Here is a 57,671-nt window from a genome sequence, read left to right as displayed (position 1 = left end):
TGGATGATCTCTTCAACCGGGTTCACAGTTCCCAAAGCATTAGAAACATGATTGACAAATACCAGCTTCGTTTTTTCAGAAAGCAGTTTTTCGTATTCCTCCATTTTAAGCATCCCTTCATTATTCATAGGGATTACCTTCAGCTTTGCACCGGTTTTCTCACATAACATTTGCCAGGGTACAATATTGCTGTGATGTTCTAAAGCTGAAACGATGACCTCATCGTTCTTCTTCAGAAGGGAAGCAAAACCACTTGCCACAAGGTTTATGGCGTGGGTAGTACCCGATGTAAGAATTATTTCGTGGGCCTTAGCTGCATTAAAATGCTCCTGAATTTTTATCCGTGCCTGCTCATAAGCATCAGTGGCTTCCTGAGACAGGGTGTGAACTCCGCGGTGAATGTTCGCATTGTATCGCGTGTAATAGTCAACAATAGCATCAATTACCTGCTGCGGGGTTTGGGAAGTTGCCGCATTGTCAAAATAAACCAGCGGTTTTCCATTCACCTCCCGGGAGAGGATGGGAAAATCTTTTCTTATGGTTTCCACATCAAAGTGGGTTTTAGTAGAGGCAACTTTCATGAGTAAGTTTTTTGTTTTGGGTTACAGGCTGTAGCCCACATTCACCCCAAGTTTAAGGGCAATGATATTGGTGATCCTGGCTTTAAGCTCCGGAATTTTTACACTTTCAAGTACATTATTGGCAAAGGCGTACATTAAAAGTGCTCTTGCTTCTTTTAGCGGAATTCCGCGTGAGCGCAGGTAAAATAAAGCTTCATCGTCTAACTGACCAATAGTACAGCCGTGGCTACATTTTACGTCATCGGCAAATATCTCCAGCTGTGGCTTTGAGTTAATTGTCGCTTTATCGTCCAGTAATATGTTATTATTCGACTGAAAAGCATTCGTTTTCTGAGCCTCTTTGTTAACCACGATCTTTCCGTTGAAGACTCCTGTAGAAGACCCTGCAAATACGCCTTTGTAATCCTGGTGGCTCTCACAGTTTGGTTCTGTGTGATGTACTAAGGTGTTATGGTCTACGTGTTGCTTGCCGCCAATTACCGTAATCCCTTTTAAAGTAGAGTCTATGCGCTCTCCTTTTTGGTAGTAATTAAGGTTGTTTCGGGTAAGGTTTCCGCCAAAAGAAAAAGTATGTACAGAACATTGGCTTTCCCTGTGCTGTTCAATAAAAGTATTGTCAATTAAAGAAGCATTGTGATTGTCGTTCTGAATTTTGTAATAGTCAACAATCGCTCTTTTATCGGCAAAGATCTCGGTAACCGAGTTGGTTAATACAGGTTGATCTGTAAGGCTTTGATGCCTTTCAATAATTTGCACATGCGAATTCTCCCCAACAACAATAAGGTTTCTTGGCTGCACCAGCAATGCCGATTCATTTCCGGTAGAGAAATTTAGCACCTGTATGGGCTTATCGGCCATGGTATTCTTCGGAATATTGATGAAAGCACCTTCTCTCGAAAAAGCAGTGTTTAAAGAGGTAAGGCTTTCTTTTGGGGCCACCGTATTGAAGTAGTTATCAATAATTGGCTTGTATTTGGAATTGTTCAATGCCGAAGACATCAAACAGGCATCGATCTTTTCGTGTGTTGTAGCCGAAAGGTGTGAAGAATAGATCCCATCGATGAACACGATCTTATAAGTGTCAATGTCATCTATGAAATACTGCTCAACATCGCGGTAATCAATGGTGTCATGTTTTTTTGGAAATACGGTGTAATCGTGCTTCAAAACCTTGTTCAGGGAAGTGTATTTCCAGGCTTCCTGTTTTTTTGTGGGGAAGCCCATCTCTTCAAAATCCTTAATGGCCCGGCTTCTTATGTCGTGAATATCACTATTCATGTTCACGTTCTCTTCAAAAGCCAGAAATGAGGATAATAATTTATCTTTTAGCTCCATTGTTCTTTTTTCTTACTCCCCAAAAAGGGGAAAATTAAAGGGCCTTCTGGCGCCTTACGCTCCTACTTCTTCCTTGATCCAGTCGTATCCTTTTTCTTCCAGCTCGTAAGCGAGTTCTTTTCCTCCAGATTTTACAATCTTTCCGTCGAGCATCACGTGTACATAATCAGGGATGATATAATCGAGCAACCTCTGGTAGTGAGTGATCACAAGTGTAGCATTATCTGGTCTTCTCAGCTTGTTAACACCGTTAGCCACGATACGCAGGGCATCAATATCCAATCCTGAATCTGTTTCATCGAGAATAGCCAGTTTTGGTTCGAGCATAGCCATCTGGAAAATTTCGTTCCGCTTCTTTTCTCCTCCCGAAAAGCCTTCGTTAAGGGAACGGGAAAGGAATTTACGGTCTATTTCTAGCAGCTCAGACTTATCGCGGATCATCTTCAGCATTTCATTAGCTGGCATGTCTTTAAGACCTTTCGCCTGCCTGTTTGCATTGATCACTGTTCGCATAAAATTGGTCACGGTAACCCCGGGAATTTCTACCGGATACTGGAAAGATAGAAATACGCCTTTATGCGCCCTTTCTTCAGCATCAAACTCTGTGAGCTCTTCTCCTTCAAAATTGATCTCTCCGCGGGTTACTTCATACTCTTCTTTTCCGGCAATCACCGAAGAAAGCGTACTTTTTCCTGAACCGTTGGGCCCCATAATAGCATGGATCTCTCCTGCATTTATAGTGAGGTCTATGCCTTTTAATATTTTAAGGCCTTCTACTTTGGCGTGTAAATTCTTTATTTTAAGCATAATTTCAATATTTCCTGAATCCTCAGGGTTTTTCGATGTCTTTTTTAATTCTTGGCGCAGCTGAAGTATCGGTCTCTTTACTCGAGATTTCAAGGATCTCTTTTATCTCTACCAGTTCTTCCCAACCTTCGCGTCGTGGATTTTTAATGATGCGGGCTTTAACTGTAACCGGCACCATGTCAAAATCATCTTGTTTGAAGTTCGCAACACTGTCGGCCAGTTCGCGACTCAATGAATCTATTTGTACTCCATAAATGAAATCTTTACCCTTAAGCACTGCAGCATCTGCAAGAAAGATAAATTCTCCTTTTATGGTGGGTATGCTGTCTTTTGCTACTACAACCTGTGGCTCAACCTCTGTGGGTTCAGAATCTTCCCCGCAGCTATTGAGCATGAACAGCCCTGCCAGTAATGCAAAATATATTTTTTTCATAGTTATTATCCTACAGATCCTTCCAGGGAGATCTCCAGTAATTTTTGAGCTTCAACCGCAAATTCCATTGGAAGTTTGTTTAGTACTTCTTTGCTAAATCCGTTTACAATAAGGGCTATCGCTTTTTCGGTATCAATTCCTCTCTGGTTACAGTAGAAAATCTGGTCTTCCCCTATTTTACTGGTGGTAGCCTCGTGTTCAACTTTTGCTGTCTTGTTCTTCGCTTCAATATATGGAAAGGTGTGGGCTCCACATTTATTCCCCATTAGCAAAGAGTCACACTGAGAGAAGTTTCGGGCATTTTCAGCCTTACTGTTTATCTGCACGAGTCCGCGGTAGCTGTTCTGGCTTCTTCCGGCCGAGATCCCTTTAGAAATAATTGTACTCCTGGTATTCTTTCCAATATGGATCATTTTAGTTCCTGTATCGGCCTGCTGAAAATCATTGGTAACCGCGATAGAGTAGAATTCTCCTACCGAATTATCTCCCTTCAGTATACAACTTGGGTATTTCCATGTCACAGCCGATCCGGTTTCTACTTGCGTCCAGCTTATCTTGGCGTTCTTTTCACAAATTCCGCGTTTGGTCACGAAGTTATAAACTCCACCTTTTCCTTCTTTATCCCCTGGATACCAGTTCTGCACGGTTGAGTACTTGATTTCGGCATCATCTAAAGCGATAAGCTCCACAACTGCAGCGTGCAATTGATTCTCATCCCTTGATGGCGCAGTACAACCTTCCAGGTAACTCACATAACTACCTTCATCGGCAACCACAAGAGTTCTTTCAAACTGCCCTGTTCCGGCCTGGTTTATTCTGAAGTAGGTAGACAATTCCATAGGGCACCGCACTCCTTTTGGAATATAACAGAAAGAACCATCACTAAATACTGCGGAATTCAATGCAGCATAGAAATTGTCTTTTTGAGGCACTACAGTACCAAGGTATTTTTTCACTAATTCGGGATGCTCCTGAATGGCTTCACTTATAGAACAAAATATGATCCCTTTTTCGGCCAGTGTTTTTTTGAAGGTTGTGGTTACAGAAACAGAATCCATTACCACATCTACTGCTACCCCTGCAAGTTTTTTCTGCTCATCAAGAGAGATTCCAAGCCTTTTAAAGGTATCCAGCAATTCGGGGTCAACTTCATCAAGACTGTCATATTTTGGCTTTTTTGAAGGCGCAGAATAATAAGAAATGTCCTGAAAGTTGGGTTTTTTATAATGCACATTAGCCCATTCTGGCTCGATCATTTCCTGCCAGGCCCTAAAAGCTTCAAGGCGCCAGTTGGTCATCCATTCCGGCTCATTTTTTTTGAGGGAGATTGCCCGCACAATGTCTTCATTGAGTCCCACAGGAAAAGTTTCAGATTCAATGTCGGTGTAGAATCCGTACTTATACTCTTTATTGTCGAGCTCCTTTTTTAAATCATCTTCTGTATATGCCATCTTTCTGAGTTCCTGGTTTAAGGTTTGAAGTTCAAGGTTCTACCCTTTGAACTTTGTTCCTTTTAATTCGCTTTTTTGCAGATAGTTAATAAAAGAGCTTATCTGCTTGCTCAATAAAATCAATTTAGTGTAGAGGAGGTCGAATTCCTCTTTGGGAAGGTAATTTCTGTCAAGAGCACGATGTAATTGAGATCGTGTTTCTCCACAAGAAGCTTTCGCTATGGCCAGAAATTGAATAAATTCCCTATTACCATTCCTTTCAAATCCTTCAGCAATATTATCCATAACAGATCCTGAAGGGCCGTTCATTTGGTCGTAAAGTTTATAATCAGATTTCAGGTCGGAATTTTATCTAATCTTAAAGATGTCATTGCATATACCGCGTGCACTTTTCCAAATCTCCAGATCTTCAAAATTCTTTACTGTGCCCATCAACCTTAAACTTTAAACCTTGAACTATGAACCTACAGCGAGAATGATTCTCCACATCCGCAAGTGCGCTGGGCATTGGGATTGTTGAATACGAATCCTTTACCGTTGAGGCCGCCCGAATATTCAAGGATAGTTCCTGCCAGGTACAACACGCTCTTTTTATCGACAACAATTTTAATATCGTTGTCTTCAAAAAGCTTGTCACCTTCTGCCTTTGAATGATCGAATTTAAGATCATAGGACAGGCCCGAACATCCACCGCTCTTCACGCCCACCCGAACAAAATCCTGCATGGCATCAAAACCATCTTCCTGCATAAGGGCGGTTATTCTCTTTTTGGCGTTTTCACTTACCTTTATCATCGCTATAAAGATTAATTCTAAATTAAATGCAAATATAATACAAACAATAGGTTTTACCATGGCAAATGCTATCAGAAAAAAGAATTCGGGCATTGGCATCGGCTATTTGCCAAACTTCTCTAATTTCTTCGGGTTATTTGTGTAACTTTTTCATTTTCAGAATTGAAGAAAAAAATTTTTAATTCTTCACCTGCCAAAAATGGCTTTTTGAAGACATCTTTCTTTAAATGAACATTTAAGCCTTAATTTTGCCAAAACTCATGTAACAGGATTATGTTTGAAAACAGTAACGAAAGCAGAACAAGCCTTTCAGAATATGGTGAATTTGGACTTATTGATCACCTAACCCGAAACTTTGGGGTCACCCCCGAAAACACTATTAAAGGCATTGGGGATGATGCGGCAGTGCTCGATTTTAAAGATGAGAAAGTAGTGGTTACTACCGATTTTCTTGTGGAAGGTGTGCATTTTGACCTGGCTTACATGCCGCTGAAGCATTTAGGCTACAAGGCGGTAATGGTCAATTTGTCCGACTTGTATGCGATGAACGCAAAGGCCCGTCAAATAACCATTTCTATTGCTGTTTCTAATCGTTTTCCTGTAGAAGCTCTTGAAGAACTTTATTCGGGCATTGAGCTCGCGGCAAAACTCTACAAAGTAGACGTGGTGGGAGGGGATACTACTTCTTCAAATTCGGGGATGGTGATTAGCGTTACCGCGCTGGGTGCTGCAAAGGAAGAAGAGGTGGTGTACAGGAGTGGAGCCAAAGAAAATGATCTTTTGGTGGTTACAGGAGATCTTGGTGCCGCATATATGGGCTTGCAGGTACTCGAAAGGGAAAAGCAGGTCTTTAAAGTGAACCCTAATTCACAGCCCGATCTTGATCCTTATACTTACCTCATTGAACGCCAGCTTAAACCTGAAGCCCGTCAGGACATCCCGCCTTTGTTTAAAGCGCTTGACCTTCAGCCGACTTCAATGATAGATATTAGCGATGGTCTTTCTTCTGAAACCATTCATTTGTGTAAAAACTCCGGAACAGGAGTTAATTTATTTGAAGAGAAAATTCCGTTAGATCCGGCGGTGATTTCTGTGTGTGAAGAATTTCAGCTAGACAGTACCACTATTGCTTTAAGTGGGGGAGAAGATTATGAGCTGCTGTTTACTATAGATCAAAAAGACTATGACAAAATCAAAGGGAACCCTAATTTTACGGTGATTGGGCATATGACCCAACAAAGTGAAGGTATGCATCTGGTTACCCGTGCCAATCAGAAGATCGAGTTGATTGCCCGGGGCTGGAATGCCATGGATAATAAGGATTAAGAAGCTCTTGAAAGGTCTTTTTCAGTAAAAATTTTTCTCGAACACCTGCGCTTGTGGATCTTTGCGATGTAAGAATTGGTTTCCCGGAACTTAGGAGTGAGTTTAGCGATAAAGCCGTGGGCGGTATCGGTCATTTCCTGTCCGCAACGGGTGCATTTGTACTCCTTGATATGGTCGGTTATCCTTTGTGAAACCGTAAAGTTATGGCTAAAAACTGCGCATATCCAGGCATTGGGAGAAAACAAACGAGGGATTTTATTTTCCATTTATAGGGTTTTTCAGGGTAATTTCAAAGTAGGAATGTAATAAAACTTTCCTAAAAATCAGTTAAATACCTCAATTTTTCGATGAAATGCACAATTTCCTGAATTGTTCTCTATTCTCGATGTAAGAAAGATGGCCTCCCGAAAACTGGAAAAATTTGCAGCCACAGCCTTCGGCAAGATTTCTTAATTCAGAAATGTTAACCAGGGGATCTTCGCTGCCGGCTACGATTATTTTTTGTCCGCTGTAATTTTTAAGAACTTCAATTTTTTCTGAACGTATTTTCATGCCTTTTAGAGCTGCAGTGATCCCTTCTGTTGGAAAACCCATAGCTTTATCTTTGAGTTCGTCAATCTCTTCGGAAAATGATGCTGTATTGCGGGGTGATAACAGGTTGTTGATAGCCATTGTGATGTATGCCTTTTTATTTCGCTGTACCAGTTCAACAGAGCGGTCCCTGATCTCTTTTTTCTCTTCGCTATCGGCCTGCGGGGTTGAATTGAGTAGCATAAGATCCTGAACCATTTCAGGATGTTGCTCCAGGAATGCCAGGGCCACATAACCGCCCATAGAATGACCTATAATATTGCCCTTTTTGACACCTGTGGCTTGCAGTACGGCATAGACAGCTTCAGCCATCAATTCCATGCTGTGAACTTCAGAAATAACGCCCGATTTTCCATGCCCCGGCAGGTCAATGCAAATAATTCTGCCGTATTTCGAGAACCCGGGCAGGAAGTCTTCCCAGATTTCCGAAGATTCTAAAAATCCGTGCAGCAGTACAGTTGTTTCACCTTCTCCCACTATTGAATAATGGATCTCCGTTTCCTGAAATTTTATCTTCATCTTATTGAAGTTTATAGCTATTGGCGTTTAATTTATATATTTAAAAAGCCACGAATTCACTGGTTATCTGTGCATTCGTGGCTTTGAATCATAATTTGCAACGTGGGATTTTAAGAGTTCATGATCTCTTCAATCTCATCGGCTTCTATCGGGATGTTGCGCATAAGGTTGAAAGGTTCTCCTTTTTCCTGGATCACCACATCGTCTTCAAGACGAATTCCGAAGCCTTCATCTGGGATATAAATTCCGGGTTCTACGGTAAAGACCATGTTTGCCTGCATGGGCTCGTAAAGTAATCCGTAGTCATGCGTGTCAAGTCCGATATTATGAGAAGTACCGTGCATGAAGTATTTCTTGTATGCCGGCCATTCAGGATCTTCATTTTGAACATCGGCTTTGTCGAGTAACCCGAGGCCCAGTAATTCTGATGTCATGAGCTTGCCAACTTCCTTGTGGTATTCGGCCCAATCGGTGCCGGGAACAAGCATTTTAGTGGCATCGTTCTTCACGCGGTTTACGGCGTTGTAAACTTCTTTTTGCCTTTTGGTATATCTTCCTGATGCAGGAATGGTCCTGGTAAGGTCGCTTGCATAATTCGCGTATTCGGCACCTGTGTCCAGAAGAATTAATTCCCCTTCTTTACACTGCTGGTTGTTCTCGATGTAGTGGAGCACATTGGCGTTATTTCCGCTGGCAATAATTGGGGTGTATGCGAAACCTTTAGAGCGGTTGCGAATCATCTCGTGCCAGTATTCGGCTTCAATCTCATATTCCCAAACCCCCGGTTTTACGAAATTAAGCACCCTGCGGAAGGCTTTTTCAGTAATATCACAGGCCGTTTGCATCAGTTCAAGCTCAATAGGATCTTTAACCGAACGCAGCCGTTGCAGGATTGGGTTACTTTTTGCCACCTGGTGAGCAGGAAATTGCTGTTTACACCATTTTATAAACCTGGCTTCGCGGGTTTCTGTCTCCACATTTGCCCGGTAATGTTCGTTGGTATTGAAATACACAGTGTCACATTGGGTCATTACTTCAAAAAACACTTTTTCAAAATCTTTGAGCCAAAAGACATTTTTGATACCTGATACTTCAAAAGCCTTTTCTTTGGTAAGCTTCTCACCTTCCCACACTGCAATGTGATCATTGGTTTCGGTGAGGAAGAGCATTTCCCTGTGCTTTTCTGAAGGCGCATCGGGAAAAATCACAAGTATGCTTTTGTCCTGGTCTACCCCGCTAAGGTAGAAAAGGTCTCTGGCCTGCTGGAAGGGCATGGTGCTGTCTGCCCCAATTGGGTAAATGTCGTTGGAGTTTAAAACAGCAAGGCTTTTAGGCTGCATCTTTTCAGCAAAATTCTTCCTGTTTTTTATGAATAGTTTGCGGTCTATTTGGTGATATTTCATGGGTATTATTTAGTGTGTGCAACAAATTTAAAAAATTTAAACCGAGCAGCGGTCGAAAACACGGCCGACTCGTTGATTTGATCAATTCATTTTAGGGCCAAATTGCTTATAGTGTTAAAAAAACGTTTGAGCTCCTGTCGCTGTAGTAGGGTTTTAGGTATTCATTCCTTTAAAGAACAGCCTTTTGCAGCTTCTTTATATTTGTTCTAAATAAAGCGTAATTGGAGGTGAATGTTTGCTAATGAAGTGAAAGAGCGTATTTTTGCTTTTACTTTATTAAAAATAATCACAAATTTTATGGCAAAATCTGCGCTATTAAAGTCATCGCTTGCTAAAAAGTACTGGATGGCTTTCACAGGCCTGTTTCTATGTTTATTCCTGGTGGGCCACCTTGCGGGAAACCTGCAGCTGTTGGCTACGGGAGAGGGTGCGAGAGATCAATTCAATGAATACGCGCTTTTTATGACCACCAATCCTATTGTTAGGGTGCTGTCTATAGTAACTTTTGCGAGTATACTTTTTCACGTCATTGATGGGATCGTTCTTACAGTAAATAACCGCAAAGCACGCCCTCAGGGTTACGCGAGCTTTAAACCGGCTACAAACTCAAAATGGTCTTCAAGAAACATGGGAGTTCTTGGAACAGTGATCCTTGCGTTCATCGTGATCCACTTAATCAACTTTTGGGGAGAAATGAAATTTGGAGGTTTGGATGACACTGTTTATCAAACTGCCAATGGGGAGACTGTGAAAGACCTTTACACGCTTACGATCAGGACCTTTCAGGATGCTGAAATGGGCCTTATCTGGGCTATTATTTACCTTATTTCCATGATTGCTATTGGTTTCCACCTTTATCACGGGTTTGGCAGCGGATTCCAGTCTTTGGGAGTAAATCACCCCAAGTACAACAATTTTGTGCGGAAGACCGGAGTGGCCTTTTCTATTATAGTGCCACTGTTGTTCGCTATCATTCCGTTTTACATCTATTTTGTACTCGAAAAAATATAAGCTATGGGAGTATTAGATTCTAAAGTACCACAGGGGCCGTTGGCCGATAAGTGGGTCAATCATAAAAATAAAATCAATCTTGTCAATCCCGCCAACAAACGGAATATTGACATCATTGTAGTTGGTACAGGTCTTGCCGGGGGTAGCGCAGCCGCTACTTTAGCAGAGCTGGGATATAACGTAAAGACATTTTGCTATCAGGATTCTCCACGCCGTGCGCACTCTATTGCCGCACAGGGAGGAATTAACGCAGCAAAGAACTATCAGGGAGATGGGGATTCAGATTACCGTCTTTTCTACGATACTGTTAAAGGAGGAGATTACCGTGCCCGGGAATCGAACGTTTATCGTTTGGCTGAAGTTTCCGGTAACATTATCGACCAGTGTGTAGCTCAGGGGGTTCCCTTTGCACGTGAATACGGTGGATTGCTCGATAACCGCTCTTTTGGTGGGGTACTGGTTTCCCGTACCTTTTACGCAAAAGGTCAAACTGGGCAGCAGTTACTTTTAGGGTGTTATTCGGCCATGAACCGTCAAATTAACCGCGGAAAAATTAAATCTTACACCCGTCATGAAATGCTTGATGTGGTGCTTGTAGATGGAAAAGCCCGTGGTATCATTGCCCGTGACCTGGTGACCGGCGAAATTGAAAGACACAGTGCACATGCTGTGGTAATTGCTTCAGGAGGATATGGTAACGTGTTTTATCTCTCTACCAATGCGATGGGAAGTAACGTTACTGCCGCCTGGAAAGTGCACAAAAAAGGAGCTTTCTTTGCCAACCCTTGTTTCACGCAAATCCACCCAACCTGTATTCCGGTTTCCGGAGATCATCAGTCTAAATTAACCCTAATGTCTGAATCCCTTCGGAATGATGGTAGGATATGGGTTCCGAAGAAACTGGAAGATGCAAAGGCCATTAGGGAAGGAAGGCTGAAGCCCACCCAACTGGCCGAAGAAGATCGCGATTACTACCTGGAAAGACGTTACCCTGCGTTTGGTAACCTGGTACCTCGTGATGTGGCTTCCAGAGCTGCAAAAGAGCGTTGTGATGCCGGGTTTGGAGTAAATAAAACAGGAGAAGCTGTTTACCTTGACTTTAGTGCTGCTTTTATGCGCTACGGAAGAGAGGCGGTTTCTACACAAAAAATAGAGAATGCTTCCGAAGAGCAGATACGGGAGCTTGGAAAAGCTGTGGTTGAAGCTAAATATGGAAACCTTTTCCAAATGTACGAGAAGATCGTAGACGAGAATCCGTACGAAACCCCAATGAAGATCTATCCTGCCGTTCACTATACCATGGGTGGTCTTTGGGTAGATTATAACTTACAAACTACAGTTCCCGGACTTTATGCTGCTGGGGAAGCCAACTTCTCCGATCACGGTGCTAACCGTCTTGGAGCTTCGGCTTTGATGCAGGGACTTGCCGATGGGTATTTTGTGCTTCCATACACCATGGGGGATTATCTCGCCAACGACATTAGAACCGGAAGAATCCCAACCGATTCTCCCGAGTTTGATGAAGCCGAGAGAAAGATCCGTGAGCAACTTGAGCGTTTCGTGAATACGAAAGGAACAAAGTCTGTTGACTATTTCCACAAGCGTCTTGGAAAGGTCATGTGGGATAAAGTTGGTATGTCTAGAAATGCAACAGGATTGAAAGAGGCTATTTCAGAAATTAAAGCTTTGAGAGAAGAATTCTGGAAAGATGTACGTGTTCCGGGAATCGTTGACGGTATGAACCCCGAGCTCGAAAAAGCCGGAAGGGTAGCCGATTTCCTTGAGCTGGGAGAGCTTTTTGCCAAAGATGCACTTCACAGGGAAGAATCTTGCGGAGGTCACTTTAGGGAAGAATTCCAGACCGAAGAAGGGGAAGCCCTTCGTGACGATGAGAACTTTATGTATGTAGCCGCCTGGGAATACACGGGAGAGCCTGCAGATGCAGTTTTACATAAAGAAGACCTGGTCTACGAAAATATTGAAGTTAAAACGAGAAGCTATAAATAATTTGAAAATTTGAAAATGAGGGAATTTGAAAATTAACTCATCATCAAATCTTCAAATCTTCAAATTAAAAATATGAATCTTACACTAAAAATATGGCGTCAAAAAGATGCCACTTCAAAAGGGGCAATCCAAACCTACCAATTGGAAGGGGTTGAACCCGATATGTCTTTTCTGGAGATGCTCGATGTTCTAAACCAGGAGTTGATTGACAAAGGAGAAGAGCCGGTGGTTTTTGATCACGATTGCCGTGAAGGGATCTGCGGAACCTGTAGCTTGCAAATCAATGGAGAGCCTCATGGCCCAGATAGGGGTGTTACTACCTGCCAGTTGCACATGAGAATGTTCAAAGATGGAGATACCATCACTATTGAACCATTCCGTGCAAAGGCCTTTCCTGTGATCAAAGATTTGGTTGTAGACCGTTCTTCTTTTGAAAGAATTCAGCAGGCAGGAGGATATGTCTCTGTAAATACTTCAGGAAATACCCAGGATGCGAACTCTATTCCAATTGCAAAAGATAAAGCAGATGCAGCATTTTATGCGGCAACCTGTATTGGTTGCGGGGCCTGTGTGGCAGCATGTAAAAATGCGAGTGCCATGTTATTCACTTCGGCCAAGGTAAGCCAAATGGCTTTATTGCCTCAGGGAGAAGTAGAGGCCGACCGTCGTGTGCTTGCCATGGTAGAGCAAATGGACAAAGAAGGTTTTGGTAACTGTACCAACACCGGGGCTTGTGAAATAGAATGCCCTAAAGGAATCTCTCTTGAGAACATTGCCCGTATGAACAGGGAGTATTTGAGAGCCAGCGTAAAATAACATTTTTGACACCTTATATTTCTGAAGATCCCGGACTTTGCAGTTCGGGATTTTTTTTGGAACTTATTGAAAAAACTAATGGCAGGAGTCAGCAATATATCTTCCAAACTTCCGAAGCACGAAACCAGTATTTTTTCTGTGATGTCAAAAATGGCATTTGAACATGATGCTGTCAACCTCTCGCAGGGTTACCCCAATTTTGAAACCGACAGGCAGCTCAAAGAGCTTGTTTATAATGCTATGCTCGATGGGTATAACCAATATGCGCCGCTTGCAGGAATTACGCCACTCCGGGAACAGATTGCCGATAAGATTGAGAGCCTGCACGGCAAAAAATATGATAAAAATACAGAGATCACTGTTACAAATGGTGCTACCCAGGCTTTATTCCTTGCGATTACAGCCTTCGTAAACCACGGCGATGAAGTTATAGTGCTTAAACCGGCTTATGATTCTTACGAACCCGCTATTAAGCTGAATGGTGGTATTCCGGTGCTGGTACAGCTCGAAGGAAAAGGGTATAAGCTCAATGTTGAAGAGATCAAACAGAAGATCAGTCCAAAGACCCGGATGCTCATTATCAACACGCCACACAATCCCAGCGGAAATGTTTTCAGCAAAGAAGAAATGCAACAGCTGGAAGCTCTTTTAGAGGGTACAGATATCATTCTTTTGAGCGATGAGGTCTATGAGCATATCATATTTGATGAAGCTAAACATTACAGCGCTTCGGCTTTTCCTAACCTCTCAAAAAGGGCAATTGTGTGTGCCTCTTTTGGAAAGACTTTTCACAACACCGGCTGGAAGATGGGTTATTGCGTAGCCCCTGAAGAACTTATGGCCGAAATATGGAAGGTAATGGAAGTAAATGTCTTCTGCGTACATCATCCCACCCAGAGAGCATTCGCCGAGTACCTCAAAACACCTCAACATTACCTCGGGCTCAGGGATTTTTATCAGGAGAAAAGGGATAAATTCCTGCACCTCATTAAAGACACGGCTTTTAAAGCTGTTCCTTCAAAAGGGACTTACTTTCAGCTTCTGGATTATTCAGAAATAACAAATGAGCACGACGTGGATTTCTCCCGCAGGCTCATTAAGGAGTTTGGTGTGGCAAGTATCCCGGTTTCAGTTTTTAATAAAGGGAAAGAAGATCACCGGCAGTTGAGGTTCTGCTTTGCCAAGACCGATGACACTCTGGAAAAGGCAGCAGAAATCCTTAAAAAGGTCAAATAGGGATTATTCTTCCTGGTGTTTTCTAAGGCTGTCATTGATATAAGACCGCACAATTTCGGTAGTTACCCCAAAAACAACATGGGCAATTAGCTCATGTGCCTGTGTCTTAAATGGCACTTTTTCGGGGCTCTCGTCAAGGCCCATGAGCGGCAGACTTGTTTCGTGGGTTGACGCCCAGGTGGTAGCCCCTAAAATTGCACCGTCAAGCATGTTCATCTGGTCTTTGTCCCTTTTTCCGTAGCCATAAATGGCACCTACAGTGGCTCCCAGGGGCAGGTTGACCAGTTGTTCTACAATACCTTCATTTTCGAGCTTTATAGGAGAACCTATCAGTTTTGTTGAGAACTTATCCATCACCTTGATCTGGGCCGATCGCTGGTCGATCTTTCGTACCTCCAGGAAGCGTTCTACGCCTGCTTTTACAGCAGTTCCTACAAGTCCGGCCACGAAACCGGCAAGGATTCCGCGGGAGGTGTTCGATGGAAATGAATCTTTTTCAAAAAATGATTGTAAACTCATAGCTTTAATTTTTTCAATTTAAAACTATTCAACTTCGCCCGTCAATGCAACCATTTAACATGCATTTAGCAGGGGAAAATGCATTTTTTATACCTTTACATATGGCAGAAATTTTAAACACCGCACTCCTTCAGGCGAACCTGGAATGGGAGAAAATAGAAGACAATAAAGCCCTTTTTGAAAGGAAAATAAAAGAGCTTCCGCAGGAAACCGATCTTATTATCCTGCCCGAAATGTTCTCTACCGGCTTCTCTATGAATGCCGAAAACCTTGCTGAACCTCACGAAGGCCCTACCTTTAAGTGGATGCAAAAAATGGCTTCAGAAAAAGATGCAGCTGTTACCGGTAGCCTCATCATTTCTGACGGAGGCAATTTCTACAACCGCCTGTATTTTGTTTATCCTGATGGTTCTTCTCAAAAATATGATAAGCGGCATACCTTCACCCTGGCCAAAGAGGACGAAACCTATGCGTCTGGGCGTGAAAGGCTTATTGTTGAATACAAGGGTTGGAAGATTTGTCCGCTGGTGTGCTACGACCTTCGCTTTCCCGTGTGGGCCCGCAATACCGAAGGTTATGACTTGCTTATTTACGTGGCTAACTGGCCTGCAGCCCGGGTTGTAGCATGGGATGCTCTTTTAAAAGCCCGGGCCATTGAAAATATGAGCTACTGCATTGGCCTTAACCGCGTAGGCCGGGATGGGAGCGACCTCAATTACGTGGGGCACTCGGCTGTTTATGATTGCCTCGGAAAACAGATCTCTTCAAACCTGCAGGAAACTGAATTTACCGAGCTCGTAAAGCTCAATAAGCAGGATTTAAAAGACACCCGTTCCCAGCTGAAGTTCTTACAGGACCGCGACCGGTTTACTATTATAGATCTGGAGGAGGAATAATTGCTGCAGGGCTGGCATCAAAGGTATAGTTGTCATCCCAGTTCGCCCTCACGTTTATAGGCTCTGGGTAATACACTACAGTTTCGGGCTGCTTCCTTTTTAAGAAACTTCCTGTATCCCAAATATTATTTTCATTGCGATCGTAGATGAGCCTTAACAGGTAATTCCCGGGTTTAAGGTTGTTGAAGTTGATTACATTATTGCCGGTAGAATACTTTTCGGCGATGACTTCCCCTTTTTCTGTCGTGACCTGCACAATAACCGGAAAAGATTCAACTCCTGTAAGGTTAACAATCACATTTCCACGATCGGCCAGGGCAGGCGTTGAGGCCTGTGCCGTGATGGTGTCGCTCTGCCTTCCGAAGAAATCTGTAAAAGCACCCGGCAGTGCCGTGAGTTGGTATTTTTGTTTTTCTGATTTTTCAAAAGAAAGTCTGTAGACATTATTCCACCTGTCATAAGTTCCTGTGAAGGGCACCGCGATACTGTCGCTCCTGGTAAGGTTTATAAGGGAGTCATTTACCTCATCGAGGGGAACTGTAGGAATTATTTTTAGATCCTCCTGAAAACCGAGCGTCGACTGGGGTTCTACACTAAAAAGCAAGGTGTCCCGTTTTGCCTTTCGCAGCCGGGCAATAACTGTGTCGCTCACCCGTGGGGTTTCCACAAGGAATTTTAACGTGTCGCGTTCTGCAAAAGGTTTGTACCAGTAATGCAGCGTATCGGTCACAGGATCTTTAGTGATCCTGTCTTCAAAATTGGTAGGTACATCAAATGGTGTAATTGAAATACTGTCGGCCACTACTAATCCTGTATATCCAAAAATAAGGTGCTGTTGAGCCTTTACCTGGGGCCTTTCAAATTTTCCTTCAAGTATTTCGGAAAACAGCGTAAGGTCGAATTCTTCATCTGTGGGAATCGTGATGTATTCATCTGCAAATGCCACCTTGTCTGTACGTGGTTCAAAAGTGTAATTGTTGTTCACATCGCGCATAGCCACCAGTTGATAAGTGCCCTGTTTAAGATTGTTTAGCTGAAAAGTGGTTGCACTGTCAAGGGTGTTGGTAACATATCGGGGCACCCGGGTGTAGATCACAGAATCTGAATAAGTAGAATCTACTTCATAAAGCATCACCGAGATAAATGGGTCGGGCGCCCGAAGAATTGCATCCTTCACGCTGCCTCGCAGGGAAAGGGAATCAATATAAGGCCCCGTAGAAAAGGCGTAGGTGAAAAAACTAAGCGGGTTAGACTCATTGTTGTCTGTAATGCTTCTTCCGAAGTTAATAGTATAGGTAGTGCGGGGTTCTAAAGTGTCATTAATTTTTATGCGGATAGATTTGCTGGCCGTTCCCAAAGGAGTGATCTCGGGCCGCGGATCCATTGGCGGCGAAATAATTATTTGTTGCTGCGGGTTTGACAGCTTAATGTATTCATTAAAATGTATCCTTATTTCATCGGAATTAAAACTGGTGGTAAAATTCTCCGGCTTTGCCCTCACATATCTGGGAGGCTCCATATCACGCGGGCCGCCATCGGGCGTACCTCTTTTTGCACAGGCCGCAAAGGCGATAATAATGGTAAGGATGAGCAGGAAGTTTACACCGGCACGTTTCATAAAACGAAATTTGTTACAAAGAAACAATTTATTCTTTTAATCCTGAAGCCGCTAATGCGTAACGGCCATGGTGGCTATGCTAATTCTCACATTGGGAACCTGGAGCAGTTTATGAGCACAGGCCTCAAGAGTGGCACCGGTGGTAACCAGGTCATCTACCAGCAGCACGTGGGCATTTTGAAGGGAAGAAGGGTTTTGTACAACCAGGGTTTCATCTATTGTGCCCCAGCGGGCAATCCTCTTTTTTATGGTTTGTGTTTCTGTGGAGGAGATCTTGAGTAGCAGGTCATCACGATAAGGGATTTCAAGTGATCTGGCAATTTCCCGGCCAAAACCCTCTACCTGGTTAAAGCCTCTTATTTTAAGTTTTTTGCGGTGGAGTGGTACAGGAATGACCATGGTAGTTTGCTGCCATTGCGGTAATTCCTTGAGTTCATTCCCCAGCCATGCACCCAAATAGGGGCCAATTTCTTCATGGCCGCGATACTTCAGGTTGTGAATAAGCTTTTGCACCACACCTTTCTTTTCAAATAACAGGAGGGAAGTGGCATTTTCAACAGGTATCCTTCCGTAGAAAATCTTTTCAACCACATTGTCTTTTTCCAGGTGATGATTGGTCACCGGTAAGCTGTGAAGGCAGGACGTACAGAGGATATACTCATTAGCCCGCAGGCCAGATTCACATCCATAACAGAGTTTGGGATAAAGAAGGTTAAGGAAATCGTGAAACATTTGTTAACAAATTGGTCTTAGCCTGATTAAAACTCCTAAATTTACAAAACTAAACCGTTAAAAATCATTTGTTATGTCAGACCAGAAGAGTAATAATGCCTTAAAGATCCTTACCGGGGTTTTGGCAGTCGCTTTGGTTGCACTGGGTATTTATACCATTAAATTTTATAATGACGAGAAAGAGAACCGGGAATTGTTACAGCAGGAAAAAGCTGTGATAGAAGGAGAGCTTAACGATTTAATTGTGAAATACGATGAGGCAATCGCTGAAAATGAAGGTCTTGATTCTGAGTTAAATGCAGCGAGAAACAGGATATTAGCCCTGCGCGATTCTGTACAGGTTATGGAAGCCAACCTGGCACTTATCTCACGCTACCGTCGTGAAGTGAGCAATCTTAAAGCCGAAAAGGAACAATTGTTTAGAGTGGTAGACAGTTTGAGCAATCAAAACCAGCGGCTTATTACTGAAATTGACAGTACCAATAACATGCTGCTGGAGAGAACAAGAATTTCTGATTCGCTTCAGGTTCAAACTCAGACTATGGCCTCAAAGATAGATAAGGCTGCTCAACTGAAGTTAAGTAACTTGAGAGGGGAAGGTGTTATTGAAAGAAACAGCGGCAGGCTGGTAGAGAATGACCGTACCCGAAGAGTAGATAAGATTAGGACCTGTTTCACCATTACGCCAAACACACTGGCTGCGGCAGGAGATAAAAATATCTATGTGCAGGTGTACAATCCCAATAACGAACTGGTAGGAGATCAAATTGCCGTGCAGCATGACGGCGGCGTGATGGTCTATAGTGCTGCCACTAAAGTCTACTATGAAAATGAAGAACTTGATGTGTGCCTTTTAGCCAATACAAATCCAGATCGCCTAATTGAAGGTGCTTATAAAGTGCTGGTTTATGAAGGTGCTAATTTGATAGGCGCTACAGGATTTAGTCTCAGGTAAAACAAAAAATTAATTAATCCTACCGCCCTGGCTTGAATCGGGGCGGTTTTTTTATTTTTGCTTTATGGCAAAACAAGAAGACCTTTTTAAAAATGTAATATCCCATGCCAAAGAGTATGGGTATATCTTTGCATCATCCGAGATTTATGACGGCCTTAGCGCAGTCTATGACTACGGTCAAAACGGAGCAGAACTAAAAAAAAATATCAGGGAATACTGGTGGAAAAGCATGGTGCAGCTGCACCAGGAAATAGTAGGCATTGATGCCGCTATTCTCATGCATCCTACTACCTGGAAGGCATCAGGCCACGTTGATGCTTTTAATGATCCTCTTATTGACAATAAAGATTCTAAGAAGCGATACCGGGCCGATGTCCTGGTTGAAGATCATGCTGAAAAAATTCTTCAGAAGGCACAAAAGGAGATCGAAAAAGCGCGCAAACGCTTTGGGGAAGCTTTTGATGAAGAGCAATTTGTTAACACGAATGATCGGGTACAGCGGTATTTATCTGAAAGAAAGGAAATCCTGGAACGTCTTGGCCGCTCCCTTACCAATGAAGATCTAAAGGATGTAAAAGCTTTAATTGAAGAGCTGGACATTGCCGATCCTGAAACCGGATCCAGGAACTGGACCGATGTTAGGCAATTCAACCTTATGTTTGGCACCAAACTGGGAGCTTCTTCTGAAACGGCATCAAACCTCTACCTGAGACCTGAAACCGCTCAGGGAATTTTCGTAAACTTTTCTAATGTTCAGAAAACCGGAAGGATGAAAATTCCATTTGGAATTGCACAAACAGGAAAAGCCTTTAGAAATGAAATAGTCGCAAGGCAGTTCATTTTCAGGATGAGGGAATTCGAGCAAATGGAGATGCAGTATTTTGTAAGGCCGGGAGAAGAGCTTAAATGGTACGAGCACTGGAAAGAGGTGCGTCAAAAATGGCATTTTTCACTGGGTCTTGGGGAAGAGAACTATCGCTTCCACGATCATGATAAACTTGCCCATTACGCCAACGCCGCAACAGATATTGAATTTAGTTTTCCATTTGGTTTCAAGGAACTTGAAGGTATACATTCCCGTACAGATTTTGACCTGAAAGCACATGAAGAATTCTCGGGGCGCAAGCTTCGTTTTTACGATCCTGAACTTAAGGAAAATTATGTGCCTTATGTGATAGAAACTTCAATAGGGCTTGACAGGATGTTCCTGGCTGTACTTTCGGCCTCCCTAAAAGAAGAAGAGCTAAAAGATGGCAGTTCACGTACTGTTCTTAAACTACCTGCAATACTTGCCCCCGTCAAGGCAGCTGTGTTGCCACTGGTGAAAAAAGACGGCTTGCCCGAGCTGGCACAGGAGATCATTGAAGACCTGAAGTGGGATTTCAATGTACAATATGATGAAAAAGATGCTATTGGGCGCAGGTACAGGCGGCAGGATGCTTCGGGTACACCGCTGTGTATTACCGTAGATCACGATTCTCTTGAAGATCGCACGGTGACAGTGAGGTACAGAGATAGCATGGAGCAAAAAAGGATTCCTATTGCTGAGATCTCCAAATTGATCTCAGAAGAGACCGACTTTAAACACTGGATGAAAAAGTAGCTTTTTTCCTATCTAAATATGAGTTAAAAAAAAGAGCAATTCTCTCCGAATTGTTCTTTTTTTTGTTTCTGCTCATCCTAAATCATTACATTTATTGGTCAAAGTTTGCTTTATGCTGAAAAATTATTTTTTTCTTTTTCTCGTTCTGTTCCTGGGGTTCCATGTTTCTGCCCAGGAGAAGGAACTATTAGGCCCAATCTCACAGGGAGTGGCAAAACCATCTTTTTCTGCGCCTCTTTCTGCCAAAGAACTAATCCCGGCCATAAGTGAAAGGAAGGAAGTAAACCCGAAGAACCGCACTGCTAACAGGGTGGTGCCGGGAAAAGGATATCCTAAAGGAGCAGACGCCGCTTTGCAGGAAAAGAAGGGAACTATCCCAGTGAAACAGGCAATCCTTTCTTTTGATGCCGCCAATCTTTTTCATACCCCTACAGATCCTACCGGAGCCGCCGGGCCAAACCACTACGTTAATGCTTACAATTCAGGTTTTTCAGTTTTTGACAAGCAGGGGAATGTACTTTTGCCGCCTACCGATATAGCTTCCCTGGGAGGGGAATTTTCAGGAGAAAGGCTGGGAGATCCCATTGTGCTTTATGATCAATTTGCCGATAGGTTCATTATCACGCAATTTGCCGGCTGCCCTTATAATCCTACCCAGGGTTGCCCGAATAAAGTTGATCCCACCAATGCACTGCTCGTGGCTATTTCGAGAGGCCCGGATCCTGTTAATGACGGATGGTACACTTACAGGTTTGCTACAGGTACTTTTCCCGATTATCCAAAATTCTTTGTTTGGAGTGATGGTTATTATGTCACTACAAATCAGGATTTGGATGACCCGGCAATTAGTGAAGTAGTATTTGTGCTGGAAAGGGAGAAAATGATAAGAGGAGAGGCAGCCAGACATGTGGGCTTTCCACTTCCGGGCGTGAGGAACAACGGCTTTTACAGTCCGGCAGCTTTTAATGCAACCGGTAGTGAACCGCCGCCACCGGGAAATATGCCGGTAATTTATTTTCAGGATGATTCCTGGATGGGAATTAATGTAGATCATCTTAAAATCTGGCTGGTCAATGTAGACTGGAATAACATAGGAAATTCAACCATAAGGGAAGCACAGGAAATAACACCTTCGGAAGGCCTCACTCCTTTTAAAAGCACTTTTGACGGGGGAGGCTTTTCCAATTTATCTCAACCTTTTAATAAACCCGAACTTGATGCCTTACAGGGCGCCCTGATGTATCCAACTTCATTCCGAAGGTTTGCCACTCATAATTCTGTAGTCTTTAACTTTGTGGTAGATGTAGATCCCGGCATTGCAGAACATGCAGGGATAAGGTGGTACGAACTTAGGCAGTATGGGGAAAACCAGGCGTGGGAAATATATCAGGAGGGAACTTATGCGCCCGATGATAGCGACCGCTGGTGTGGAAGCATGAATATCGATAAACATGGAAATATTGGAATGGGATTTACTTTAGTGAACGACAGTCCCGAATCGCCCATACTACCCACTTTAAAATTTACAGGAAGATATTTTAACGATCCGCTCAACAAAATGACGCTACAGGAGGTGACCCTTGTGGAAAGTACTTCAGCTAGTGAAAGTAATAGATATGGAGATTATGCCCATACCAGTATTGACCCTGTTGATAATGAAACATTTTGGTACAATGCAGAATATTTTCAGCCAGGCTCGCGTCTAAACAGGGTGGGCGTGTTTAAACTGGCGCCTCAATTTGCAAAAGATGTTGGGATAACTGCAATCACGTCTCCTGTTTCTTCAAGCCTTACCGCTAGCGAAGACCTCACTGTTACCATAAGGAACTTTGGAACTGAAGCCCAATCGAATTTCCCTGTGATTTTCCAGGTGAACGATGACGAGGTGGTAACGGAAACCTTCAGTGGTACCATTCCTTCAACAGAGCAGGCGGAATTTACTTTTTCAGAAAAAATAGACTTTTCCACTTCCGGAGAAACATACGATCTTTTTGTAAGTACAGCGCTGGAAGGGGATATGAACCCCGAAAATGATTCTTTAAAAGTTGAAATTACTAACCTGCCGCCCAATGATATTGGGGTCACACAAATTGTACATCCCGAAACCGGCTCCAACCTTGCCACTGAAAATATTACTGTAGTAATTGAGAATTTTGGAGGAGAAGCACAAACCGGTTTTGAAGTTGGTTATACGGTAAACGGCGGAACTCCAGTGACCGAAATCGTAAGCGAAACGCTGGAAGTAGATTCTCAGCTCACATATTCTTTCAATAATCCGTATGATTTTTCAGCAAACGGAAGGTACACTATAGTAGCGTCTACTTTTCTCGAAAACGACAGTGATACTGCCAACGATGCGACTGTGGAGACCATTGCTCAACTCGATTGTATTCCCCAGGGTTCTTCCTGTGCCTTTGGAGATGGTATTAACAGCTTTTATTTGGAAGAGATCGTCAATGAAAATATCTATTGTGACGACGGTTACAACAACTTTTTGGGTATTTCTACCAGACTGGACATCACCCGGGAAGTGCACCAGGTAGGAGTGGTGTCTAATAGCAGTAATGAATTTTCTATGTGGATAGATTTTAATGACAACGCCGTTTTTGAGCCTGAAGAGCAACTGGTGAGATCTGGTGACATAACTTCCTCTTCGGCTCCTACAGTATTTGAATTCTCACTTCCCGAAAATGCCACTTTGGGAGAGCATATTCTAAGGGCAAGAGCAGGAGACGTTAGCCCTGGTTACGATGGAAATCTTAATGACCCCTGTAATGTGATGCAATATGGTACTACCGAAGATTATACGGTGGTGCTGGTAGATGGGATCAAAGAATCTGAAATACAGCAGGGAGATTTTGTGATCACTTCTTCCGAAGAAGATATGTTCAGCCTCAATTTTACCACGCCATACCAACGCCCGCTGTGGGTAACCGTGCACGATATGTTGGGGCAAAAACTGGTGGAGGCCATGGTGAAAAAAGGTGCCACAGCCTACAGCTATTCTCTTGATATGTCTTACGCTGCATCGGGAGTTTATCTTGTGCGTATGGGAACGCGAGACGAGGGTAAAGTGAAACGCATTATTGTACAGTAGTTAAAAAAGTCTGACTTCATTCTTTCTAAAGGCCCTTTAAAAATGCTATTTTTGACAGCATAAAATGTAAAGAATGAAAATAATTTCCTACAACGTAAACGGAATTAGAGCTGCCATTAAAAAAGGGTTTATTGACTGGCTGGAATCAACTAACGCCGATGTGGTTTGCCTGCAGGAAATAAAGGCTACCCCAGAGCAGTTTGACCATGAACCTTTTGAGAATTTGGGGTACAAGTACAATTCCTGGTATCCGGCTGTAAAAAAAGGCTATAGCGGTGTTGCTATCTTGAGCAAGGAAGAGCCTAAAAATGTGGTTTTTGGCACCGGGATAGATTACATGGATTTTGAAGGTCGCAATGTGAGGGTAGATTTTGATGATGTTTCGGTAATGAGCCTGTATTTGCCATCGGGAACTAATATTGCTCGCCTCGACCATAAACTGCAGTATATGGCCGATTTTCAGAAGTATATTAATGAATTAAAGCAGGAAATTCCGAATCTCGTGATTTGTGGAGATTACAATATTTGTCATGAAGAAATAGATATTCACGATCCTGTACGGCTTAAAAATACCTCCGGATTTTTACCGGTAGAAAGGGAATGGATAGGCAATTTTATAAAGAGTGGGTTTGTAGATTCCTTCAGGCACTTTAATTCTGAACCCGGGCATTACTCGTGGTGGAGCTACCGTGCCGGTGCCCGTGGAAACAACAAAGGATGGAGAATTGACTATAACATGGTGAGCGAACCGCTAAAAGACAGGTTGAAGCGAGCCGTTATTTTACCCGATGCACAACATAGCGACCACTGTCCCGTTCTTCTTGAATTAGATTAAACCAAACCCCTATTTTATGAAAAAAAATCTCTTATTCGCTCTTTTGAGCAGCTCGGTTTTACTTTCTTCCTGTGTTTCTTCAAAAGTGTACAAAGACCTTGAAGACAGGCATGCGCAATTACAGGAAGATAACAGTGAACTTTCCAGGGAATTTGATGATCTGGAAGCCCGGTTCCGCCAAAACGAAAATGATCTTGCAGCTTTACAGGCACAATATGAACAAACTAAAGCTGAAAGAGACAGGTTACAGGAGGAGTACAATAGTACCAAAACAAGCTATGAGAAACTTAAAGCCTCTTATGATGCTCTTGAAGCAAACAGCTCTTCGGCCCTCGCAGAAAACTCCCGAAGAAATCGTGAGCTTTTAGCCGAGCTTGATGCTAAAGAAGAAGCTTTGCTTCAGGAAAAGAACAGGTTAGAAAAACTGCAGAAAGATCTTGCGGCCCGCTCTAAGCGTGTGGATGAACTGGAGAGTATGATCGCTGCAAAAGACGCCAAAATGAATGCTCTCAAAAATGCCATTTCCAAGGCGCTTGTGAATTTTGAAGGGAAAGGCCTTACCGTAGAGCAGAGAGATGGGAAAGTATATGTTTCTATGGAAAATAAACTCCTGTTCAACTCCGGTAGCTGGGCCGTGGGAGCAGAGGGAAGAAAGGCGGTACAACAACTGGCTTCTGTACTGGCTGAAAATCCCGATATCGCTGTTCTTATCGAAGGGCACACAGATAATGTTCCTTACAAAGGGAGTGGCCAGCTTACCAATAACTGGGACCTTTCTACAAAACGTGCTACGGCTATAGTTGAGCTTTTACTGGAGAATTCAGGGATCAATGCTGAAAACCTTACCGCTGCCGGAAGGGGAGAATACGCGCCTGTAGCTTCAAATGACACTGCCGAAGGCCGTGCAAAGAACCGCAGGATTGAGGTGATCCTCACTCCGAAGCTTGATGAAATTAACAGGCTGCTCCAGGAGCCGGAATTCGAATAATTAAACTTTTTACAATGGTGACGCCAGGCTTTTATGGATGAAGAAATTTTCATCTTTAAGCCTGGTGTGATACCAGTCGGTCGTTTCCCCAAGAAACTGTAGTGTGTCATTTGTGTTGGCGCGGCTGCCAATTTCAGCTTTAGTTGAAGGCCCTTTTCTCAGGTTAGCCGTACCGGTTGCCCGCAGGAATGTCTTATTAAACTTCGGAATAAATTCGTTGGGAGGCGAGGGTTTAAAAACGTAGGGTAATGGATCCTGTGCGCCTCTATAGCCTTTATAAATGCCGAAATGCAGGTGCGGCGGAGTGGTGCGTGCATTGCCGTATTACCTACTAGACCCAGGGTGTCACCCACTTTTACCCGCATTCCGGGACGGGCAATAATGCTGTCCAAATGTGCATAATACAGGGAATTTCCCCGCTTGGTATCGCGCAGCCAGACTTGTTTTCCGCCCAGGCCTTTGTTCCCGGTTGAAGATACTCTGCCCGAAGTGGCTGCAACCACAGGCGTACCCCTGGGGGCAAAAATGTCAATTCCTTCATGGCTTCTTCGGCCTCCGTCTCTCGTGGCGCCCCACATACTCTGTACTGCGGTGTTGCCTCTATTGGCTACCGGAAAGGAATAAACAGGCTCTGTAAATATCTTTATTGAAAATGCTGAAGTGGAATTGATTTCAGGCTGAAGCAGGATCTTATATATTCCGGGTTGTTCTGTTTCAAACTGAATTTCAGTGTCTCCAAAATCGGCCGATTTCACGTGCTCGTAACTCGCTACCGAATCTGTTTTCTGCCGGTATAGATCTATAAAGACAAGTGGGTTCAGGGAATCTGTTTGTACCTGTGTGCGCAGCTGCTCTCCTGGATTCAGGGAAATATTGTAGGTGTAGATTTGATTTTTCGGGGCTGTAAACTTGCCTGCTTCAAAATAAGGGGGCGTAACAGTTATACTGTCAAAAAGGGCATTTTCGAAAGTCTTTTTCCACTGGCCATAGGCCGCCGGGTCACTGTCAAAATCCCGCTCATACTGTTCTCTTGCTGTTGGTGTGGTAAATAAATCCCTGGCTTTGTTCATTTTTGAACAGGAGATTACCAGGGAAAATAAAGCCAGTAGCGCTGTAAAATGTGTTACAAAGTTCCTCACGCCCTTAAAATGCAGAAACTGTGCCATGCAAAAGTCTAAAGAGCCGGGGTGAAAATGCCATTTTTGACACCTTAGGTTTTCAGAAGAAAAGCTTCATGATCTTATTTGTCTGCCGGTCGTTCCCCACCATGTAGGGATGACTTCCGGTAACTTCAAACTTATTTTTCAGGTAGAAATTGAGGCCACGATGGTTATGCTCCCAAACTCCCAGCCATAAATACCTCATTTTTCGCTGAATGGCCATTTCTATCACGTTATCCAGGATCTTCTGTCCTATTTTTTGATTCTGAAACTCCTTCCTGATATAAATCCGCTCCAGTTCCATAGCGTCTTCGTCTTTAAATTCGGTTTGAGCGTCACCTAAATTGATCTTGAAGTAACCCGCGGTTTCGCCCTCCAGTTATACAAAGTAAAACTCTGAAAGCGGGTTGTGTAGTTCGGTTTTGAGCTGCTCTTCGTTAAAAGCACTATCGAGATAGGCCTGGAGATCTTCAGCATTGTTCTGGTCTCCAAAGGCATCGGTAAAGGTGCTTCGGCTTAACGCTTTTAGCTCCTGAAGATGTGCTGAAGAAAGCTTCTCAAAAATGACATTTTTGGGTGGCATAGTTAAGTTTTTCAGCAAAAGATAAGACTTTTTTATCCGAAGAGAAAGCTCACAACATCTTCCACTTTTGAAGCTTTTTGAATTTTTATTCCGAAGTTATTCTTCGGAAATTTATTTTGGGAAGAAACCACGATACTGCTGAAGCCCAGTTTTTCGGCTTCAAGAATGCGTTGCTCGACCCTGGTTACCGGCCTAACTTCGCCTGCCAGACCAATTTCGGCTGCAAAACTGATGTCTTTGGGCACGGCAATATCTTCGTTTGAAGAGAGAATTGCGGCAACTACAGCTAGATCGAGTGCAGGGTCATCAACTGAAATTCCGCCGGTAATATTCAGGAAGACGTCTTTAGCACCCAGCCTGAAACCTGCCCTTTTCTCGAGAACCGCCAGCAACATATTGAGCCGCTTGGCATTGTAGCCTGTCGCTGAACGTTGCGGAGTGCCATAAACCGCCGAACTCACCAGCGCCTGCACTTCTATCATCAAAGGCCGCATGCCTTCAAGAGTGGCAGCAATAGCGGTGCCGCTCAGGTCTTCTTCATTTTTGGAAATAAGGATTTCAGAAGGATTACTCACTTCCCTAAGACCATTCCCCTGCATTTCATAAATTCCCAGTTCATTGGTGGAGCCAAAACGGTTTTTATGCGCTCTTAAAATCCTGTAAACGTGATTGCGATCGCCTTCAAACTGTAGCACCGTGTCAACCATGTGCTCAAGGACTTTTGGCCCCGCAATGCTTCCTTCTTTGGTGATATGGCCAATAAGAATAACCGGTGTAGCCGTTTCTTTCGCAAATTTTATAAGCTCGGCAGTGCATTCGCGAATTTGGGAAATGCTACCGGGGCCGCTTTCAATGTAATCGGTTTGAAGGGTTTGAATGGAATCAATGATGACGATTTCGGGCTGCAGCTTTTCTATTTGCTGAAAAATGTTTTGGGTCTTTGTTTCTGTAAGAATGAAGCAGTTGTCGGAATCTGGGTTGATACGTTGCGCCCGAAGCTTAATTTGCTGCTGACTCTCTTCGCCAGAAACGTACAGGGTTTTGTAAGATAAATTAAGGGAGATTTGAAGCAGCAGCGTACTTTTTCCTATTCCGGGTTCCCCGCCCAAAAGGGTAAGAGATCCGGGAACTATGCCGCCGCCCAGCACCCTGTCCAGTTCCTGATTATTGGTTTTGAGCCGCTCTTCTTTAGATACCTCAATTTCAGAAATCCGCAGCGGTTTTGCTATTTTTCGAACCCCCGGGGCAGCTTCACTACTCCAGGATTTTTTTTCGGTTTTTTGTACTACTTCTTCAACCAGTGTATTCCACTCGCGACAGGAATTGCACTGGCCCTGCCACTTGCTGTGTTGTGCGCCACAGTTTTGGCAGTAATACAGGGTCTTCGATTTAGCCATTGATGAGTTGCTTCAAATGAGCTGCTAATAACCGAAATCTTGTTTAATTAGGTCGGCTTTTTTCAGCATAAAATCAACCGTAATAAAGGCTACTTCTTCTTTCCCATAAGCACTTTGGTAAGTTTTCATAGCTTTTTTAGGTCGCCCATTGGCCTCATAAGATCGGGCGAGGTAATAATTGGCCAGCGCCATGTTAGGATATTGTTTTTGGGCGAGTTCACCGAGTTTTTCCAGTTCATCCCACTGCTCACGGTACTCTAAAGCCTTACCAATAGCGAGATAATCATTTATTCTTACGGGTTTTTGAATACCAAAATTTCCTTCAATGAGGCTGTATTTTTCAAGGAGATATTCGAAAGCTGAACCTTCAAGGGCGATCACCTTATCGTAGTCTTCAAGGCTTATAGGTTTATATGTTTGAAAAATGTGCTCCAGGGCCCGTGGTATCGCATTTGCAATTAATGTGTAATGATTGGCAGCTTCAAAACTCTCAAAATCGTAATGCAGATTCTTATTTTCTATCACAGCCAGTTGTTGATCAAAGGCGGTCACCTGTTTTTTGAGGTCGGGGACGTCATTGGAGCCTGTTGCGAGGTAGTACCAGCAAGGCGCTTCGGCTTTTGAAAGAGATTGTGCGATCCTGTTGCTCATTTCGGGAGCCAAATCAGGGCTTAAATTGATGTAAGCCTTGAAGAGTGGATTTGGTTTGAAGAGGTAGTAGTTGATGAAATTTGAAGTAATGTCGTGTCCTGCAATTGCCGTAAACCTCGAAGTACGGTAGTTGTTGTCAATAAAAGGGAGCAGTTCCATACCCAAAAATTCAAAGAACTGGGCGCCTTTTTTCTCGGGAAGAAAATTCTTGGGGTCATAGGAGCAGTCATCATGCCTGCTGCGCACCTGGTTTACGCCTACTACGATGGTTTCGGGAATTTCATCCCAGTAAGAATAGTAATCGACGTTCCCTGCCATAGGTTCGAAAAGATAGTCTCCGTCAAGAACTATGATCACCGGGTAAATTTTATCGGTATTCTGGTCGTAATTGCGGGGTAACTGAATTTTAAGTTCCCTTTGTTCTCCAAGTTTTGAAGAATTAATGGTCTTGTAAATGGTTTGTGAAAAACTTAACTGGACTATTAAAAACAGGCAGGCTAAAATGTATAATTTCTTCATATGCAGTAGGTTTGTTTCCTAAGGCAATATAAAATTTTATTTCTTCTGATTGTAAATTGGAAGAAATAAGAAGGAAAGTCCGCCGAGAATAACTACCATAAGGGTTTGTGATCCCCACATGATCCATCCAAAGGCTTCCCCGGCCTGTTGATTGATCCCAAAAAGAAGCAGGACAGCACCCATTGCTATGGGATAAACCCCTATTCCTCCATTAGTTGTGGTAATAGCAAAGGAGCCGGCAATAAAGGCAGCCATGAAGCCTGCCAGAGACAGCGAATTAGTTTCTGGAATAGCATATTTGATGACGTAGAACATCAACAGGTACATGGTCCAGATAAAAAGGGTGTGAAGAAGGAATTTTTTTTTCTTTTTCATCCTAACAATACTGCGCATTCCTTCAAGTAATCCCCGTGCAAAATCTCTTATTTTGATCATTAAAGGGTGATTAGAGCGCCGCACCAGGTTGAGAAAAAAGACACCAATAATGATAAGCACAAGCAGTATCCCCATAGAGAGGAAAGGGTTGATGTTGTTGTTTTCGAAATAATTGATAAGGTTTTCGGTTTGAATGAGGAAGCCGAAGGTGGTGATGAGCAGCACCATTGCCAAATCGGCTATTCTTTCTGAAACTATGGTTCCAAAAGCTTTATCAAAAGGAACATTTTCATAGGTAGAAATAGTTGCCCCACGCAATACTTCACCAGATCTTGGTACACCCAGATTTGCGAGATAACCTCCCATTACAGCCATAAAACTGTTGGCCAGCCGGGGCTTGTATCCTAAAGGTTCCAGAAGATACTTCCAGCGATAGGCACGGGAAAGGTGAGATAGTATTCCGCAGAAAACACTTAAAAAAACCCATTTTAGGTCGGCAAGGAGAATGTTGTTCCATAGTTCCTGCCGCTCCAGGGGAGTTGCGCTGCTAAGGGAATACCATATCAAAAAGATACCCAGTAACAGGGGAAGAAAAGTTTTCGATAACCTGAAAATTTTTTTCTTCAAGAGTTAATTGAGGAGATTGGTTTCTTCGTTAGGGAATACGAGAGAGGGCTTAAAACTTTTAGCTTCTTCAATATCCATAATAGCATAGGTGATAAGAATAAGGATATCTCCTTTTGCTACTTTGCGGGCCGCAGCACCGTTAAGGGTGATCTCGCCACTGTTACGGGGCCCCGGAATTGCATAGGTTTCAAGTCTTTCACCGTTGTTATTGTTAACGATTTGCACTTTTTCACCTTCAATGATATTGGCTGCGTCCATAAGATCTTCATCAATAGTAATACTGCCAATGTAGTTAAGATCTGCACCGGTTACTTTTACGCGATGAATTTTTGATTTTACAACGTGGATTTGCATACTGCTAATTTAAAGCTATATTATCAATTAACCTGATGTCGCCAGAATAGGCGGCAATAAAGGCGCGATACTTCTTTGTCATATCTTCTTCCTGTACACTCAACAGGTTGTCTGCATTGGCTATTTCAAAATATTCCAGAAGCAGGTCGGGTTGAGATTCGAACTGGTTAGACACCCAGGTGGTAATCTCTTTAGCACTTTTTGTGCCAAAATCCTCCTTCACTTTTTGCAGAATCTCGTAAATGAATGCAGCCTTTTGTCGTTCTCCGGCGCTTAACCTTTCATTGCGGGAACTTCGGGCCAATCCGTTCTTTTCCCGGTAGATAGGGCAGCCTATCACTTCAACATTCAATCCCTGTTTTTCTACCAGTTTCTTTATAATTTGTAATTGCTGGTAGTCTTTTTCTCCAAAAAAGGCTTTATCGGGCTCTACCATTTCAAATAACCTTTTAACGATGGTTCCTACCCCGTTAAAATGGCCACTCCTGTACTTTCCTTCCATTTGATATTCCAGCCCGTCAAAGGAAAATTCTTCCGAAGAAATGCTGTCGCCATACATTTCGGATGCTGTGGGGGAAAAGACAATTACATCATCGCTCAACTGTTTTATGAGCTCCACATCCTTCTCGAGTGTGCGCGGATATTTTTGAAGATCCTCGGGGTTATTAAATTGCGTGGGATTGACAAAAATACTTACAACTACCTTATCACAAGTAGAAAGGGCCTGTTCAATTAGAGAGAGGTGACCCTCGTGTAATGCTCCCATGGTGGGAACAAAACCTATACTGTGCCGGTCATTTTTTAAGGCTCTAACCAGCTTCCTGAGAGCTTCCTTCTCCTTTAAAATCTGCATCTTATTCCAAAATTAAGGGCCTGCAAACTTAATATAATACTGGCAATCTGCATAAAATTTTGTATTTTTGCGTGTTTTTATTTTACAACAGCATTAAAGTGATCCTATGAAAGATAAGAGGATATTGTACGTATCATCTGAAGTTATTCCCTACTTGCCCGAAACCGAAATTTCATCTATGTCTTTTGAAGCCCCCCGAATGGTTAACAACCAGGGAGGTCAAATTCGCATATTTATGCCCCGGTTTGGGAACATCAATGAGAGAAGGCATCAGCTTCATGAGGTCATTAGACTTTCTGGAATGAACCTGGTTATCAACGACCTTGATATGCCACTAATTATTAAAGTAGCATCTATTCCCAAAGAGAGAATGCAGGTGTACTTTATAGACAACGAAGATTATTTTAAAAGAAAGGCTACACTTACAGATGAAGAGGGGAACCTTTTTCCCGATAATGATGAAAGAGCCATTTTCTTCGCGAAAGGAGTGATTGAAACTGTTAAAAAACTCAACTGGTCACCAGATGTTATACATGTGAATGGATGGTTGTCTTCCTTGCTGCCACTATATCTTCGCAACTATTATGGCAACGAGCCTTTGTTCAATGAAGCAAAAATTGTGACCTCTGTATACAATCAGGACTTTGATGGAACGTTAGATAATCAAATGTATAAGAAAGTATTATTTGATGGTCTTGAAAACGAACAGGTGAAACACCTTAAGAAACCCTCTTACGTGAATATAATGAAAACAGCCGTAGATAATTCTGATGCTGTTGTTATCGCCGGAGATAATATTCCCGATGAGTTAAAGAAATATTTGAGTAAACTTAACAAGCCGGTATTAGGTTATAAGAACCGCGAAGAATTTGCCCAGGCTTATCAGGAATTTTATACCACAAAGGTGCTATCATAATTAGAAAAAAAATCAATGAATTTAAAGAATATAATGTTGAAAACAACAACAGTTTTGGCTGTTGTTGTTTTGTTTGGAGCTTGTGAAGATGATTTTCAAACTCTTGGGAGTGATGTAATTGGAGAACCCGGTTTTGATGCCAGTGTCTATGACGAAACATTGATCTCTGCACATTCTTACGATCTTCCTCCTGTACAAACCAACAGTTTGCCTCTTAACCTTCTTGGGGTTTATACCGATAATGTTTTTGGAACACAGGAAGCAAGCGTGCTGTCTAACCTCGAACTTAGCTCATTGGATCCTTCTTTTGGGACCGATCCTGTGGTTGACAGTGTGGTGCTTACTATTCCTTATCTTTCTCATGAAGTACTTAAGAATGACAAGGTGGAATATGTTCTCGATTCTGTTTACGGAAGCACCCCCATCAGGCTCTCAGTTTACGAATCTGGTTACTTTCTGAATAATTACGATCCCGACACAAATTTTGAGCAAACCCAGAAGTATTATTCCAATCTGGAGCCAAAGATCATGAACAACATCAATCCGGAGCCAATTTACGAGAGGGATAATTTTATTCCTTCTTCCAAAGGCTATTTGGAGTATAGTGTTGATGCTATGGGGGTTGCAGATACTGTGGTTATGGCTCCGGCTTTAAGGTTGAAGCTGAAAAACGATTTCTTCCAGAAGAAGATTCTTGACAAGGCAGGTAGTTCAGTTTTGCTTAATCAGGATAACTTCAGGAACTACTTTAGGGGGCTTTATTTAAAAGCTGATAAAGTAGGCGCCGGTGGTACGATGATGCTACTTAATCTACTTGATTCAGATGCCGGAATTACTATTTACTACAAGACAAAAATAGTTGATGGGAATGATTCCGACGATGATGGAGACAGGGAGGAACTTATTGAAGGAAGAAGAGCTTTTAGTTTAGACTTTGGCGGAGTGCGCGTAAATACTTTTCAGCAGGAAGCGTCACAGTATGACGACCAGAATCTCTACCTTAAAGGTGGGGAAGGTTCTATGGCGGTCATAGACCTTTTCTCTGGCCCCGATGCTAATAACGATGGGGTTTCAGATGAACTTGAAGCGCTAAGGGAGAATAACTGGCTCATAAATGAAGCACATCTCGATTTCTTTGTGAATAGAGATTACATTAGCGATGTAGATGAGGCCGAGAGGGTCTATCTTTATGATTTAAAGAATAATACTATATTGGCCGATTATATTTTGGATGCAAACGGGCAGCCAAACGGCATGGCTTCAGTTTCAAACCGTCGCCATCTCGAACCATTAGAAAGAGATGAAGATGGGAAAGGAATAAGTTACAAGATCAGGATTACCCGATATGTAGATCAGCTTTTAAATCAGGATTCTACAAATGTTAAGCTGGGGCTGGTAATAACACAAAATGTAAATTTAATTTCGACATACAAAGTATTGCCTTCGGCTAATCCTGAAGTGGATAGAGTTCCGGGGGGTGCTTTAATAACACCAGAGGCTACTGTTCTTTATGGCCCGGATGCACAGAATGAGGATAAGCGCCTCAAACTGAAGATTTATTATACAGAACCAAAGAATTAGAATATGTGTGGGATAGTAGGATATATTGGTCACAGAGAAGCATATCCAATTGTATTGAAAGGACTTCAAAGACTGGAGTACAGGGGGTATGATAGTGCGGGGATAGCACTGTATGATGACAAAAATTTAAAAGTAAGTAAGACAAAGGGAAAGGTAGCCGATCTTAAGGCGAAGATGGAGAGTGAACTCGATAGTACTTCGGGTACACTTGGCATTGGTCACACCAGGTGGGCAACTCACGGTGTACCTAATGATGTCAATTCCCATCCTCATCTTTCAAATTCCGGAGATCTTGTGATCATCCATAACGGGATTATTGAAAATTATGAGAGTCTTAAAAAAGAATTGACCAAGCGCGGATACAAATTTGAGTCTGATACCGATACCGAGGTTTTGGTGAATCTTATTGAAGATGTTATTGCCAAAGAAGGGGTCAAGCTTGGTAAAGCTGTGCAAATTGCACTTAACCAAACTGTGGGGGCTTATGCCATAGCTGTTTTTGACAAGAAAAAGCCCAATGAAATTGTGGTGGCTCGTTTAGGAAGTCCGCTTGCGATTGGCGTTGGGAAAGATGAGTATTTCATAGCTTCAGATGCCTCTCCGTTTATTGAATTTACCAATAATGCAATTTACCTTGAAGATGGTGAAATGGCTGTGGTAAGACGCGACAAAGGAGTAAAGGTGAGAAAGATCCATGATGATTCCCTGGTCGATCCTTATATTCAGGAGTTGCAGCTCAACCTGGAGCAGATCGAAAAGAACAATTTTGATCACTTTATGCTCAAGGAGATCTATGAGCAACCCAATGCAATAAAAGATACCTACCGCGGAAGGTTGCATGCAGAAGAAGGTATTATTCGCATGGCCGGGATAGATGATAACCTTGAGCGTTTTCTCAATGCACGCCGAATTATTATTGTGGCTTGTGGTACCTCGTGGCATGCCGGGCTGGTAGCCGAGTACATTTTTGAAGATCTGGCGCGCATTCCTGTTGAAGTAGAATATGCTTCAGAATTTAGATACCGTAATCCCATTATCAATTCAGATGATGTTGTGATCGCTATTTCCCAAAGTGGGGAAACAGCCGATACTATGGCGGCTATTAAGCTTGCCAAAGAAAAAGGAGCTTTTGTGTTTGGGGTTTGTAACGTGGTTGGATCTTCCATTTCAAGAGAGACCAACGCGGGTGCTTATACTCACGCAGGTCCCGAAATTGGTGTGGCTTCAACAAAGGCTTTTACTACACAAATCACCGTACTTACCTTGATCGCTTTAAAGCTTGCTAAGGCAAAAGGAAGTATGTCGAATACCGATTTCCATATGCATCTGCAGGAGCTCGAAACTATTCCTCAAAAAATAGAGATCGCGCTACAGGGGAATGATCATATAAAAGAAGTTGCTTTCAAGTACAAAGATGCGCGCAACTGCCTGTATCTTGGACGTGGGTTTAACTTCCCCGTTGCTTTGGAAGGAGCTTTAAAACTTAAGGAGATCTCCTATATTCATGCTGAAGGTTATCCTGCTGCCGAAATGAAACACGGCCCTATTGCCCTTATTGATGAAGAGATGCCTGTAGTGGTGATCGCTACCCGAAAAGGACATTATGAAAAGGTGGTAAGCAATATTCAGGAAATAAAATCCAGACAGGGTAAAATAATCGGGATAGTTACTGAAGGAGATACCAGTGTGCGTGATCTTGCCGATTACGTGATCGAAGTACCCGATACTATCGAGTCGCTTACACCGCTCATTACCACGATTCCGTTGCAGTTACTTTCTTATCACATCGCAGTAATGCTTGGTAAGAACGTAGACCAGCCAAGAAACCTTGCAAAATCGGTTACAGTAGAATAAAATTTTATTGCTGAAGTTTTTTACTTCGGAAAGATCCAGATAGCGCTTTAGTGAAAAAGTTATTATTTCTCTTAGAGACTTTTATACAAAAAAACTATCTTTGCAGCCTGAAAAAGACAGCGGCTTTTTATGAAGATTTAAAAGTTGCTACTGGTTCTTTTTTAGGTATTTATAAAAACTCAATATTAAAGGAATAGATAATGTCTAAAGTTACAGGTAAAGTTGCACAGGTTATCGGCCCTGTTGTTGACGTTAAGTTTGACACAGAGAATGCTGAATTGCCAAGGATCTATGATTCACTTGAAATTACCAGGAAAGATGGATCTGTATTGGTTCTTGAGGTTCAATCTCACATTGGAGAAGAAACAGTAAGAACAGTTTCTATGGATTCTACCGATGGTTTGAGCCGGGGGGTTGAGGTGCTTGCAACTGGAGCGCCTATCCAGATGCCAATTGGTAAGGAAGTTTTTGGTCGTTTGTTCAACGTGATTGGTGATGCTATTGACGGTCTTGGTAATATACCTAAAGCCGCAGAGAAAGGTTTGCCAATTCACAGAGAGGCTCCAAAATTTGAAGATCTATCTGTTTCTACTGAAGTTTTATTTACCGGGATCAAGGTTATTGACCTTATTGAGCCTTACGCAAAAGGAGGTAAAATTGGCCTTTTTGGAGGTGCAGGGGTTGGTAAGACAGTACTTATCCAGGAGTTGATCAACAACATTGCAAAAGGTCACGGTGGTCTTTCGGTATTCGCCGGGGTTGGTGAAAGAACCAGAGAAGGGAATGACCTTTTGAGAGAGATGCTTGAATCTGGAATTATTAGATATGGAGAAGACTTTATGCATTCTATGGAAGAAGGCGGATGGGATCTTCAAAAAGTAGATAAAAATGCTCTTTTAGAGTCTAAAGCTACCTTCGTGTTCGGGCAAATGAACGAACCTCCAGGGGCACGTGCTCGTGTGGCTCTTTCGGGTCTTACCATTGCTGAATACTTCCGTGATGGAGCAGGAGAAGGGCAGGGGAAAGACGTACTTTTCTTCGTAGATAACATCTTCCGATTCACCCAGGCAGGTTCTGAGGTGTCTGCACTTCTTGGACGTATGCCATCTGCGGTAGGGTACCAGCCTACACTTGCAACCGAGATGGGTGCGATGCAGGAGCGTATTACTTCTACCAAAAATGGATCTATTACCTCTGTACAGGCGGTTTACGTGCCAGCAGATGACTTGACAGACCCGGCACCGGCTACGACCTTTGCCCACCTTGATGCAACAACTGTACTTTCACGTAAGATTGCCGAGCTTGGTATCTACCCTGCGGTAGATCCTCTTGACTCTACTTCACGTATCCTTACAGCTGACATTCTTGGTGCCGATCATTATAATTGTGCTCAGAGAGTAAAAGAGTTACTACAGAGATATAAAGAACTTCAGGATATCATCGCCATTCTTGGTATGGAAGAACTTTCTGAAGAAGATAAACTGGCCGTGTCACGCGCAAGAAGGGTGCAGCGTTTCCTTTCTCAGCCGTTCCACGTAGCCGAGCAGTTTACAGGTCTTAAAGGAGTACTTGTAGACATTAAAGACACCATCAAAGGATTCAACATGATCATGGATGGAGAGCTTGATCACCTGCCTGAAGCTGCCTTTAACCTTAAAGGTACTATCGAAGAGGCTATCGAAGCCGGTGAGAAAATGTTAGCTGAAGCATAAGCGGAGAAATCCCAATACACAAATTCCAAATTCCAAAAGAACAAGCTCTTGGAATTTGGGATTTGAAATTTGTAATTTAGATAATTATGTATTTAGAAATAGTTACTCCTGAAGCGGTTTTGCTTAGTGCAGAAGTTGATTCTGTGAGTGTGCCGGGAGTTGAAGGGCAGTTCCAGATGTTGAACAACCACGCCCCCATAGTTTCGGTGCTTTCAAAAGGGGAGATCAAAGTATTTACCCATTCTCATCCTGTAAATTCTGAAGATCTTGCCAAAAGCTTCAAAAGAGATGCAACTGACAGTAAGATCCTAATTCTTCCTGTAGAAGGTGGAGTGGTAGAGATGAAAGATAATAAGGTCATCGTTCTGGCTGACTAAGCTGAAAAGAAATATATTTTAAAAAACCCGTTGTGAAAACAACGGTTTTTTTGTTTGTAAAAAAATAAAAACTCTGCTAGAGTATGCCGCTCCTCTGGAGCTCAATTTTCGAAGAGCCCTTGATTTGCTAAAAATATGTCGCTCCTCCGGAGCTTTGAGGCATTTTTGGGCTAAAGCCGAGATGAAAATTTTTCATATGCTGCAGATGGTGTGCCGCTCCTCCGGAGCTTAGGATAATGGTATGCCGTTCCTCTGAAGTTCCTTTTTTAAAAGATGATTCTTCTATGAATATGTCGCTCCTCCGGAGCTTAGGAGCATCCTTTGGTTAAAGCCCTTTTTAAGGAATTTTTCTTTATCCTCCGGCTTCAGCCGGAGGATATCTATGTTTATTAGTCTGCGGCGAATCCGAAGAAGTTTGGAAATTGAGCCTCCGAGAGGCGGCATATTTATTCTAGAAGAGCAATCCGCTAATAAAAGAGCTCCAGAGGAGCGACATTCCTCATAATAAACTGTCCCGGGCTTCAGTCCGGGGCAAAATTAAATTGAGGTGTAAGGTCTTTAGCCCAGACTTTTCTGTAGAACCAAGCTATAGGTCAAAATTTAATTGTCAACAGCTTAAAATTTTATTTTGCTGACAACCACGCCTTTCTGGCTTTTACAGCTTCAGGAGATGCATCTTTATCTATGGAAATTTCAAAAGTAGGATCAGCTTCTAAAATGACATTTTTGAGCATCTTTTTTCCGAAGCGTTCAATTTCAAGTTTTAGCTGCTCTCCCGGTTTATACTGCCCGAATTCATCTTCCCGGGAGCTATCTGCTTTGGGAGTGGTGCCGTTTACAGATAAAATCCTGTCGCCAATATCGAGTCCGGCCTTGTAGGCGGGAGCATTTTTCTTCGGATTGCTGTTTATGTAAAAACCTTCATCATCCTTTTGAACTGAGGCTCCAAAAAAGGCATTTTTGGAATCCCTTTTTAGAAGGAGTCCAACTTCAGCAAGTAGTTGTTCATAATTTGGCATTTCGCTGTTGTAGATGTACTTTCCGAAGTAATCTTCAGCAAAATCACTTCCTGCGTATGCGGCAAGCAGATTCTGAAGGTCTTCCAGCTCATACGGAATTTCGGGTTCGCCGTATTTTTCCCAAACCAGTTGCATAAAAGCATCAAGATTTTGCCCTTTTTGACGCAGCTGTAAATCGAGAGCCAGGCCGAGCATGCTTCCGTAGGAATAGTAGGAGATAAAAGTATTTTCACGATTTACGGGATCAATGGAAGCCGCTGCATCTACAAACGGCGCCTGATAGCTCATTTCTACCGGGTTAAAATATGCTCTTGCAGGAGAATTCCAAACGTAATTGAAGGTGCCGTTGAGGCCTTTGGCATAAGCTTCAGGAGTGATTATTCCTGCGCGGGTAAGGGTGAGCCCAGTGTAATAACTGGTGAATCCTTCGGCAAACCATAGGAGGCCGCTCATGTTGGCTTCAGTAAAATCGAAAGGTTCAAGAGATTGGGGCCGTATCCTTTCCACATTCCAGGCGTGAAAGAACTCATGTGCTACGGTGCCAATATTGCTATCCATACCGCCTTCGGCCAGGCTTGATGTACTGGTTAAGACGGTGCTGTTCCTGTGTTCCATGCCGTCGCCAGATACCTGTGGCATATAACAGGCCAGGAAAGTATATTTTTTAAAGTCAAATTCTGGTAACTCTCCAAAAATGGCTTTTTGCTGTCTTACTATTTCTTTGGTCTTTTCCCAGTATTCATTAAACTCCTGCGGCGTTCCCGGGTGGTGCAGGGTGAATTTTATCACCTGCCCGTTAATTTCAAATTCCCTGCTGTCAAAATTGCTGATTTCGGTAGGGCTATCCATGAAGTAATAAAGATCTGGAGCATAATATGTGTTGCTGTCAATTTGCTTCAGCTGGGTTGCGATCTTCCAATCAGGAAATTGTTGGGTGTCAAAAATGACTTCTACAGGCCTTTGCTTCAGGGATTCTGAATACATAAAAGTGGCGGGAATATTAAGGTGCGCGTGGGTTTGGTCAATTTGGGTATAAGTTCCATCGGCGCGGTTTCCGAAGAGAATATATTCAAGATTTACAAGTCCGTCGTGACCTGTAATAATCCAGGAGTAGGGATCGGGTCTTAAAATCTCCAGTTGTTCCCCTTTAGAGTTTGTTGCCTTTACCTCGTAGACATTTTTTGCGAATTCGTGCAGGGCATAACGGCCGGGAGAGGTGCGGCTCATTCGCACGGTAAGGTTATCCTGCTCAAGATCGGGAAATGAAATTTTGACGTTGGCTTCGTGGTGTTCTGCATTTTCAAATGAAATACGGTAGGTGTTTTTCTGAGCAAAACAAACGGAAGTTGCAAGGAGAAAAAGGATAAGGATACGCATAGAAAAAATTTTGTCTGAAAATAGAAAAATTTGGGGAGACTGCTGCTCCTGAAGGAATTATCTGTAGCTTGAAGAGCAGCAGATCTTTTGTAGTTTGAAAGTACCTGAGTTTCAGAATGAAAAATTCTGCTGCAGAAGCTGTTTTAGTTCCCGGAATTAAATAAAAGACAACTTCGTCGACATTTTTTGTGCATAAATCTCACAATTTTTTGAAATTCGGTACTCGTAAAAAGCGTCAATGGGTTTAAATCCTCAGTTTTTCCTGCTATATTTGTCTTTCCAGTTATTTGAACGTTCCCTATGCTTTCAGCTATACTTTTAGGTTTTATCTTTTCCATTTTTCTGGTCTTTGCCGGAAAATATTTCAAAGGTAAACTTGCTGTACTTTCATCACTCGTTCCGCTGGTGTTGTTCCTGTACTTTCTTTCTTTTATCCCACAGGTAGCCAATGGCGAGGTGATAAGGGCCAATTACGAGTGGGTGCCAAGTTTGGGGCTCAATCTCGACTTTGCTCTCGATGGGCTTTCCCTGCTGTTTTCACTTTTAATTACAGGAATTGGTTTCCTGGTTTTTGCCTATACCGCGGCCTACTTAAAGGGGCATGATTACCTGGACAGGTTTTACGGCTATCTTGGTATGTTTATGGGTGCCATGCTGGGCCTTGTTTTGAGCGACAACCTACTCTCAATGTTTATCTTTTGGGAGTTGACAAGTATAAGTTCCTTTTTTCTTATTGGGTTTAATAATACAAGTGAAGCCTCCCGAAAGTCGGCTGTGCTTGCTCTTGCCATAACAGGATCTGGAGGGTTTCTTTTACTTGCCGGGGCGCTATTGCTGGGAGGCGTGGCAGGAACTTACAGTATTAGTGAGATGGTGGGGCTTAGCGACAGCATTGTTCAAAGCGAATCTTACCTCTGGATTGTCCTTCTCATTTTTGGGGCAGCTTTTACAAAATCGGCGCAGTTTCCATTCCATTTTTGGCTTCCGGGAGCAATGAAAGCGCCAACTCCGGTATCTACTTACCTGCATTCGGCTACCATGGTCAAGGCAGGGATCTATCTTTTGTTGAGATTTACACCTGTATTGGGAGGAGAGGATATTTGGAATACCACGCTTATTACCGTGGGAGGAATTACTATGTTCTATGCTGCCGTGCATACTCTTTTCAGGACCGATCTTAAAGGAGTTTTGGCCTATTCTACCATTGCGGTTCTGGGGCTCCTTGTCTTTCTTATTGGGTTGGGAACGGAATATGCTTTGACGGCTGCGGCTGTTTATATCATTGTTCATGCACTCTATAAAGCCACTTTATTCCTGATAACAGGTATTATTGATCACGAAACGGGAACCCGGGATGTCACTCGTCTTGCAGGATTACGTAAAGTGATGTTCCCTGTTGCAATAGCAGGTTTTCTGGCTGCACTGTCCAGTGCGGGAATGCCGCCTTTTGTTGGGTTTATAGGAAAAGACCTGGTTTACGAATCTACTTTACATATGGGCTCCTGGGCCATTGTGCTTACTGTTTTAGCTATAGCGACAAATATCCTGGTGCTTTATGCAGGCTTTGTTGCCGGAATAAAACCTTTTACGGGTAAACTTCCTGAAAGTTTTTCAAAAGTGCACCTGCCAAGCTTTCTTATGTGGCTTCCGCCGGTGATCCTTGCTGTGCTTGGATTGGTTGTGGGTATTTTTCCCGGCCTCATAGACGGGCCGCTGGTTCAGCCCGTAGTAAATGCAGTGGGAATAGATGACTCTGAGCTACATCTCAAGTTGTGGCACGGTTTCAACACAGTATTAGGATTAAGTGCTCTTACCCTGGGAGTTGGTTTTCTCCTGTACTTTCTTGTAAAACCATCTAAAGCCAAAGAAAAAGGTGTAGCACGATTTGACTTTATTGCGCCTCTTACTCTGGTAAACAACTTCGGAAATAGTTTCAGGACTTTTTCAAACTGGTGGACGCGCATCTTCCAAAATGGTTTTCTTCGGAATTACGTTTCCACAATCATACTTTTCCTGGTGGTGCTGGTAGGATACTCTCTTTTTTCTGACCATGACGGGATACCTATAGATTTTTCTTCGTTCTCAAGAATGACCTATTATGAAATGATCATCATGGGAATCATGTTCCTGGCAATTCTTTTTGTGGTAGGGGCGAGATCGAGATTAACAGCCGTGGTAGCTATGGGGGTTGTGGGCTATGCTATATGCCTCATGTTTGTGATATACAGCGCACCCGACCTTGCCATGACGCAGTTCTCTATTGATACCCTTACGGTAATATTATTTGTTTTGGTACTTTCGAGCCTGCCGAAGTATCTTTCAATTTCAGATTATAAGATGAAAGCCATAGACGGGGTGCTCTCTGTTTCTTTTGGTATACTTATTACACTCATCGCTCTTGAAGTCCTGGGGGAACCGGTGAACAAAGAAGTGAGTAATTTCTATGCAGATAATGCCTATGTCATGGCAAAAGGGAAGAATGTGGTCAACGTTATCCTGGTAGACTTTAGAGGGGTTGATACGTTAATGGAAATATCGGTGCTTACCATAGCAGCCATAGGAGTATTCAGCCTGCTTAAGCTTAGGTTGAGAAGAGATGACAGGGAACTAAAAGATTAAAACATGAAGACAATTATACTACGTACCGCTTCCAATTATATGTTGCCGTTGCTTCTTGTGTTCTCGGTATTCATACTGCTTAGAGGTCATTACCTGCCGGGTGGAGGCTTTGTGGGCGGTTTGATTGCTTCTATTGCCTTTGTACTGCATGCTTTTGCAAACGGACTTGGAGATACACGGCAGTTGATAAGATTTCATCCGGGTTTTTTAATGCCTACTGGGTTGACCGTATCTTTTTTAAGTGGTGTTTCTCCCATCATCTTTGCAGGAAAACCCCTTATGACCGGTTTATGGTATCCTCATCATTTACCAATAGTGGGAAATTTAGGATCGGCCCTGTTTTTTGATATTGGCGTTTACCTGGTAGTACTGGGAGTGACCTTAACTATTATATTCACTATATCTGAATCTGTATAACCTATGGAAGTACTTTTAGCGATCATGGTGGGTACGCTGTATGCTTCGGGCATCTATATGATTCTTAGGCGCAGTTTAGTGAAGCTTATTATTGGCATTATCCTTTTAGGAAATGGAGCAAACCTGCTTATTTTCCTTCTTGGTCGCATAGCCAAAGGCTCACCACCTATCATCCCCGGAGATTCAAAAGTTTTTCTTGAAGCTTATTCCGATCCGCTTCCGCAGGCACTTATACTTACAGCTATTGTCATCAGTTTTGGTTTGCAGTCATTTGCTATTGTGCTTGTAAAAAGAGCCCATAAAGTGGTGAAGACCGATGATCTTGATGAAATGAACGCAACAGACGAATACTCATGATCGAACAGTTAGTTATTTATCCCCTTATAACACAAATGCTTCTGGCAATTGTGCTCATGTTCTTTTGGAGCCGAATTAGGTGGCAAAGAGTGGTAAGCATATTTGGAAGCCTAATAAACCTGGGAGTGGCCATATGGTTGTTTGTTACGGTGTGGCAGGGGGGAACACTTTCTATACAGGCAGGAAACTGGGAGGCGCCATTCGGTATAACCTTTGTAGCCGATACTTTTGCAGCAACCCTTGTCTTGCTTACTGCTATTGCAGGTGTTGCAGTGTCCAGCTTCTCGGCCGGATCTGTCATCCCGGCCCGTTTAAAATTCGGTTTTTTCCCTATTTTTCATTTTCTGTTGCTGGGGTTAAACGGTGCTTTTCTTACGGGTGATATCTTTAACCTCTATGTGTGGTTTGAGATTATCATTATCACCTCTTTTGTCTTGCTCACCATTGGGGGCGAGAAGGCACAGCTTGAAGGGGCTGTAAAATATTTCACACTTAACATTTTGGCTTCAATTGTATTTCTTACTGCCATAGCAGTTCTGTACGGACTCACAGGAAGCCTTAACATGGCCGATCTTGCATCAAAGGTTGCAGCAGTAGAGAATCGTACTCTTGTGCAGGTAAATGCATTATTGTTCTTAGTTGGCTTCGGAATTAAATCGGCGCTGTTTCCGCTTTACTTCTGGCTGCCGGCCTCTTATCACACCCCGCCATCGGCTGTTTCTGCCATTTTTGGGGGCTTACTTACCAAAGTAGGGGTATACGCTTTGATAAGGGTGTTTACGCTCATTTTTGAAGTAGACCCATTCCTGCAGAACGTTCTGCTCGCTGTAGCCGTTCTTACGCTCTTTAGTGGTGCTGTAGGTGCAATTGTTCAGAATAACATCCGGAAGATATTTTCTTACCTGGTGATTTGCCATATAGGTTATATGATAGCCGGTCTGGGAATGATGACCGAAATGGCCATAGCAGGAGCTATTTTTTACCTTATTCACGATATTATGGTAAAAACAAACCTGTTTATGATGAGTGGGGTGATCTACAAGATCAAGGCAAACCACAACATCAGGAAACTGGGAGATTTTTACGCCGATCATCCAAAGTTAAGCCTGCTGTTTGCAATACCGCTGTTTTCACTGGTGGGGATTCCGCCTTTATCAGGTTTCTGGCCCAAGCTTTCTTTAATTTCTGAAGGATGGTTCACAGAGAATTTCATAGTGATAGGAGCTATAATTTTTGCCAGCTTTATAACCCTGGTTGTAATTATTAAGCTATGGGGAGAAGTGTTTTGGAAGACAGGAGAGAAATTGCCTGAAGTGCGGAATTTTCCGTACTTTAATAAGTTAACTAATATTAAAAAGACTCAAATGCTGGCGCCAATTATTCTCCTTTCTATTGTAAGTCTTTATCTTGGATTTGGGGCAGGGAATATTCAAAATCTGGCTGAAAGGATTGCATTTGAACTTATGGACAATCAGGAATATATTAATACGGTACTAAGTAAATAAAAGAAGATGAAAAACCGGTTTTTAGCAAATTTACTCCTCACATTTATCTGGGTTGCGCTTACCGGAAGCTTTACTATTGCCAATATTTTATTCGGATTTATCCTCAGTTATTTTGTGCTTTTTATCATCACCCGTGGCAGCGGCCGTGCCAGGTATTTTAAGCTGGTGCCAAAACTTATTGGCTTTTTCTTTTACTTTCTTTACCAGCTGGTAAAGGCAAATGTACAGGTGGCATGGGAAGTAGGTACACCAAAGCTGCATATGACGCCCGGTATTGTGGGAGTGCCTCTTGACGTACAGTCTGATGCGCAAATCACCTTATTGGCCAATATGATCACGCTTACTCCGGGAACGCTTAGCCTTGATGTTTCTGAAGATAAAAAGGTGCTGTACGTTTATTCCATGTATATCACAAACAGGGAAGAATTCATCAGGGAAATCAAGAACGGATTTGAAAAACGCATTTTAGAGATCTCTTCATGACATTAGACGATTATTTATATTATATAATCCTGCCGGCACTATCTATTGCGATCTTGCTGGTTTTCTTCAGGTTCTTTAAAGGGCCCACAATCTCCGACAGGGTAGTGGCAGTAGACCTGCTGGTAACCATGGGAATTGGTGTTATAGCGGTGTACAGCATCCTATCTCATCAACCCACTTTTTTAGATATTGCACTAATCTTGGCCCTTATTGGATTTTTGGCTACGGTGGCGTACTCTTTTTATATTCAAAAACGTAAAGACAGGGACAAATGATAGTAGATACAATTATAGGAATTATAGCCACCCTGGGAACTCTTTTTGTACTGCTGGCCGGTGTTGGAATTTTGCGAATGCCCGATACCTATCTTAGAATGGCAGTGACCACCAAAGCAGCAACTTTAGGTATAGGATTAATCTTACTGGCTGCAGCCGTCTACTTTAATGATCTCTCAACAACCACCCGAGTTTTGGCAGTTATAATTTTTATTCTTTTAACAGCTCCTGTTGGGGCACATCTTATAGGCAAGGCTTCTTACATTAAAGGGAATAAACTCTGGGAAAAGACCATTATGGATGATCTGGAAGGCAAATACAGAAAAACTGGTAAAAACATTAGCCTGCCCCGAAACATGGATCATGACAAAGAAAAACATTAGTCATCTATCTTCTCTTCCTCTTCATGACCAAAGACCTTTGATATAAAACGGTCTACCGGGTTAAAAACTACATTGACAAATACAATTACTGCAACCAGTAGAAAAAGTTCTTTAAACTTTCCAATAGCAGCAAGGCATCCGGCCCCGGCGCTACACCAAACAGTTGCAGCTGTGGTGAGGCCCCTTACAATTGTGCCTTTGTGCAAAATTACCCCGGCACCAATAAAGCCAATACCTGTCACCACCTGCCCAATTACCCTTGTGGTATCAACATAATCATCCCCGGCAAAACTAAGGGAAGTAAGAACAAAAACTGCAGCTCCCAGGGAAACCAAAGCATTGGTTTTTAAACCTGCGTTCTTGTTGTGAATTTCCCGCTCTATTCCAATAAACAATCCTGCGAGCAGGGCTGCACCAATTCTTAATCCGAAGTCCAGTAGCTCCATTTTATATTGTTAACTTAGCTTCTAATGTCGAAGTTAACATTAAAAATACACAGTTTCAATTCAAAAGGGGATTATTCAGGCTTAACAGAAGTTCTAAAAATGGTATTATGAGAGAAGAATTTTCAAACGTTGCTGTTTTTCAATATTCGGCGGAAGCCCAGATCCTTAAAGGTCGGTTAGAGGCTGAAGGGATCCAGACTTTCATGATAGATAACCACACCATAGACACAGATCCGCTGGTGAGCAACGCCATTGGCGGGGTGAAGCTAAGGGTTCGCAAAGAAGACCGGGAAGAGGCTCTTCGGGTGCTTTCAGCTGTTAGTAAATTCTCTGTTGATGATGAGGGCAGGCAAATTAGCTGCCCGTATTGTAACAGCTCAAAAGTTGAAATCTTTACCAGTGTAAAAAGTGTTAAATCCTTCTTCTTTTTTTGCCTCTCATTTCTGGTAATTGCCCTGCCTCTCTACATGAAAAGAAATTACCACTGCACAAATTGTAAACATGAATTTAAGCTGAAGTGACCTGGATAGTTAATTGAATTACTTATAATTTCTTTTTTTCAGCTTTAAACAAAACAAGCTATTATTTGCTGATTTAAAATTTCTTTCCACCATTTTTTCTTCGGAAGTATTGTTGAAACCTTCCGCAGAAAGCTACAGAACATGAGGTTTTTAAAATATTCCTGAAGCTGAAAATTTTTTACGTTGCCAATCCAATTTTTGTACTTTAGAAAGAAAATCAGTTGCTTATGATGCATCCAGATACAGAAGTGCGTTTTATTAATGAGATTATTGGCTATGGGGTAGTGGCTAAAAAATTTATTCCAAAAGGAACCATTACCTGGGTGCAGGATCCGTTAGATCGGGTGCTTACTGGCGGCGAGGTAGAACGTATGCACCCACACGTACAGGAGCAGGTGGATAAATATTCCTTCCGGAATAATAAAGGGGAATATGTGCTTTGTTGGGATCTTGCCAAGTACGTGAACCATAGCTTCAACGCCAATTGCCTTTCTTCGGCTTACGATTTTGAGGTTGCTGTTCGGGATATTCAGCCGGGAGAACAATTGACCGATGATTACGGATATCTGAACATTTCTGAACCCTTTAAAGCGGTAGATGAAGGTACCGGTCGTGATACTGTTTATCCCGATGATCTTTTGAAGTATCACGAGGAATGGGACCGGCAGCTCCAGGATGCTTTTGAGAATTTTGAACAGGTTGAGCAGCCACTGAAACAATTAATTTCTTCTAATGTGCTTGAAAAGCTCAAGACGAAGCTTTCACAAAATGAACCTCTCGATTCTATTCTGAACTTGTACTACAGGGAAAAATAGGTTGCTGAGGTTCCGGTAATTTAGGTTTGGCCAGTAACGTTGAACTCAAATATTACAAGGACAGCTTTTATTAGAAATGAGAGAAAGTTCCCAATTTTGACCTTTTAAACAGGGGCTTTTGATTATTTTTGATCAGGTAACTATTTCATGGCAACTAAATTTAACCGGAGCGGTGAGAAGAGCCTTGAAATGGATAATTATTGCTGCCCGGCAGAAGACGAATAATGTAGGCCCTTCATTAAACAGGAAATAGGGAAAGATGAAAGAGAGACTTGAATTAGCTGAAATCCCAAGAGAAAAAAAGATCTCCAAAAAAGACTTTTTAGAGAGGTATGTAAAACCGCAAAAGCCGGTGGTTATAGAGCAGCTAATAGAAGACTGGCCCGCTTATACCAAATGGAATCTCGAATACATCAGGGAGGTGGCAGGAGATAAAACCGTGCCTCTTTTTGATGGTAAAAAGACTATTTCTTCAAAATATAAGTTTAATGAGCCTCATCTTCATATGAAGATGAGCGAGTACATTGATCTTATCCAAAAAGGTCCCACCAGCTATCGGATTTTTCTTTATCATTTGCTGCGCGAAGTTCCTGGGCTTCAAAAGGATTTTAGTTTTCCTAAAATAGGGCTACGCATCCTAAAGCAGATCCCTATGCTGTTCTTTGGAGGGGAGAATTCCAAAGTCTTTATGCATTACGACATAGACTATGCTAATATTCTGCATTTCCATTTTCATGGAAGGAAACGCTGTATTCTCTTTCCCCCTTCAGAAACAAAATATCTTTATAAAGTGCCTCATGCCCTTATTACACGCGAAGATATCGACTTCATGAACCCCGATTTTGATCAATTCCCTGCGCTTCGGAAAGCAAAAGGAATGGTAACCGAGCTTAGGCATGGAGAAACACTTTACATGCCCGAAGGCTATTGGCATCAAATGACTTATCTCACCCCGGGTTTTTCTATGAGCCTGCGTGCAGCACCAAGAAATATTGAAAACCTGAGTAAAGCACTATATAACCTGTTTTTTATGCGACATTTTGATAATGCGATGCGCAGGTGGAAAGGCCAGAAATGGATAGATTACAAGAACGAACAGGCTGTTAAAAGAACGAACAAACGGGCAGAAACCTTTTAAAAAGGGCAAATCCGGCTCTCATTTTTGAAACTTATGCCTGTATAAGGTCTTCTGTAACTTCATAGACCAGGGAGCTTTCGTAACCTTTCCGGATGAGGTAATCACCCAGCTTTTTCTTTAGTTTGAACTTATCTTCTTCAGAAAGAAGATTGAGTTTTTTCTCTGCAAGCTCATAGAGTGTGGTTTTGTAAACACTTTCCTCAATCTCGGTCATGGCCAGTTTTATAATGGGAGAAGAGATGTCCCTGGCTTTTAGCTCCTGCTGAATCTTATATCGCCCCCATTTTTTTATCCGGAATTTACCCCGTACAAAACTGCGGGCAAAACGCTCTTCATTGAGAAAATCTTCCTGCATCAGTTTTATGATGATCTCTTCACGGGCAGCAGGGATCATCCGCATTTCAAGAAGCTTATCTTCAACCTCTTTCTGTGACCTGTCGCGATAAGCGCAGTATTGCATCAGCTTAAGAGTGGCTTCTTTTACGGTGTATGATTTTCCAGAGGAGTCTGCTTTCATTCAAACAAAGGTAAAATTTAGTATCTAGTATTGAGTATTTGGTATTGAGATATGAGAATTGAGAGGAAGAAAAATCTCAATTCTCATATTTAATATCTCAATACTATGAACAAAAAAAACGCCTCCCAAATAAATGAAAGGCGTTTCTTTTTGTTATTGAATCACTTCCCCGGCATTGTCGTGAAAGTGGTATTCAAGATACGTGTAAGCATCTCTTGGTACTATTTTAACCCACTTTTTATGGTCGAAGAACCATTTGGAGCGGGGTGATGGAAAACCTTTGGTTAAAAAGGCTGCTATAAAAGGATGTGCACTTAGAGTGATCTTTTTATAGTCTTTCTTTAGAAGCTTTTGCAAATCCTGGTTGATCCTGTTGACCAAAACGATGGGAGCTTCAATTTCTTCCCCGTTTTTATTGGGGTTTTCCTCCCTGGTTTTGATGTTCATTTCGGGTCTAACCCGTTGTCTTGTAATTTGTACAAGTCCAAACTTACTGGGGGGCAAAATCTTATGTTTTGCGCGGTCGTCACTCATCTCCTCTTTAAGATGATCGTACAAAGCTTTCCTGTTCTCAGCTTTGTTCATGTCTATGAAGTCAACTACAATGATCCCTCCCATGTCGCGAAGGCGCAGTTGTCGGGCTATTTCGGTAGCACTAATAAGGTTAACCTCAAGTGCGGTGTCTTCCTGGTTTTTTGATTTGTTGGAGCGGTTTCCGCTATTCACGTCAATAACGTGCATGGCTTCGGTGTGCTCAATGACCAGGTATGCCCCTTTGTTCATAGAAACGGTGCGGCCAAAAGTAGTTTTGATTTGTCTTTCGATCCCAAATTTTTCGAAGATGGGAATATTTGAGTCGTACAATTTTACAATGGATTCTTTCTTTGGAGCAATTTCGCTCACATAATCTTTAATTTGGGTGTACAAGGTTTCATCGTCTACACAAATAGAGGTAAATGAATCATTAAAGACATCTCTAAGAATAGAAGATGCCCTGTTCAATTCTCCCAATACTTTTGAGGGATGAGGTGCTTTATACAGCTTTTTACACATTCCTGTCCAACGACTCATTAAATTCTGAAGGTCGTTGTCCAGTTCTGCTACTTTTCTGCCTTCTGCTACGGTACGTACAATAATTCCAAAGCCTTTAGGTCTAATACTTTTTACAAGTCGTTTTAGGCGGTCCTTTTCTTCTTTGCTTTCTATTTTTTGAGAAACAGAAACGCGATTGGAAAAAGGAACCAGTACGATGTAACGGCCCGGAAGGGAAAGTTCAGAACTTATTCTTGGGCCTTTGGTTGATATTGGCTCTTTTACTACCTGTACCAGTAGCGATTGATTTGATTTTAAGACATCTGCAATGCTTCCGTCCTTATCAATATCTTTTTCTAAAGGAAAATCCTTAAGGGAATAATCCTTTAATTTACCTGTGCTTACACGTTTTATGAACTTCAGCAAAGAAAGTACCTGCGGGCCAAGGTCATGATAATGCAAGAATGCATCTTTTGTATAGCCTACATTTACGAAGCCGGCGTTTAAGCCGGGGACAGTTTTTCGCACTTTTGCGAGAAAAATATCTCCCACCGCAAAATTACTGTCGTCTTCTTCCTTGTTGAGTTCTATTAGTTTTCCATCTTTTAATAAGGCAAAATCTACAGCAGAGGAACCGGTTCTAATAATTAACTCTTTGTTCACTCTAAATTGATTTTATTCCGCATGTGGCGGATGGATTAAACAATAAAATTCACAGGGTTTTTAAAAATCCTGAGGAAATTCAAGCTCAGAGAACCTAAATTTGAATTTCGATTTCAAAGAACGTTTTAAACAAAAAAAGTAGTATGAAAACTACTTCTTTTTCTTGTGGCGGTTAGCTCTTGCTCTTTTTTTACGCTTGTGCGTAGCTACCTTATGTCTTTTTCTCTTTTTACCACTTGGCATAGTGTGACTTTTTAATTAATTAAATTTATTTTGTTTCTGCCTACGGGCAGGGAATTACTTTACCTCAACGTTAGATTTCACGCCTTCAACAAATACTTTGGCAGGTTTAAAAGCCGGAATATTATGTGCAGGAATCTTTATAGTGGTATTCTTGGAAATGTTTCTTCCGGTTTTTTCGGCTCTTGTTTTGATGATAAAGCTTCCAAATCCTCTTAGGTAAACGTTGTCACCAGCCTCTAGTGAAGTTTTCACCTCCTCCATAAAGGTTTCCACAGTAGCCTGAACATCTCCTTTCTCCATTCCTAGTTTCTCGGAGATTTTTGCCACGATATCTGCTTTCGTCATTTTCGTATAATTTATTAATAGGGTTTGTAAATTTTCGAGGGGCAAATATATGAATTAAATCCGCAACTTTTTAATCCTAACCCATTAAATAGTAAGAGAATAAAGAATTATTATTGCACTTAAGAAATTTGATTGATGTCTTTCGATAAGGAGCTGATAAACTGGTATTTAGATAATAAAAGGGATCTGCCATGGCGCAGAACTAAAGACCCTTATCAAATCTGGCTTAGTGAAATAATTCTTCAGCAAACCCGGGTTGAACAGGGAAAACCTTACTATTTTAAGTTCTTAAAAGCTTATCCCAACGTTTTGGCTTTAGCTAATGCTTCGGAAGAAGAAGTGCTAAAACTTTGGCAGGGGCTTGGCTATTACTCCCGGGCCAGGAATTTACATTTTACTGCAAAATATATAGCTTTTGATCTCGGCGGAAGCTTTCCTGCTTCCTATAAAGAACTGGTAAAGTTAAAAGGAGTGGGTGATTATACCGCGGCTGCAATAGCTTCAATTTGTTATGAAGAACCACAGGCAGCAGTAGACGGTAATGTTTACAGGGTTTTGGCCCGTATTTTTGGTATTGATACTCCTACAAATTCTAGCCAGGGGATCAAAGAATTCCGGCAGCTGGCTCAAAAGGTTATTAATAAGGACGAGCCTGCAAATTTCAATCAGGCGTTGATAGAATTTGGATCAGAACAGTGTAAGCCGCGCAGGCCGCTTTGTGGTTCCTGCCCTTTTGTTACAACATGTGTGGCTTTCAATCAGGATCGTATAGGCGAACTGCCCGTAAAGCTAAAGAAGCAAAAGATTAAAAAAAGGCATTTTAATTATCTCGTCTATATTTCAGAAGAAGGGAAGACTATTATGAACCAACGTCGCGGAAAAGGTATTTGGGAAGGACTTTACGAATTTCCGCTGGTAGAAACTGCTTCCGAAGCACAACTTGAAAACCTCGTGGCCGATGTTCCTGCGGAATATTCAGTAATAAATAAGGAGCCGGTGCTCTACAACGACCTGCCGGTGGTGCACAAACTCTCTCATCAACATATTTACACCAAATTCTGGATAGTAAAGTGTGATGAGCTGCCCAAAGAAGCGCTCTCTCTGGCCGAAGTAAATAAATTACCCGTCCCGGTTTTAATAGAAAATTTTATTGATACCTTTGATTTTTAAGCTCTTTAAAAAAGAACTTCTCAAAAATGACATTTTTGGAAGGTGATTGAAGAGTAATTTGCTATTTTTAAAATTGTAACTTAAACAACAAACCATGACCGGAACCTTAAATAAAGTAATGCTTATTGGCCACACGGGAGACGATGTGAAAATGCACTATTTTGAAGGAGGTGGATCTATTGGGCGTTTTCCTTTGGCGACCAATGAGGTCTATACCAATAAAACTACAGGTCAAAAGGTTGAAAATACCGAATGGCACAATGTTGTGGTGCGAAATAAAGCTGCCGAGATCTGTGAGAAATACCTTAAAAAAGGCGATAAGGTCTATATTGAGGGAAGAATCAAGACCAGAAAATGGCAGGACGATAAAGGGATTGAAAGATATTCTACCGAAATACAGTGTACAGATTTCACCTTTTTAACACCCAAAGATGCTGCAGCGCCTGGCAGTGGAGGTAATCAAAGTGACGGTTATGGGCAGTCTCAGCAACAGCAGGGGCAACAGTACAACCAGCCGCGACAGGATACACCTTCAACCAGTCAGTCACAGAGTTTTACACAGGAGGACGAGGATGATCTTCCGTTCTAAGTCTAATTAAAAGTTACACATTTGGATCCCGATCCTGACAGTTTTATACCTCTTTTTGTTGATAACCTTCCGCAGCTATTAGGTGTTGTTACGGCAATGCTTTTGCTGGTTTGCTCTGCCCTAATTTCGGGTGCCGAGGTAGCAATGTTCTCGCTTACCCCGGCCGATTTTGAGGTGGAAGAGTCTAAGAGGAGCGTAAAAGAACAGATTGTTATAAGCCTGCTCGATAAACCGAAAAAATTGCTGGCCACCATCCTGGTTGCTAACAACATGATTAATATTGCTATTATCCTGTTGTTTGATAACCTTACCGATGCAGCCTTTGAAAATATTGACACGGTCTTTATGGGAGTAGATCTTCAGTTTCTCCTGGAAGTTGTGGTAGTAACTTTCCTCATCCTGCTTTTTGGAGAAATTTTGCCCAAAGTTTACGCCAGCCGCAATAAAGTAGCTTTTTCGCACTTTATGGCTTACCCTCTTAACGTGCTCGATAAATTATTCTCCCCCTTAAGTATTCCTATGAGGGCGGTTACTATCGGCATACATCAAAGACTGGGAAATAAGAGCCATGGGCTTAGCGTTGATCAGTTATCACAGGCCCTGGAGCTAACCAGTCAGCATGATACCACCAAGGAGGAGCAAAAGATCTTACGTGGAATTGTCTCTTTCGGAAATACCGATACCAAACAGGTAATGCGGCCGCGAATGGATATTTTTGCACTTAACGAAACTCAGGATTATAGTGAGATTATTCCGGAGATCATAGAAAATGGATATTCCCGTATTCCTGTATATAAGGAGAACATAGATAACGTTACCGGTATTCTATATGTGAAGGATCTTCTGCCTTTTCTTGAAGAGGAGCATTACGAATGGACTTCCTTGCTAAGAGAACCTTATTTTGTGCCCGAAAATAAAAAGCTGGACGACCTTTTAAATGATTTCAAAATTAAAAAGAATCACCTGGCCATTGTGGTAGATGAATATGGCGGTACCAGCGGACTCATTTCTCTTGAAGATATTATTGAAGAAATTGTAGGGGATATAAGTGATGAATTTGATGATGAAGATCTTATCTTTTCAAAATTAGATGAAAATAACTACGTTTTTGAAGGAAAGACTCCGCTGAAGGATTTTTATAGGGTCATAAAACTAGATAATCCGGAATTATTTGAAGAGAATAAAGGTGAGGCCGAAACACTTGCCGGCTTCCTGCTTGAAATTTCAGGAAGTTTCCCCCGAAAGAACGATATAATACTTTTTGACGGTTATAGTTTTACGGTTGAAGCCGTAGACAAGAAGCGGATAAAACAAATTAAAGTGAGTATCACCGGAGAATGAAAAGGATAATTTTTTTGACATTTTTGGCAGGTTTGGTCTCATGTGGCAATGAAGTGCAGCCAAAACCTAACGCCTACCTGGCCTTAGAATATCCCGCGGCTGAGTATGTTTTCTATTCAAACGACGGATGTCCTTACGGTTTTGAGAAAAATTCTATAGCTGTAGTGCAGCCTTCACGGGTGGGGAAGGAGTGTTGGTTAAACCTGGAATATCCGCATTTAAAAGGTACTATCTTCATCACATATCAGTCGGTAGAGAACAATCTCGATTCCCTGCTTACCGATGCCCAAAAATTACCTTTGCGGCACACTATCAAAGCCGATGCTATCGAGGGGTCGGTATATAGTAACAATTATCACAACACCTACGGTATGTTCTATCAGGTTTTGGGAGATGCAGCGTCGCAGGCCCAGTTCTACCTCACCGATAGTACCAGCCATTTCCTTACAGGTTCAGTGTATTTTGAGGCACAGCCAAACTTTGATTCTATCTTACCCGCCGCAGCTTACCTGAAGAAAGATATAAGGCACCTTATGGAAACTGTGAAATGGCAACCAAATATCAGTGACTAATTTCTTGCTGTAGTTTCTTACTTTTGGCAGCTTAAAATTTAATATGCCCAGGAGTAGCCTTAAATGGATTTATCTTTGCCTGCTTGCCCTGGTTTGGGGCAGCTCTTTTATTCTCATTAAAAAGGGGCTGGTGGGTCTTACTGCCTTACAGGTTGGTTCCCTGCGAACAGTCTTTGCTGCACTGTTTCTTGCTCTTATCGGGCTTGGATCACTAAAACACATAAAGGGAAAGCAGTGGATGTGGATTGGTATTTCAGGCTTTTTTGGAACTTTTTTTCCGGCTTATCTGTTTTCTTTTGCTGAAACTGAAATAGACAGCGCCATTGTTTCCATTCTCAATTCCACAACTCCGTTGCTTTCCATGCTGGTTGGGATCATTCTCTTTGAAGCAGCTTTTGTGAAAAAGAAGTTTCTGGGCGTAATGGTTGGGCTGGCAGGAACCACAGCTTTGATTTGGAGTGGCGCCACGGTTAATCCCGATCAAAATTACTGGTATTCCCTGTTGGTGATTCTGGCGTCATTGTTCTACGGATTCAATGCCAACATCATTAAGAAACACCTTCAAAATCTACCTGCCCTTGCCATTACTACGGGTAACTTTATGGTTATTGCCATACCCGCTCTCATTGTTCTCGCCAGTACAGGATTCTTTTCGGCAGAAACCCTTTCTGCGCCAAATGTGCCTATGAGTTTAGTATATATAGGTATTCTGGGGGTAGTGGGTACAGGTGCTGCTTTAATAGTTTTTAACAAGCTTATTCAAATCTCAGATCCGGTTTTCTCAACCTCGGTAACATATCTCGTACCTATAGTGGCTGTGGGTTGGGGCGTACTTGACGGGGAGGAATTTAGCTTTGTTCAGATCTTGTCGGGGGTGGTTATTATAATAGGAGTTCTCATCGTAAATAGCAGAAAAAAAATAAGTTAGGATGTATTTGGATGTATTTTAACTATTTCTTAACTTTACATTGCTATTGAATTTCTAATCCCTATATGAAATGAAAAAGAGAATGTTTTTTGGTTTTGCATGCTTTGTTGGGTTTTCTCTTTTGATTGCCTGGCAGTTTGCAGTCGCCGAACTTGCTGATCTTCAGAAAAAAGATGATACGATCAAAAAAGAGAAGACAGAATTGGTTTCGTCTCAACCTGAGACAGTATTATTCGTCTAGTTAACCTCTCCATCTTTTTTATTCTGAAAAAGGATTGTTAAAAATGCTTTTTTGGAGCAGGTTTATCTTTATGGATTGTTAAAAATAAGAGGCTGTCTGAAAAGTAATTTTTAGGCGGCTTTTTTGTTGGTAGATATTTAAAGGAGTGGTTTTTTCACCTGAG

The 57,671-nt window shown here is 42.3% G+C and carries 58 protein-coding genes and 1 pseudogene (1 of these 59 running past the window's edge); 32 read left to right on the top strand and 27 right to left on the bottom strand.

Annotation, left to right across the window (positions count from 1 at the left end):
* The 7 genes and pseudogenes from OQ279_RS11405 to OQ279_RS11375 all read right to left on the bottom strand — a co-directional run.
* Positions 1-581: the beginning of an aminotransferase class V-fold PLP-dependent enzyme gene (locus OQ279_RS11405; protein ID WP_266070048.1), read on the bottom strand. 658 nt of this gene lie to the left of the window's left edge; 581 of the gene's 1,239 nt are visible here — the first part of the coding sequence; it begins with the start codon at positions 579-581; its stop codon lies beyond the left edge, outside the window.
* Between the two features lie 21 nt (positions 582-602).
* Positions 603-1,916 (bottom strand): Fe-S cluster assembly protein SufD, encoded by a 1,314-nt coding sequence (gene sufD / locus OQ279_RS11400; protein ID WP_266070047.1) that lies wholly within the window; start codon positions 1,914-1,916, stop codon positions 603-605.
* A gap of 54 nt (positions 1,917-1,970) precedes the next feature.
* Positions 1,971-2,723, bottom strand: coding sequence for a Fe-S cluster assembly ATPase SufC (gene sufC, locus OQ279_RS11395; RefSeq protein WP_266070046.1), 753 nt, complete (start codon positions 2,721-2,723; stop codon positions 1,971-1,973).
* A gap of 22 nt (positions 2,724-2,745) precedes the next feature.
* Positions 2,746-3,156, bottom strand: coding sequence for a hypothetical protein (locus tag OQ279_RS11390; protein ID WP_266070045.1), 411 nt, complete (start codon positions 3,154-3,156; stop codon positions 2,746-2,748).
* Positions 3,157-3,161: 5 nt separating this feature from the next.
* Positions 3,162-4,607: a Fe-S cluster assembly protein SufB gene (gene sufB, locus OQ279_RS11385; protein ID WP_266070044.1), complete on the bottom strand. Its 1,446-nt coding sequence runs from the start codon at positions 4,605-4,607 to the stop codon at positions 3,162-3,164.
* A 39-nt stretch (positions 4,608-4,646) separates the two neighbouring features.
* A pseudogene (locus tag OQ279_RS11380) lies at positions 4,647-5,039 on the bottom strand (four helix bundle protein).
* Positions 5,040-5,071: 32 nt separating this feature from the next.
* Entirely contained in the window at positions 5,072-5,401 is a 330-nt protein-coding gene (locus OQ279_RS11375) for a HesB/IscA family protein (protein WP_266070043.1), read from the bottom strand.
* Between the two features lie 273 nt (positions 5,402-5,674).
* Here OQ279_RS11375 and thiL point away from each other — a divergent pair, with 273 nt between their 5' ends.
* Positions 5,675-6,727, top strand: coding sequence for a thiamine-phosphate kinase (gene thiL / locus OQ279_RS11370; RefSeq protein ID WP_266070042.1), 1,053 nt, complete (start codon positions 5,675-5,677; stop codon positions 6,725-6,727).
* Here the strand turns inward: thiL and OQ279_RS11365 are convergent.
* The 3 genes from OQ279_RS11365 to OQ279_RS11355 all read right to left on the bottom strand — a co-directional run bounded on the left by OQ279_RS11365 (position 6,724) and on the right by OQ279_RS11355 (position 9,240).
* Positions 6,724-6,993 (bottom strand): DUF1660 family phage protein, encoded by a 270-nt coding sequence (locus tag OQ279_RS11365; RefSeq protein ID WP_266070041.1) that lies wholly within the window; start codon positions 6,991-6,993, stop codon positions 6,724-6,726. The genes thiL and OQ279_RS11365 overlap by 4 nt on opposite strands.
* 70 nt (positions 6,994-7,063) lie before the next feature.
* A complete protein-coding gene (locus OQ279_RS11360; RefSeq protein ID WP_266070040.1) occupies positions 7,064-7,837 on the bottom strand; it encodes an alpha/beta fold hydrolase in 774 nt (257 codons plus the stop codon).
* A 110-nt stretch (positions 7,838-7,947) separates the two neighbouring features.
* A complete protein-coding gene (locus tag OQ279_RS11355; RefSeq protein WP_266070039.1) occupies positions 7,948-9,240 on the bottom strand; it encodes an aminopeptidase P family protein in 1,293 nt (430 codons plus the stop codon).
* Positions 9,241-9,537: 297 nt separating this feature from the next.
* On the opposite strand from OQ279_RS11355, the gene OQ279_RS11350 reads away from it, so the two are divergent.
* From OQ279_RS11350 to OQ279_RS11335, 4 genes are all read left to right on the top strand, one after another.
* Positions 9,538-10,251, top strand: a complete 714-nt coding sequence (locus OQ279_RS11350; RefSeq protein WP_266070038.1) for a succinate dehydrogenase cytochrome b subunit — start codon at positions 9,538-9,540, stop codon at positions 10,249-10,251.
* A gap of 3 nt (positions 10,252-10,254) precedes the next feature.
* Positions 10,255-12,258, top strand: a complete 2,004-nt coding sequence (locus OQ279_RS11345) for a fumarate reductase/succinate dehydrogenase flavoprotein subunit (RefSeq protein WP_266070037.1) — start codon at positions 10,255-10,257, stop codon at positions 12,256-12,258.
* A 72-nt stretch (positions 12,259-12,330) separates the two neighbouring features.
* Positions 12,331-13,074, top strand: a complete 744-nt coding sequence (locus OQ279_RS11340) for a succinate dehydrogenase/fumarate reductase iron-sulfur subunit (RefSeq protein ID WP_266070036.1) — start codon at positions 12,331-12,333, stop codon at positions 13,072-13,074.
* 78 nt (positions 13,075-13,152) lie between these two features.
* Positions 13,153-14,310: a methionine aminotransferase gene (locus OQ279_RS11335; protein ID WP_266070035.1), complete on the top strand. Its 1,158-nt coding sequence runs from the start codon at positions 13,153-13,155 to the stop codon at positions 14,308-14,310.
* A 3-nt stretch (positions 14,311-14,313) separates the two neighbouring features.
* Here OQ279_RS11335 and OQ279_RS11330 read toward each other — a convergent pair whose 3' ends face one another.
* On the bottom strand, positions 14,314-14,829 hold the full coding sequence (locus OQ279_RS11330; RefSeq protein ID WP_266070034.1) for a DUF1440 domain-containing protein: 516 nt from the start codon (positions 14,827-14,829) through the stop codon (positions 14,314-14,316).
* Positions 14,830-14,930: 101 nt separating this feature from the next.
* Here OQ279_RS11330 and OQ279_RS11325 point away from each other — a divergent pair, with 101 nt between their 5' ends.
* Positions 14,931-15,725, top strand: a complete 795-nt coding sequence (locus OQ279_RS11325; RefSeq protein ID WP_266070033.1) for an amidohydrolase — start codon at positions 14,931-14,933, stop codon at positions 15,723-15,725.
* Here OQ279_RS11325 and OQ279_RS11320 read toward each other — a convergent pair.
* Positions 15,703-17,343 carry an Ig-like domain-containing protein gene (locus OQ279_RS11320; RefSeq protein ID WP_266070032.1) on the bottom strand — a complete coding sequence of 547 codons (1,641 nt, stop codon included), beginning with the start codon at positions 17,341-17,343 and terminating at the stop codon, positions 15,703-15,705. The two genes, OQ279_RS11325 and OQ279_RS11320, sit on opposite strands and share 23 nt — an antisense overlap.
* Positions 17,344-17,394: 51 nt before the next feature.
* The gene (locus OQ279_RS11315; RefSeq protein WP_266070031.1) at positions 17,395-18,075 is read right to left on the bottom strand and encodes a ComF family protein; all 681 of its coding nucleotides are present in this window, start codon (positions 18,073-18,075) and stop codon (positions 17,395-17,397) included.
* Positions 18,076-18,148: 73 nt separating this feature from the next.
* On the opposite strand from OQ279_RS11315, the gene OQ279_RS11310 reads away from it, so the two are divergent.
* The 5 genes from OQ279_RS11310 to OQ279_RS11290 all read left to right on the top strand — a co-directional run bounded on the left by OQ279_RS11310 (position 18,149) and on the right by OQ279_RS11290 (position 25,553).
* A complete protein-coding gene (locus OQ279_RS11310) occupies positions 18,149-19,030 on the top strand; it encodes a DUF8428 domain-containing protein (protein ID WP_266070030.1) in 882 nt (293 codons plus the stop codon).
* 64 nt (positions 19,031-19,094) lie between these two features.
* On the top strand, positions 19,095-20,633 hold the full coding sequence (locus OQ279_RS11305) for a glycine--tRNA ligase (protein ID WP_266070029.1): 1,539 nt from the start codon (positions 19,095-19,097) through the stop codon (positions 20,631-20,633).
* A gap of 112 nt (positions 20,634-20,745) precedes the next feature.
* Positions 20,746-23,730 (top strand): T9SS type A sorting domain-containing protein, encoded by a 2,985-nt coding sequence (locus OQ279_RS11300; protein ID WP_266070028.1) that lies wholly within the window; start codon positions 20,746-20,748, stop codon positions 23,728-23,730.
* A 73-nt stretch (positions 23,731-23,803) separates the two neighbouring features.
* Entirely contained in the window at positions 23,804-24,565 is a 762-nt protein-coding gene (locus OQ279_RS11295) for an exodeoxyribonuclease III (RefSeq protein ID WP_266070027.1), read from the top strand.
* A gap of 16 nt (positions 24,566-24,581) precedes the next feature.
* Positions 24,582-25,553, top strand: a complete 972-nt coding sequence (locus tag OQ279_RS11290; RefSeq protein WP_266070025.1) for an OmpA/MotB family protein — start codon at positions 24,582-24,584, stop codon at positions 25,551-25,553.
* Between the two features lie 9 nt (positions 25,554-25,562).
* On the opposite strand, the gene OQ279_RS11285 is transcribed toward OQ279_RS11290, so the two are convergent.
* Genes OQ279_RS11285 through panC form a run of 9 tightly spaced genes read right to left on the bottom strand, consistent with a single transcriptional unit; the run spans position 25,563 to position 32,072 of the window.
* A complete protein-coding gene (locus OQ279_RS11285) occupies positions 25,563-25,685 on the bottom strand; it encodes a hypothetical protein (RefSeq protein WP_266070095.1) in 123 nt (40 codons plus the stop codon).
* 26 nt (positions 25,686-25,711) lie between these two features.
* Positions 25,712-26,719, bottom strand: a complete 1,008-nt coding sequence (locus tag OQ279_RS11280; protein WP_266070024.1) for a M23 family metallopeptidase — start codon at positions 26,717-26,719, stop codon at positions 25,712-25,714.
* 52 nt (positions 26,720-26,771) lie between these two features.
* A complete protein-coding gene (locus OQ279_RS11275) occupies positions 26,772-27,092 on the bottom strand; it encodes a GNAT family N-acetyltransferase (protein ID WP_266070093.1) in 321 nt (106 codons plus the stop codon).
* Positions 27,093-27,296, bottom strand: a complete 204-nt coding sequence (locus tag OQ279_RS11270) for a hypothetical protein (protein ID WP_266070023.1) — start codon at positions 27,294-27,296, stop codon at positions 27,093-27,095.
* A gap of 32 nt (positions 27,297-27,328) precedes the next feature.
* Complete coding sequence (gene radA, locus OQ279_RS11265; protein ID WP_266070022.1) at positions 27,329-28,693, bottom strand: DNA repair protein RadA; 1,365 nt, start codon at positions 28,691-28,693, stop codon at positions 27,329-27,331.
* A 24-nt stretch (positions 28,694-28,717) separates the two neighbouring features.
* Positions 28,718-29,863 carry an alpha/beta hydrolase-fold protein gene (locus tag OQ279_RS11260; RefSeq protein ID WP_266070021.1) on the bottom strand — a complete coding sequence of 382 codons (1,146 nt, stop codon included), beginning with the start codon at positions 29,861-29,863 and terminating at the stop codon, positions 28,718-28,720.
* Between the two features lie 36 nt (positions 29,864-29,899).
* Positions 29,900-30,865: a lysylphosphatidylglycerol synthase transmembrane domain-containing protein gene (locus OQ279_RS11255; RefSeq protein WP_266070020.1), complete on the bottom strand. Its 966-nt coding sequence runs from the start codon at positions 30,863-30,865 to the stop codon at positions 29,900-29,902.
* A gap of 3 nt (positions 30,866-30,868) precedes the next feature.
* Positions 30,869-31,219 (bottom strand): aspartate 1-decarboxylase, encoded by a 351-nt coding sequence (gene panD / locus OQ279_RS11250; RefSeq protein ID WP_266070019.1) that lies wholly within the window; start codon positions 31,217-31,219, stop codon positions 30,869-30,871.
* Positions 31,220-31,223: 4 nt separating this feature from the next.
* Positions 31,224-32,072, bottom strand: coding sequence for a pantoate--beta-alanine ligase (panC, locus tag OQ279_RS11245; RefSeq protein WP_266070018.1), 849 nt, complete (start codon positions 32,070-32,072; stop codon positions 31,224-31,226).
* Positions 32,073-32,178: 106 nt separating this feature from the next.
* On the opposite strand from panC, the gene OQ279_RS11240 reads away from it, so the two are divergent.
* From OQ279_RS11240 to OQ279_RS11220, 5 genes are all read left to right on the top strand, one after another.
* Entirely contained in the window at positions 32,179-32,988 is an 810-nt protein-coding gene (locus tag OQ279_RS11240; RefSeq protein WP_266070017.1) for a glycogen/starch synthase, read from the top strand.
* A 33-nt stretch (positions 32,989-33,021) separates the two neighbouring features.
* The gene (gene bamH, locus OQ279_RS11235) at positions 33,022-34,569 is read left to right on the top strand and encodes a BamH family beta-barrel-assembly machinery protein (protein WP_266070016.1); all 1,548 of its coding nucleotides are present in this window, start codon (positions 33,022-33,024) and stop codon (positions 34,567-34,569) included.
* Between the two features lie 3 nt (positions 34,570-34,572).
* Positions 34,573-36,423: a glutamine--fructose-6-phosphate transaminase (isomerizing) gene (gene glmS / locus OQ279_RS11230; protein WP_266070015.1), complete on the top strand. Its 1,851-nt coding sequence runs from the start codon at positions 34,573-34,575 to the stop codon at positions 36,421-36,423.
* Between the two features lie 200 nt (positions 36,424-36,623).
* The gene (gene atpD, locus OQ279_RS11225) at positions 36,624-38,135 is read left to right on the top strand and encodes a F0F1 ATP synthase subunit beta (protein WP_266070014.1); all 1,512 of its coding nucleotides are present in this window, start codon (positions 36,624-36,626) and stop codon (positions 38,133-38,135) included.
* An 86-nt stretch (positions 38,136-38,221) separates the two neighbouring features.
* On the top strand, positions 38,222-38,512 hold the full coding sequence (locus tag OQ279_RS11220) for a FoF1 ATP synthase subunit delta/epsilon (RefSeq protein WP_266070013.1): 291 nt from the start codon (positions 38,222-38,224) through the stop codon (positions 38,510-38,512).
* Between the two features lie 623 nt (positions 38,513-39,135).
* Here OQ279_RS11220 and OQ279_RS11215 read toward each other — a convergent pair.
* Positions 39,136-40,908 (bottom strand): M61 family metallopeptidase, encoded by a 1,773-nt coding sequence (locus OQ279_RS11215; RefSeq protein ID WP_266070012.1) that lies wholly within the window; start codon positions 40,906-40,908, stop codon positions 39,136-39,138.
* A gap of 300 nt (positions 40,909-41,208) precedes the next feature.
* Here OQ279_RS11215 and OQ279_RS11210 point away from each other — a divergent pair, with 300 nt between their 5' ends.
* The 7 genes from OQ279_RS11210 to mnhG are packed head-to-tail and all read left to right on the top strand — an operon-like array spanning position 41,209 to position 46,947.
* A complete protein-coding gene (locus OQ279_RS11210; protein WP_266070010.1) occupies positions 41,209-43,527 on the top strand; it encodes a putative monovalent cation/H+ antiporter subunit A in 2,319 nt (772 codons plus the stop codon).
* Between the two features lie 3 nt (positions 43,528-43,530).
* On the top strand, positions 43,531-43,944 hold the full coding sequence (locus tag OQ279_RS11205) for a Na+/H+ antiporter subunit B (protein ID WP_266070009.1): 414 nt from the start codon (positions 43,531-43,533) through the stop codon (positions 43,942-43,944).
* A 3-nt stretch (positions 43,945-43,947) separates the two neighbouring features.
* Positions 43,948-44,301, top strand: coding sequence for a Na+/H+ antiporter subunit C (locus OQ279_RS11200; protein WP_266070008.1), 354 nt, complete (start codon positions 43,948-43,950; stop codon positions 44,299-44,301).
* Entirely contained in the window at positions 44,298-45,806 is a 1,509-nt protein-coding gene (locus OQ279_RS11195; protein WP_266070007.1) for a proton-conducting transporter transmembrane domain-containing protein, read from the top strand. The genes OQ279_RS11200 and OQ279_RS11195 overlap by 4 nt, the downstream gene beginning before the upstream one ends.
* Positions 45,807-45,812: 6 nt before the next feature.
* Positions 45,813-46,289, top strand: coding sequence for a Na+/H+ antiporter subunit E (locus OQ279_RS11190; protein ID WP_266070006.1), 477 nt, complete (start codon positions 45,813-45,815; stop codon positions 46,287-46,289).
* Positions 46,286-46,564, top strand: a complete 279-nt coding sequence (locus OQ279_RS11185) for a cation:proton antiporter (RefSeq protein WP_266070005.1) — start codon at positions 46,286-46,288, stop codon at positions 46,562-46,564. The genes OQ279_RS11190 and OQ279_RS11185 overlap by 4 nt, the downstream gene beginning before the upstream one ends.
* On the top strand, positions 46,561-46,947 hold the full coding sequence (gene mnhG, locus OQ279_RS11180) for a monovalent cation/H(+) antiporter subunit G (RefSeq protein ID WP_274704466.1): 387 nt from the start codon (positions 46,561-46,563) through the stop codon (positions 46,945-46,947). Before OQ279_RS11185 ends, mnhG begins: the two co-directional genes overlap by 4 nt.
* Here the strand turns inward: mnhG and OQ279_RS11175 are convergent.
* Positions 46,944-47,393, bottom strand: coding sequence for an MgtC/SapB family protein (locus OQ279_RS11175; RefSeq protein WP_266070004.1), 450 nt, complete (start codon positions 47,391-47,393; stop codon positions 46,944-46,946). The genes mnhG and OQ279_RS11175 overlap by 4 nt on opposite strands.
* A gap of 107 nt (positions 47,394-47,500) precedes the next feature.
* On the opposite strand from OQ279_RS11175, the gene OQ279_RS11170 reads away from it, so the two are divergent.
* The 3 genes from OQ279_RS11170 (at position 47,501) to OQ279_RS11160 (ending at position 49,867) form a co-directional block, all read left to right on the top strand.
* Positions 47,501-47,914, top strand: a complete 414-nt coding sequence (locus OQ279_RS11170; RefSeq protein WP_266070003.1) for a putative signal transducing protein — start codon at positions 47,501-47,503, stop codon at positions 47,912-47,914.
* 227 nt (positions 47,915-48,141) lie between these two features.
* The gene (locus tag OQ279_RS11165) at positions 48,142-48,729 is read left to right on the top strand and encodes an SET domain-containing protein (RefSeq protein WP_266070002.1); all 588 of its coding nucleotides are present in this window, start codon (positions 48,142-48,144) and stop codon (positions 48,727-48,729) included.
* A gap of 259 nt (positions 48,730-48,988) precedes the next feature.
* The gene (locus OQ279_RS11160; protein ID WP_266070001.1) at positions 48,989-49,867 is read left to right on the top strand and encodes a cupin-like domain-containing protein; all 879 of its coding nucleotides are present in this window, start codon (positions 48,989-48,991) and stop codon (positions 49,865-49,867) included.
* A gap of 31 nt (positions 49,868-49,898) precedes the next feature.
* On the opposite strand, the gene OQ279_RS11155 is transcribed toward OQ279_RS11160, so the two are convergent.
* From OQ279_RS11155 to OQ279_RS11145, 3 genes are all read right to left on the bottom strand, one after another.
* On the bottom strand, positions 49,899-50,384 hold the full coding sequence (locus OQ279_RS11155; RefSeq protein ID WP_266070000.1) for a regulatory protein RecX: 486 nt from the start codon (positions 50,382-50,384) through the stop codon (positions 49,899-49,901).
* A gap of 153 nt (positions 50,385-50,537) precedes the next feature.
* Positions 50,538-52,079, bottom strand: coding sequence for an Rne/Rng family ribonuclease (locus OQ279_RS11150; RefSeq protein WP_266069999.1), 1,542 nt, complete (start codon positions 52,077-52,079; stop codon positions 50,538-50,540).
* A 297-nt stretch (positions 52,080-52,376) separates the two neighbouring features.
* Positions 52,377-52,682, bottom strand: a complete 306-nt coding sequence (locus tag OQ279_RS11145; RefSeq protein WP_262507439.1) for an HU family DNA-binding protein — start codon at positions 52,680-52,682, stop codon at positions 52,377-52,379.
* A gap of 120 nt (positions 52,683-52,802) precedes the next feature.
* On the opposite strand from OQ279_RS11145, the gene mutY reads away from it, so the two are divergent.
* The 6 genes from mutY (at position 52,803) to OQ279_RS11115 (ending at position 57,508) form a co-directional block, all read left to right on the top strand.
* Positions 52,803-53,837, top strand: a complete 1,035-nt coding sequence (mutY, locus tag OQ279_RS11140; RefSeq protein WP_266069998.1) for an A/G-specific adenine glycosylase — start codon at positions 52,803-52,805, stop codon at positions 53,835-53,837.
* A 94-nt stretch (positions 53,838-53,931) separates the two neighbouring features.
* Positions 53,932-54,426, top strand: coding sequence for a single-stranded DNA-binding protein (locus tag OQ279_RS11135; protein WP_266069997.1), 495 nt, complete (start codon positions 53,932-53,934; stop codon positions 54,424-54,426).
* A gap of 21 nt (positions 54,427-54,447) precedes the next feature.
* Complete coding sequence (locus OQ279_RS11130; RefSeq protein WP_266069996.1) at positions 54,448-55,767, top strand: gliding motility-associated protein GldE; 1,320 nt, start codon at positions 54,448-54,450, stop codon at positions 55,765-55,767.
* Positions 55,764-56,339, top strand: coding sequence for a gliding motility lipoprotein GldD (gldD, locus tag OQ279_RS11125; protein ID WP_266069995.1), 576 nt, complete (start codon positions 55,764-55,766; stop codon positions 56,337-56,339). Before OQ279_RS11130 ends, gldD begins: the two co-directional genes overlap by 4 nt.
* Before the next feature lie 43 nt (positions 56,340-56,382).
* Positions 56,383-57,267 carry a DMT family transporter gene (locus tag OQ279_RS11120; protein ID WP_266069994.1) on the top strand — a complete coding sequence of 295 codons (885 nt, stop codon included), beginning with the start codon at positions 56,383-56,385 and terminating at the stop codon, positions 57,265-57,267.
* 70 nt (positions 57,268-57,337) lie between these two features.
* Positions 57,338-57,508, top strand: a complete 171-nt coding sequence (locus OQ279_RS11115) for a hypothetical protein (protein ID WP_266069993.1) — start codon at positions 57,338-57,340, stop codon at positions 57,506-57,508.
* The last annotated feature ends 163 nt before the right edge of the window (positions 57,509-57,671 follow it).

This window comes from Salinimicrobium profundisediminis (assembly GCF_026241755.1).
GTDB classification, from domain to species: Bacteria; Bacteroidota; Bacteroidia; order Flavobacteriales; family Flavobacteriaceae; genus Salinimicrobium; species Salinimicrobium profundisediminis.
This window is presented reverse-complemented; position numbering and strand designations above follow the sequence as displayed.

Coding starts and splice junctions, on each gene's coding strand:
- OQ279_RS11200 (WP_266070008.1), top strand. CDS start 43,948: ATGGAAGTACTTTTAGCGATCATGGTGGGTACGCTGTATGCTTCGGGC.
- mnhG (WP_274704466.1), top strand. CDS start 46,561: ATGATAGTAGATACAATTATAGGAATTATAGCCACCCTGGGAACTCTT.
- OQ279_RS11135 (WP_266069997.1), top strand. CDS start 53,932: ATGACCGGAACCTTAAATAAAGTAATGCTTATTGGCCACACGGGAGAC.
- OQ279_RS11330 (WP_266070034.1), bottom strand. CDS start 14,829: ATGAGTTTACAATCATTTTTTGAAAAAGATTCATTTCCATCGAACACC.
- glmS (WP_266070015.1), top strand. CDS start 34,573: ATGTGTGGGATAGTAGGATATATTGGTCACAGAGAAGCATATCCAATT.
- thiL (WP_266070042.1), top strand. CDS start 5,675: ATGTTTGAAAACAGTAACGAAAGCAGAACAAGCCTTTCAGAATATGGT.
- OQ279_RS11155 (WP_266070000.1), bottom strand. CDS start 50,384: ATGAAAGCAGACTCCTCTGGAAAATCATACACCGTAAAAGAAGCCACT.
- OQ279_RS11340 (WP_266070036.1), top strand. CDS start 12,331: ATGAATCTTACACTAAAAATATGGCGTCAAAAAGATGCCACTTCAAAA.
- OQ279_RS11290 (WP_266070025.1), top strand. CDS start 24,582: ATGAAAAAAAATCTCTTATTCGCTCTTTTGAGCAGCTCGGTTTTACTT.
- OQ279_RS11365 (WP_266070041.1), bottom strand. CDS start 6,993: ATGGAAAATAAAATCCCTCGTTTGTTTTCTCCCAATGCCTGGATATGC.
- OQ279_RS11305 (WP_266070029.1), top strand. CDS start 19,095: ATGGCAAAACAAGAAGACCTTTTTAAAAATGTAATATCCCATGCCAAA.
- OQ279_RS11315 (WP_266070031.1), bottom strand. CDS start 18,075: ATGTTTCACGATTTCCTTAACCTTCTTTATCCCAAACTCTGTTATGGA.
- OQ279_RS11215 (WP_266070012.1), bottom strand. CDS start 40,908: ATGCGTATCCTTATCCTTTTTCTCCTTGCAACTTCCGTTTGTTTTGCT.
- radA (WP_266070022.1), bottom strand. CDS start 28,693: ATGGCTAAATCGAAGACCCTGTATTACTGCCAAAACTGTGGCGCACAA.
- OQ279_RS11170 (WP_266070003.1), top strand. CDS start 47,501: ATGAGAGAAGAATTTTCAAACGTTGCTGTTTTTCAATATTCGGCGGAA.
- OQ279_RS11350 (WP_266070038.1), top strand. CDS start 9,538: ATGGCAAAATCTGCGCTATTAAAGTCATCGCTTGCTAAAAAGTACTGG.
- OQ279_RS11325 (WP_266070033.1), top strand. CDS start 14,931: ATGGCAGAAATTTTAAACACCGCACTCCTTCAGGCGAACCTGGAATGG.
- OQ279_RS11270 (WP_266070023.1), bottom strand. CDS start 27,296: ATGCCACCCAAAAATGTCATTTTTGAGAAGCTTTCTTCAGCACATCTT.
- OQ279_RS11210 (WP_266070010.1), top strand. CDS start 41,209: ATGCTTTCAGCTATACTTTTAGGTTTTATCTTTTCCATTTTTCTGGTC.
- OQ279_RS11205 (WP_266070009.1), top strand. CDS start 43,531: ATGAAGACAATTATACTACGTACCGCTTCCAATTATATGTTGCCGTTG.
- sufC (WP_266070046.1), bottom strand. CDS start 2,723: ATGCTTAAAATAAAGAATTTACACGCCAAAGTAGAAGGCCTTAAAATA.
- OQ279_RS11375 (WP_266070043.1), bottom strand. CDS start 5,401: ATGATAAAGGTAAGTGAAAACGCCAAAAAGAGAATAACCGCCCTTATG.
- OQ279_RS11320 (WP_266070032.1), bottom strand. CDS start 17,343: ATGAAACGTGCCGGTGTAAACTTCCTGCTCATCCTTACCATTATTATC.
- OQ279_RS11295 (WP_266070027.1), top strand. CDS start 23,804: ATGAAAATAATTTCCTACAACGTAAACGGAATTAGAGCTGCCATTAAA.
- OQ279_RS11120 (WP_266069994.1), top strand. CDS start 56,383: ATGCCCAGGAGTAGCCTTAAATGGATTTATCTTTGCCTGCTTGCCCTG.
- OQ279_RS11335 (WP_266070035.1), top strand. CDS start 13,153: ATGGCAGGAGTCAGCAATATATCTTCCAAACTTCCGAAGCACGAAACC.
- OQ279_RS11185 (WP_266070005.1), top strand. CDS start 46,286: ATGACATTAGACGATTATTTATATTATATAATCCTGCCGGCACTATCT.
- sufB (WP_266070044.1), bottom strand. CDS start 4,607: ATGGCATATACAGAAGATGATTTAAAAAAGGAGCTCGACAATAAAGAG.
- sufD (WP_266070047.1), bottom strand. CDS start 1,916: ATGGAGCTAAAAGATAAATTATTATCCTCATTTCTGGCTTTTGAAGAG.
- OQ279_RS11390 (WP_266070045.1), bottom strand. CDS start 3,156: ATGAAAAAAATATATTTTGCATTACTGGCAGGGCTGTTCATGCTCAAT.
- OQ279_RS11260 (WP_266070021.1), bottom strand. CDS start 29,863: ATGAAGAAATTATACATTTTAGCCTGCCTGTTTTTAATAGTCCAGTTA.
- OQ279_RS11240 (WP_266070017.1), top strand. CDS start 32,179: ATGAAAGATAAGAGGATATTGTACGTATCATCTGAAGTTATTCCCTAC.
- OQ279_RS11220 (WP_266070013.1), top strand. CDS start 38,222: ATGTATTTAGAAATAGTTACTCCTGAAGCGGTTTTGCTTAGTGCAGAA.
- OQ279_RS11300 (WP_266070028.1), top strand. CDS start 20,746: ATGCTGAAAAATTATTTTTTTCTTTTTCTCGTTCTGTTCCTGGGGTTC.
- OQ279_RS11160 (WP_266070001.1), top strand. CDS start 48,989: ATGAAAGAGAGACTTGAATTAGCTGAAATCCCAAGAGAAAAAAAGATC.
- OQ279_RS11345 (WP_266070037.1), top strand. CDS start 10,255: ATGGGAGTATTAGATTCTAAAGTACCACAGGGGCCGTTGGCCGATAAG.
- panC (WP_266070018.1), bottom strand. CDS start 32,072: ATGCAGATTTTAAAGGAGAAGGAAGCTCTCAGGAAGCTGGTTAGAGCC.
- OQ279_RS11175 (WP_266070004.1), bottom strand. CDS start 47,393: ATGGAGCTACTGGACTTCGGATTAAGAATTGGTGCAGCCCTGCTCGCA.
- gldD (WP_266069995.1), top strand. CDS start 55,764: ATGAAAAGGATAATTTTTTTGACATTTTTGGCAGGTTTGGTCTCATGT.
- mutY (WP_266069998.1), top strand. CDS start 52,803: ATGTCTTTCGATAAGGAGCTGATAAACTGGTATTTAGATAATAAAAGG.
- OQ279_RS11195 (WP_266070007.1), top strand. CDS start 44,298: ATGATCGAACAGTTAGTTATTTATCCCCTTATAACACAAATGCTTCTG.
- panD (WP_266070019.1), bottom strand. CDS start 31,219: ATGCAAATCCACGTTGTAAAATCAAAAATTCATCGCGTAAAAGTAACC.
- OQ279_RS11190 (WP_266070006.1), top strand. CDS start 45,813: ATGAAAAACCGGTTTTTAGCAAATTTACTCCTCACATTTATCTGGGTT.
- OQ279_RS11355 (WP_266070039.1), bottom strand. CDS start 9,240: ATGAAATATCACCAAATAGACCGCAAACTATTCATAAAAAACAGGAAG.
- bamH (WP_266070016.1), top strand. CDS start 33,022: ATGTTGAAAACAACAACAGTTTTGGCTGTTGTTGTTTTGTTTGGAGCT.
- atpD (WP_266070014.1), top strand. CDS start 36,624: ATGTCTAAAGTTACAGGTAAAGTTGCACAGGTTATCGGCCCTGTTGTT.
- OQ279_RS11115 (WP_266069993.1), top strand. CDS start 57,338: ATGAAAAAGAGAATGTTTTTTGGTTTTGCATGCTTTGTTGGGTTTTCT.
- OQ279_RS11280 (WP_266070024.1), bottom strand. CDS start 26,719: ATGGCACAGTTTCTGCATTTTAAGGGCGTGAGGAACTTTGTAACACAT.
- OQ279_RS11165 (WP_266070002.1), top strand. CDS start 48,142: ATGATGCATCCAGATACAGAAGTGCGTTTTATTAATGAGATTATTGGC.
- OQ279_RS11360 (WP_266070040.1), bottom strand. CDS start 7,837: ATGAAGATAAAATTTCAGGAAACGGAGATCCATTATTCAATAGTGGGA.
- OQ279_RS11310 (WP_266070030.1), top strand. CDS start 18,149: ATGTCAGACCAGAAGAGTAATAATGCCTTAAAGATCCTTACCGGGGTT.